Annotated in this window: 61 protein-coding genes and 1 pseudogene (2 of these 62 cut by a window edge); 17 read left to right on the top strand and 45 right to left on the bottom strand. The window is 45.7% G+C overall.

Annotated features, from left to right (window positions below; genetic code table 11):
* Together P3X63_RS08510 and P3X63_RS08505 are read left to right on the top strand one after the other, a co-directional pair.
* A protein-coding gene (locus P3X63_RS08510) for a monooxygenase (RefSeq protein WP_026586829.1) crosses the window boundary here: on the top strand, window positions 1–1,425 show its 3' portion. Its footprint begins 72 nt before the window's first position; only the last 1,425 of its 1,497 coding nucleotides appear in the window; its start codon lies beyond the left edge, outside the window; it ends in the stop codon at window positions 1,423–1,425.
* A gap of 71 nt (window positions 1,426–1,496) precedes the next feature.
* A complete protein-coding gene (locus P3X63_RS08505; protein ID WP_026586828.1) occupies window positions 1,497–1,994 on the top strand; it encodes a MarR family transcriptional regulator in 498 nt (165 codons plus the stop codon).
* A 246-nt stretch (window positions 1,995–2,240) separates the two neighbouring features.
* On the opposite strand, the gene P3X63_RS08500 is transcribed toward P3X63_RS08505, so the two are convergent.
* Together P3X63_RS08500 and typA are read right to left on the bottom strand one after the other, a co-directional pair.
* Window positions 2,241–2,558 (bottom strand): YlaH-like family protein, encoded by a 318-nt coding sequence (locus P3X63_RS08500; RefSeq protein ID WP_026586827.1) that lies wholly within the window; start codon window positions 2,556–2,558, stop codon window positions 2,241–2,243.
* Window positions 2,559–2,614: 56 nt separating this feature from the next.
* The gene (typA, locus tag P3X63_RS08495) at window positions 2,615–4,453 is read right to left on the bottom strand and encodes a translational GTPase TypA (protein ID WP_026586826.1); all 1,839 of its coding nucleotides are present in this window, start codon (window positions 4,451–4,453) and stop codon (window positions 2,615–2,617) included.
* Between the two features lie 157 nt (window positions 4,454–4,610).
* Here typA and P3X63_RS08490 point away from each other — a divergent pair, with 157 nt between their 5' ends.
* Entirely contained in the window at window positions 4,611–4,796 is a 186-nt protein-coding gene (locus P3X63_RS08490) for a YlaF family protein (protein ID WP_026586825.1), read from the top strand.
* Window positions 4,797–5,235: 439 nt separating this feature from the next.
* Here P3X63_RS08490 and P3X63_RS08485 read toward each other — a convergent pair whose 3' ends face one another.
* Window positions 5,236–5,790 (bottom strand): MFS transporter, encoded by a 555-nt coding sequence (locus P3X63_RS08485; protein WP_277692907.1) that lies wholly within the window; start codon window positions 5,788–5,790, stop codon window positions 5,236–5,238.
* On the opposite strand from P3X63_RS08485, the gene P3X63_RS08480 reads away from it, so the two are divergent.
* On the top strand, window positions 5,726–6,262 hold the full coding sequence (locus P3X63_RS08480) for an ROK family protein (RefSeq protein WP_077736888.1): 537 nt from the start codon (window positions 5,726–5,728) through the stop codon (window positions 6,260–6,262). The genes P3X63_RS08485 and P3X63_RS08480 overlap by 65 nt on opposite strands.
* A gap of 32 nt (window positions 6,263–6,294) precedes the next feature.
* Here P3X63_RS08480 and P3X63_RS22855 read toward each other — a convergent pair.
* The 5 genes and pseudogenes from P3X63_RS22855 to P3X63_RS08460 form a co-directional block, all read right to left on the bottom strand.
* Window positions 6,295–6,467 (bottom strand): annotated as a pseudogene (locus P3X63_RS22855) (IS5/IS1182 family transposase); the annotation flags it as partial.
* A 508-nt stretch (window positions 6,468–6,975) separates the two neighbouring features.
* Window positions 6,976–7,191: a transposase gene (locus tag P3X63_RS08475; protein WP_077736889.1), complete on the bottom strand. Its 216-nt coding sequence runs from the start codon at window positions 7,189–7,191 to the stop codon at window positions 6,976–6,978.
* Window positions 7,192–7,396: 205 nt separating this feature from the next.
* Entirely contained in the window at window positions 7,397–7,861 is a 465-nt protein-coding gene (locus P3X63_RS08470) for a GNAT family N-acetyltransferase (RefSeq protein ID WP_077736890.1), read from the bottom strand.
* Window positions 7,854–8,648, bottom strand: coding sequence for an inositol monophosphatase family protein (locus P3X63_RS08465; RefSeq protein WP_026586821.1), 795 nt, complete (start codon window positions 8,646–8,648; stop codon window positions 7,854–7,856). The genes P3X63_RS08470 and P3X63_RS08465 overlap by 8 nt, the downstream gene beginning before the upstream one ends.
* 135 nt (window positions 8,649–8,783) lie before the next feature.
* A complete protein-coding gene (locus P3X63_RS08460; RefSeq protein WP_026586820.1) occupies window positions 8,784–8,972 on the bottom strand; it encodes a hypothetical protein in 189 nt (62 codons plus the stop codon).
* Between the two features lie 245 nt (window positions 8,973–9,217).
* On the opposite strand from P3X63_RS08460, the gene P3X63_RS08455 reads away from it, so the two are divergent.
* Window positions 9,218–9,859, top strand: a complete 642-nt coding sequence (locus P3X63_RS08455) for a YktB family protein (protein ID WP_026586819.1) — start codon at window positions 9,218–9,220, stop codon at window positions 9,857–9,859.
* A gap of 25 nt (window positions 9,860–9,884) precedes the next feature.
* Here P3X63_RS08455 and P3X63_RS08450 read toward each other — a convergent pair whose 3' ends face one another.
* Window positions 9,885–10,157, bottom strand: coding sequence for a UPF0223 family protein (locus P3X63_RS08450; RefSeq protein WP_026586818.1), 273 nt, complete (start codon window positions 10,155–10,157; stop codon window positions 9,885–9,887).
* A 230-nt stretch (window positions 10,158–10,387) separates the two neighbouring features.
* On the opposite strand from P3X63_RS08450, the gene P3X63_RS08445 reads away from it, so the two are divergent.
* Window positions 10,388–11,860 (top strand): aminotransferase class I/II-fold pyridoxal phosphate-dependent enzyme, encoded by a 1,473-nt coding sequence (locus P3X63_RS08445; RefSeq protein ID WP_026586817.1) that lies wholly within the window; start codon window positions 10,388–10,390, stop codon window positions 11,858–11,860.
* Window positions 11,861–11,903: 43 nt separating this feature from the next.
* Here P3X63_RS08445 and P3X63_RS08440 read toward each other — a convergent pair whose 3' ends face one another.
* Window positions 11,904–12,023, bottom strand: coding sequence for a GapA-binding peptide SR1P (locus P3X63_RS08440; protein ID WP_077736891.1), 120 nt, complete (start codon window positions 12,021–12,023; stop codon window positions 11,904–11,906).
* Window positions 12,024–12,584: 561 nt separating this feature from the next.
* Here P3X63_RS08440 and P3X63_RS08435 point away from each other — a divergent pair.
* On the top strand, window positions 12,585–12,815 hold the full coding sequence (locus P3X63_RS08435) for a hypothetical protein (protein WP_236251229.1): 231 nt from the start codon (window positions 12,585–12,587) through the stop codon (window positions 12,813–12,815).
* Window positions 12,816–12,906: 91 nt separating this feature from the next.
* Here P3X63_RS08435 and lpdA read toward each other — a convergent pair whose 3' ends face one another.
* The 5 genes from lpdA to P3X63_RS08410 all read right to left on the bottom strand — a co-directional run bounded on the left by lpdA (window position 12,907) and on the right by P3X63_RS08410 (window position 18,932).
* Window positions 12,907–14,319: a dihydrolipoyl dehydrogenase gene (gene lpdA / locus P3X63_RS08430; RefSeq protein WP_026586815.1), complete on the bottom strand. Its 1,413-nt coding sequence runs from the start codon at window positions 14,317–14,319 to the stop codon at window positions 12,907–12,909.
* A 4-nt stretch (window positions 14,320–14,323) separates the two neighbouring features.
* Window positions 14,324–15,619, bottom strand: coding sequence for a dihydrolipoamide acetyltransferase family protein (locus P3X63_RS08425; RefSeq protein WP_026586814.1), 1,296 nt, complete (start codon window positions 15,617–15,619; stop codon window positions 14,324–14,326).
* Window positions 15,620–15,764: 145 nt separating this feature from the next.
* Window positions 15,765–16,742 carry a pyruvate dehydrogenase complex E1 component subunit beta gene (gene pdhB / locus P3X63_RS08420; RefSeq protein ID WP_026586813.1) on the bottom strand — a complete coding sequence of 326 codons (978 nt, stop codon included), beginning with the start codon at window positions 16,740–16,742 and terminating at the stop codon, window positions 15,765–15,767.
* Window positions 16,743–16,745: 3 nt separating this feature from the next.
* Window positions 16,746–17,861 (bottom strand): pyruvate dehydrogenase (acetyl-transferring) E1 component subunit alpha, encoded by a 1,116-nt coding sequence (gene pdhA, locus P3X63_RS08415; RefSeq protein WP_026586812.1) that lies wholly within the window; start codon window positions 17,859–17,861, stop codon window positions 16,746–16,748.
* Between the two features lie 402 nt (window positions 17,862–18,263).
* The gene (locus P3X63_RS08410) at window positions 18,264–18,932 is read right to left on the bottom strand and encodes a YkyA family protein (RefSeq protein WP_277692730.1); all 669 of its coding nucleotides are present in this window, start codon (window positions 18,930–18,932) and stop codon (window positions 18,264–18,266) included.
* 260 nt (window positions 18,933–19,192) lie between these two features.
* Here P3X63_RS08410 and P3X63_RS08405 point away from each other — a divergent pair, with 260 nt between their 5' ends.
* Both P3X63_RS08405 and def read left to right on the top strand, forming a co-directional pair.
* Window positions 19,193–19,327 carry a YjcZ family sporulation protein gene (locus P3X63_RS08405; RefSeq protein WP_035428051.1) on the top strand — a complete coding sequence of 45 codons (135 nt, stop codon included), beginning with the start codon at window positions 19,193–19,195 and terminating at the stop codon, window positions 19,325–19,327.
* 118 nt (window positions 19,328–19,445) lie between these two features.
* Window positions 19,446–20,000 (top strand): peptide deformylase, encoded by a 555-nt coding sequence (gene def / locus P3X63_RS08400; RefSeq protein ID WP_026586810.1) that lies wholly within the window; start codon window positions 19,446–19,448, stop codon window positions 19,998–20,000.
* Between the two features lie 36 nt (window positions 20,001–20,036).
* On the opposite strand, the gene P3X63_RS08395 is transcribed toward def, so the two are convergent.
* Window positions 20,037–20,810 carry a Cof-type HAD-IIB family hydrolase gene (locus P3X63_RS08395; protein WP_026586809.1) on the bottom strand — a complete coding sequence of 258 codons (774 nt, stop codon included), beginning with the start codon at window positions 20,808–20,810 and terminating at the stop codon, window positions 20,037–20,039.
* A 395-nt stretch (window positions 20,811–21,205) separates the two neighbouring features.
* On the opposite strand from P3X63_RS08395, the gene P3X63_RS08390 reads away from it, so the two are divergent.
* Entirely contained in the window at window positions 21,206–21,415 is a 210-nt protein-coding gene (locus P3X63_RS08390) for a DNA-dependent RNA polymerase subunit epsilon (protein WP_026586808.1), read from the top strand.
* A gap of 4 nt (window positions 21,416–21,419) precedes the next feature.
* Entirely contained in the window at window positions 21,420–23,087 is a 1,668-nt protein-coding gene (gene rnjA, locus P3X63_RS08385) for a ribonuclease J1 (protein ID WP_026586807.1), read from the top strand.
* A gap of 36 nt (window positions 23,088–23,123) precedes the next feature.
* Here rnjA and ade read toward each other — a convergent pair whose 3' ends face one another.
* The 4 genes from ade to P3X63_RS08365 all read right to left on the bottom strand — a co-directional run bounded on the left by ade (window position 23,124) and on the right by P3X63_RS08365 (window position 27,503).
* On the bottom strand, window positions 23,124–24,842 hold the full coding sequence (gene ade / locus P3X63_RS08380; RefSeq protein WP_277692729.1) for an adenine deaminase: 1,719 nt from the start codon (window positions 24,840–24,842) through the stop codon (window positions 23,124–23,126).
* Window positions 24,843–24,962: 120 nt separating this feature from the next.
* Entirely contained in the window at window positions 24,963–25,625 is a 663-nt protein-coding gene (locus P3X63_RS08375) for a potassium channel family protein (protein ID WP_026586805.1), read from the bottom strand.
* A gap of 70 nt (window positions 25,626–25,695) precedes the next feature.
* Window positions 25,696–27,027, bottom strand: coding sequence for an ATP-binding protein (locus tag P3X63_RS08370; protein ID WP_051290363.1), 1,332 nt, complete (start codon window positions 27,025–27,027; stop codon window positions 25,696–25,698).
* Between the two features lie 188 nt (window positions 27,028–27,215).
* Complete coding sequence (locus P3X63_RS08365; protein ID WP_026586804.1) at window positions 27,216–27,503, bottom strand: transcriptional regulator AbhA; 288 nt, start codon at window positions 27,501–27,503, stop codon at window positions 27,216–27,218.
* 296 nt (window positions 27,504–27,799) lie between these two features.
* Between P3X63_RS08365 and mreBH the strand changes: the two genes are divergently transcribed.
* The 3 genes from mreBH (at window position 27,800) to P3X63_RS08350 (ending at window position 30,331) form a co-directional block, all read left to right on the top strand.
* Entirely contained in the window at window positions 27,800–28,807 is a 1,008-nt protein-coding gene (gene mreBH, locus P3X63_RS08360) for a rod-share determining protein MreBH (RefSeq protein ID WP_026586803.1), read from the top strand.
* A 73-nt stretch (window positions 28,808–28,880) separates the two neighbouring features.
* Complete coding sequence (locus tag P3X63_RS08355; RefSeq protein WP_142246127.1) at window positions 28,881–29,009, top strand: protein YkpC; 129 nt, start codon at window positions 28,881–28,883, stop codon at window positions 29,007–29,009.
* An 89-nt stretch (window positions 29,010–29,098) separates the two neighbouring features.
* A complete protein-coding gene (locus P3X63_RS08350; protein ID WP_026586802.1) occupies window positions 29,099–30,331 on the top strand; it encodes an aminopeptidase in 1,233 nt (410 codons plus the stop codon).
* Between the two features lie 162 nt (window positions 30,332–30,493).
* On the opposite strand, the gene P3X63_RS08345 is transcribed toward P3X63_RS08350, so the two are convergent.
* Window positions 30,494–30,868, bottom strand: coding sequence for a YybH family protein (locus P3X63_RS08345; RefSeq protein ID WP_277692728.1), 375 nt, complete (start codon window positions 30,866–30,868; stop codon window positions 30,494–30,496).
* Window positions 30,869–30,923: 55 nt separating this feature from the next.
* Complete coding sequence (locus tag P3X63_RS08340) at window positions 30,924–32,543, bottom strand: ABC-F family ATP-binding cassette domain-containing protein (protein ID WP_026586800.1); 1,620 nt, start codon at window positions 32,541–32,543, stop codon at window positions 30,924–30,926.
* 419 nt (window positions 32,544–32,962) lie between these two features.
* Between P3X63_RS08340 and P3X63_RS08335 the strand changes: the two genes are divergently transcribed.
* Entirely contained in the window at window positions 32,963–33,232 is a 270-nt protein-coding gene (locus P3X63_RS08335; protein WP_026586798.1) for a hypothetical protein, read from the top strand.
* A 37-nt stretch (window positions 33,233–33,269) separates the two neighbouring features.
* On the opposite strand, the gene lepB is transcribed toward P3X63_RS08335, so the two are convergent.
* From lepB to P3X63_RS08280, 11 genes are all read right to left on the bottom strand, one after another.
* Window positions 33,270–33,830: a signal peptidase I gene (gene lepB / locus P3X63_RS08330; protein WP_026586797.1), complete on the bottom strand. Its 561-nt coding sequence runs from the start codon at window positions 33,828–33,830 to the stop codon at window positions 33,270–33,272.
* Window positions 33,831–33,994: 164 nt separating this feature from the next.
* Window positions 33,995–35,887, bottom strand: coding sequence for a PTS fructose transporter subunit IIABC (locus tag P3X63_RS08325; protein ID WP_026586796.1), 1,893 nt, complete (start codon window positions 35,885–35,887; stop codon window positions 33,995–33,997).
* Window positions 35,888–35,900: 13 nt separating this feature from the next.
* Window positions 35,901–36,812 carry a 1-phosphofructokinase gene (gene pfkB, locus P3X63_RS08320; protein WP_026586795.1) on the bottom strand — a complete coding sequence of 304 codons (912 nt, stop codon included), beginning with the start codon at window positions 36,810–36,812 and terminating at the stop codon, window positions 35,901–35,903.
* Complete coding sequence (locus P3X63_RS08315) at window positions 36,809–37,564, bottom strand: DeoR/GlpR family DNA-binding transcription regulator (RefSeq protein ID WP_026586794.1); 756 nt, start codon at window positions 37,562–37,564, stop codon at window positions 36,809–36,811. The genes pfkB and P3X63_RS08315 overlap by 4 nt, the downstream gene beginning before the upstream one ends.
* A gap of 282 nt (window positions 37,565–37,846) precedes the next feature.
* Complete coding sequence (yknW, locus tag P3X63_RS08310) at window positions 37,847–38,494, bottom strand: YknW family membrane protein (RefSeq protein WP_026586793.1); 648 nt, start codon at window positions 38,492–38,494, stop codon at window positions 37,847–37,849.
* A gap of 208 nt (window positions 38,495–38,702) precedes the next feature.
* Entirely contained in the window at window positions 38,703–39,896 is a 1,194-nt protein-coding gene (locus P3X63_RS08305; protein ID WP_077736895.1) for an ABC transporter permease, read from the bottom strand.
* Complete coding sequence (locus P3X63_RS08300) at window positions 39,893–40,582, bottom strand: ABC transporter ATP-binding protein (RefSeq protein ID WP_277692727.1); 690 nt, start codon at window positions 40,580–40,582, stop codon at window positions 39,893–39,895. Before P3X63_RS08300 ends, P3X63_RS08305 begins: the two co-directional genes overlap by 4 nt.
* On the bottom strand, window positions 40,583–41,737 hold the full coding sequence (locus P3X63_RS08295) for an efflux RND transporter periplasmic adaptor subunit (protein ID WP_277692726.1): 1,155 nt from the start codon (window positions 41,735–41,737) through the stop codon (window positions 40,583–40,585). It lies immediately after the preceding gene.
* 4 nt (window positions 41,738–41,741) lie between these two features.
* Entirely contained in the window at window positions 41,742–42,419 is a 678-nt protein-coding gene (gene yknW, locus P3X63_RS08290) for a YknW family membrane protein (RefSeq protein WP_026586789.1), read from the bottom strand.
* 94 nt (window positions 42,420–42,513) lie between these two features.
* Window positions 42,514–44,322: an ABC transporter ATP-binding protein gene (locus tag P3X63_RS08285; RefSeq protein ID WP_026586788.1), complete on the bottom strand. Its 1,809-nt coding sequence runs from the start codon at window positions 44,320–44,322 to the stop codon at window positions 42,514–42,516.
* Between the two features lie 12 nt (window positions 44,323–44,334).
* A complete protein-coding gene (locus P3X63_RS08280; protein WP_277692725.1) occupies window positions 44,335–46,092 on the bottom strand; it encodes an ABC transporter ATP-binding protein in 1,758 nt (585 codons plus the stop codon).
* 256 nt (window positions 46,093–46,348) lie between these two features.
* Between P3X63_RS08280 and P3X63_RS08275 the strand changes: the two genes are divergently transcribed.
* Window positions 46,349–46,729 carry a Rok-like winged helix domain-containing protein gene (locus P3X63_RS08275; protein WP_277692724.1) on the top strand — a complete coding sequence of 127 codons (381 nt, stop codon included), beginning with the start codon at window positions 46,349–46,351 and terminating at the stop codon, window positions 46,727–46,729.
* Window positions 46,730–46,757: 28 nt separating this feature from the next.
* Here P3X63_RS08275 and moaD read toward each other — a convergent pair whose 3' ends face one another.
* From moaD to mobA, 6 genes are all read right to left on the bottom strand, one after another.
* Window positions 46,758–46,991 carry a molybdopterin converting factor subunit 1 gene (moaD, locus tag P3X63_RS08270; protein ID WP_026586785.1) on the bottom strand — a complete coding sequence of 78 codons (234 nt, stop codon included), beginning with the start codon at window positions 46,989–46,991 and terminating at the stop codon, window positions 46,758–46,760.
* Window positions 46,984–47,481: a molybdenum cofactor biosynthesis protein MoaE gene (locus P3X63_RS08265; protein WP_026586784.1), complete on the bottom strand. Its 498-nt coding sequence runs from the start codon at window positions 47,479–47,481 to the stop codon at window positions 46,984–46,986. Before P3X63_RS08265 ends, moaD begins: the two co-directional genes overlap by 8 nt.
* The gene (gene mobB / locus P3X63_RS08260; RefSeq protein WP_026586783.1) at window positions 47,442–47,996 is read right to left on the bottom strand and encodes a molybdopterin-guanine dinucleotide biosynthesis protein B; all 555 of its coding nucleotides are present in this window, start codon (window positions 47,994–47,996) and stop codon (window positions 47,442–47,444) included. Before mobB ends, P3X63_RS08265 begins: the two co-directional genes overlap by 40 nt.
* Complete coding sequence (locus tag P3X63_RS08255; protein ID WP_277692723.1) at window positions 47,963–49,255, bottom strand: molybdopterin molybdotransferase MoeA; 1,293 nt, start codon at window positions 49,253–49,255, stop codon at window positions 47,963–47,965. Before P3X63_RS08255 ends, mobB begins: the two co-directional genes overlap by 34 nt.
* A gap of 18 nt (window positions 49,256–49,273) precedes the next feature.
* On the bottom strand, window positions 49,274–50,287 hold the full coding sequence (locus P3X63_RS08250) for a MoeB/ThiF family adenylyltransferase (protein ID WP_026586781.1): 1,014 nt from the start codon (window positions 50,285–50,287) through the stop codon (window positions 49,274–49,276).
* A gap of 104 nt (window positions 50,288–50,391) precedes the next feature.
* Window positions 50,392–50,979: a molybdenum cofactor guanylyltransferase gene (gene mobA / locus P3X63_RS08245; protein ID WP_077737234.1), complete on the bottom strand. Its 588-nt coding sequence runs from the start codon at window positions 50,977–50,979 to the stop codon at window positions 50,392–50,394.
* A 161-nt stretch (window positions 50,980–51,140) separates the two neighbouring features.
* On the opposite strand from mobA, the gene P3X63_RS08240 reads away from it, so the two are divergent.
* Window positions 51,141–52,103, top strand: coding sequence for a coiled-coil domain-containing protein (locus tag P3X63_RS08240; RefSeq protein WP_026586779.1), 963 nt, complete (start codon window positions 51,141–51,143; stop codon window positions 52,101–52,103).
* A gap of 147 nt (window positions 52,104–52,250) precedes the next feature.
* Here P3X63_RS08240 and rok read toward each other — a convergent pair whose 3' ends face one another.
* The 6 genes from rok to dapD all read right to left on the bottom strand — a co-directional run.
* Window positions 52,251–52,841 (bottom strand): transcriptional regulator Rok, encoded by a 591-nt coding sequence (gene rok, locus P3X63_RS08235; protein ID WP_026586778.1) that lies wholly within the window; start codon window positions 52,839–52,841, stop codon window positions 52,251–52,253.
* Window positions 52,842–53,388: 547 nt separating this feature from the next.
* Entirely contained in the window at window positions 53,389–53,847 is a 459-nt protein-coding gene (locus P3X63_RS08230; protein ID WP_026586777.1) for a TlpA family protein disulfide reductase, read from the bottom strand.
* Window positions 53,848–53,936: 89 nt separating this feature from the next.
* Window positions 53,937–54,479 carry a biofilm-specific peroxidase AhpA gene (gene ahpA, locus P3X63_RS08225; RefSeq protein WP_026586776.1) on the bottom strand — a complete coding sequence of 181 codons (543 nt, stop codon included), beginning with the start codon at window positions 54,477–54,479 and terminating at the stop codon, window positions 53,937–53,939.
* Between the two features lie 291 nt (window positions 54,480–54,770).
* Window positions 54,771–55,016, bottom strand: coding sequence for a YkuS family protein (locus P3X63_RS08220; RefSeq protein ID WP_026586775.1), 246 nt, complete (start codon window positions 55,014–55,016; stop codon window positions 54,771–54,773).
* Between the two features lie 62 nt (window positions 55,017–55,078).
* Complete coding sequence (locus tag P3X63_RS08215) at window positions 55,079–56,203, bottom strand: N-acetyldiaminopimelate deacetylase (RefSeq protein WP_077736903.1); 1,125 nt, start codon at window positions 56,201–56,203, stop codon at window positions 55,079–55,081.
* A gap of 67 nt (window positions 56,204–56,270) precedes the next feature.
* Window positions 56,271–56,496: the 3' portion of a 2,3,4,5-tetrahydropyridine-2,6-dicarboxylate N-acetyltransferase gene (dapD, locus tag P3X63_RS08210; RefSeq protein ID WP_026586773.1), read on the bottom strand. The gene runs 485 nt beyond the window's last position; the window shows 226 of its 711 coding nt (coding positions 486–711); the start codon falls outside the window, past its right edge; the stop codon is at window positions 56,271–56,273.

Here is a 56,496-nt window from a genome sequence, read left to right as displayed (position 1 = left end):
GGCGTGCGTACGTGCATCGTTGAACGCCTGAGGCAGCCTTCTCCCCATTCAAAAGCGCTGACGCTTCATCCGCGGTCAATCGAAATTTTGGAGATGCGCGGCCTGTTTGATCTGTTTAAAGAGCGGGGGAAACCGCTGCCGTACGGACATTTCGCAGGTCTTGACACGGCATTGGACTTTTCTGCACTTGACACCGGCACCAGCTATACGCTGTTTCTTCCTCAGACCGATACCGAGGAATTGCTTGAAAAGCATGCGTACAGCTTAGGCGTCTCTATTCTTCGCGGTCATGATGTCCTGGCCGTCCGGCAAAACGATGACCATGCAGAGCTCGTCGTCCAAGGCCCTGACGGCATGTCCTTTTTAACGGCAGCCTACATTGTCGGTGCCGACGGAGCGGGAAGCACCGTCCGCAAACAGACGGGAATCGCGTTTCACGGAAGCGATGCAAGCCTGACCGCCGTGCTTGGGGATGTAGCCCTTCACTCTCCGCCTAACTCCAGTTTTTATACGTGTATGAATGAAGAAGGCGCCGTCGTCATCGTTCCTTTGTCACCCGGTGTTTACCGCGTGCTCATCGTGTCGCCGCACAAACCTCAGCGCCTATTGCATGAACCGGTGACATTGGAAGAAATACAAAAAGGCCTGATACAGGTTTGCGGCACCGATTTCGGCACATACGATCCGGTTTGGATGTCCCGGTTCGGCAATGCGAGCCGATTGGCGGAACGCTACAGATCGAAAAGAATCTTCCTGGCGGGGGATGCAGCGCACATTCATTTTCCTGCCGGCGGACAAGGGTTAAATGTCGGTCTTCAGGATGCGATGAACCTCGGCTGGAAGCTTGCTTCAGCCGTCAAAGGCAGGGCTTCCGAATGGCTCCTGGACAGCTATCACACGGAAAGGCATCCCGTCGGCAAAGAACTTCTCCGCAATACGCAAATCCAGACAAAGCTGTTTGATTTTACCCGGGAGGGACTGTATTTGCGCGAGCTGCTTTCAGACCTTCTCACATTCCCTGAGGTCAATCGCTATCTCGCAGAGCAAATCGCCGCCCTGAGCATCAACTATCCGGCAGATGAAACGATGCCGAAGCACCAACTGAATGGAAAGCGGCTGCCCGACCTGGAGATTACGCTGAAAGACGGCTCAGCTAAGCAGCTCTATTCGTTTCTTCATTCCGCAAGCTTTTTATACATCGCATTTGAGGAAGAGCAAACATCCCCCCATTGCCATCCGCATCTGAAAACGGTAAAAGCAAAAGCTGTGCCGGAGCGGCCGGAATGGGACGATGTCAAAGCAGCATTGATCCGTCCGGACGGCCATGTTGCCTGGGCCGTCAGCAAATCGCACCAAGACCCGGAAGCGCTCATATCACAAGGCATTCGCCGCTGGTGCGGAAATGTTCAAATGCCCTCCTTATAATCATTTTGTTTCAACTGAAACAAAATGATATAATAAAGCAGGAAATCGACCAAAAGGAGACTGTTTTCTGCATGGAACATTTGACATACGCCAAACATGAGATTTTTGACATGTACATTGCACTCATCCATCAGCAAGAACAGCAGGAAAGCGCGATGAAGGAGCGAATATCGGCCGAAATCGAGATCATGGAGCAGGAATTGGGCTCAGAGCTGAATTTGACCATGTCTGACATTCATACCATCGCCTGCATTGGGGATCACGAACCGATTAATGTCACATCAATCGCAGGGAAGATGAACCTGTCAAAAGCGACCGTGTCAAGAATCACAGCGAAGCTGATCAAAAAAAACCTCACCGGCAAAACCCAGCTTAGCGACAATAAGAAAGAGATCTATTTTCGCTTAACAGGGAAAGGAAAAACCGTCTATGCCATTCATCAGCGGGAACACGAAAAAATTGAAAGACGTTTTAAAGCATTTTTAGACCGCTACTCAGCGGAGGAAATCCTTTTTGCCAGACGGCTGTTCAACGACTTGCTCATGAATGACTTTTTGGCGGAACCGTAAAAAAGACACAGCTAAGGCTGTGTCTTTCAGATTATTGACAAAATCGTAAAACGGTTTAAAGTTTTACGATTTTGTCATCCTTTCAGCGTGATTGAAAACCCTTGCAGTCTAGGAAGACCGAGCATCGGAGCACAGCGAATGTTGCAATTCGTGAGCACCGAAGCGCAGGCCTGACAACGAATGCGAAGGTTTGTCGACACGCTGAAAGACACAGCTAAAGCTGTGTCTTTTTACGTACCGAACCGATTATGTTCCGGTCTCCTGTCCTTTTTTAGAGCGGTGCAGCCGGATCTTGTAGATCGTCAAAATAAGGACCGCGACGATCAACCCTTCCCCGACCGGCAGAAACACCCCGAAAAACGTCAGAAATGTACATCCCAAAGCGAGAAAGAAATAAATAATCGCACTTTTTAACATCGGCAGCCGTTTGGCAAACCCCAGTTTAAAAACGATGGCAGACAGAAGCAAGATGGTGGCATAAAGCCACCACATTCCCGCTTCGGGATGCTGATCCACTTTATAAAGAGCGGCAAAAAATGAAAGCCGTTCACTTACATCAGGCAAAAAGATCCCCCTCCCCTTTATCTAGTTGGGTTGCTCTTTTTTAAGTTCTGCAAACTTTACGACAATCCTGCCAACTTCTTCTTTTTCGCTGCTTTTTCGCGTTCGTTTTTATCAAGAATTTTCTTTCTCAGCCTGATCGATTCAGGCGTTACTTCGCAATATTCATCTTCGTTCAAGTATTCAAGCGACTCTTCAAGCGACATGATGCGCGGTTTTTTCATGCTGACCGTTTGATCTTTTGTCGCTGAACGGACGTTTGTTTGCTGCTTCATTTTGTTGATGTTGACGACAAGATCGTTTTCGCGGTTGTGTTCGCCGACGATCATGCCTTCATACACTTCTGTCCCCGGCTCAACAAAAATGACGCCTCGTTCCTCAACGCCTTGAATACCGTAAGCTGAAGCTTTTCCTGTATCCATTGAGACGAGGACCCCTTGACGGCGGCCGCCGACTTGCCCAGGCTCAACCGGCTGATAGCTGTCAAACGTGTGATTCAAAATACCGAATCCGCGTGTAAGGGAAAGAAACTCTGTTGAGTAGCCGATTAAACCGCGAGAAGGTACATTGAAAATCAAGCGGACTTGCCCGTTTCCGCTGTTGATCATGTCGATCATCTCGCCTTTGCGCGCACCCATCGATTCCATGACAGATCCAGTATGCTCCTCAGGCACATCGATTTGAACACGCTCGACAGGTTCACAGCGGACACCGTCGATTTCTTTGATGATGACTTCAGGTTTTGACACTTGTAATTCAAAGCCCTCGCGGCGCATGTTTTCAATTAAAATCGACAAATGAAGCTCACCGCGCCCTGAAACGATCCAAGCATCCGGAGACGGCGTCGGGTCGACCCGCAGACTCACATCGGTCTGCAGCTGCTGTTCAAGACGTTCTTCGATCTTTCTTGCCGTCACATATTTGCCTTCGCGTCCTGCAAACGGGCTGTTATTCACGGCAAATGTCATCTGAAGCGTCGGCTCATCAATACGAAGCACAGGGAGCGCTTCCTGATGATCGATCGGACAGACCGTTTCGCCGACATTGATGTCTTCCATTCCGGACACCGCGACGAGATCCCCTGCTTTTGCTTCTTCAATCTCGACTCTTTTCAATCCTTGGAAGCCGAAGATTTTTGTGACGCGGAACGGTTTGGCGGAGCCGTCTAGCTTCATTAAAGCTACTTGCTGTCCGACCTGCATCGTTCCCCTGAATACGCGGCCGATCCCGATACGTCCGACATAGTCGTTGTAATCAAGCAGTGCCACCTGGAACTGAAGCGGCTCTTCACGGTTGTCGACAGGACTTGGGATATGGTTGACGATCGCTTCAAATAAAGCCTCCATATTTTCATCCTGCTGCTTTGGATCCGCTGATGCCGTGCCATTGATCGCTGAAGCATAGACCACCGGGAATTCCAGCTGTTCTTCATTTGCATCAAGCTCAATGAAAAGATCGAGCACTTCATCGACGACTTCTTCGGGACGGGCGAAATCGCGGTCGATCTTATTGACGACAACGATCGGCGTCAAATTTTGCTCAAGCGCTTTTTTCAATACAAACCGCGTCTGCGGCATGCAGCCTTCATAGGCGTCAACGACAAGCAGAACGCCGTCAACCATCTTCATGATCCGCTCTACTTCACCGCCAAAATCTGCGTGTCCTGGAGTATCCAAAATATTAATGCGTGTATCTTTATAGTTAATCGCTGTGTTTTTCGCTAAAATCGTAATGCCGCGCTCTCTTTCCAAATCGTTGGAATCCATGGCGCGTTCCGCCACATTTTCATTGGCACGGAATGTACCGGCCTGATGGAGAAGCTGATCCACAAGCGTCGTTTTTCCATGGTCAACGTGGGCGATAATAGCGATATTGCGAAGATCTTCTCGAAGTTTCACGTTTTCATCTCCTAAAAAATTTAGATAATCTTTCATATTATAACTGAGGAATGAAGTTATTTCAATTTGTTTCCGCATTTCAAGCTGTGAAAGCCCTTTATCTTCCCGGCGTTTTTCTGTAAACTAACAGTAGACTGAAAAAGGGGATGTCAGACGAATGAAACAAATCAAATGGATGTTCTTATTGCTCGCATTAGCCGCGGTTATCAGCATCATGATGGTCGGAGTGGCCATCGCCGAAAAAAGCCTGCTCGGGGTCGGGCTCGCCTTTGCGATTCTCATTGTTATCATGGGAACCGGATTCACCCTCAAAAAACGAATGCGCGAAAAAGGCGTACTTTAGTAAACGCGAAGCTCCTTTACGGCTAAAGGAGCTTTTTTCCTGACGAAAAACCGACCATTTTTTAGCCTGATGATAAAATGATTAGAACAAACGGTAGCCCGTTTTTATCTTTTTGCCCAGCCGGCCCGGCAAGCACTATCGGATCATGGTATCACTCTTCCTTTCCCCTATTTTTTCTCGAATTTTCTCTCGTTATCATTAAACTGCAGCAAAAAATTCGGAGGGAGAAGCGCGGCCTCAGAACTTGAAATCAGATTAAAAAACCGGCGGCCAAGCCGCCAGTTTTTTTAAAGAAGGAAAAGATAAATGAAAAGCATCAGAAAGTACCCGCCGCCAAACAGTGCAGCCCCGGTGAGGATCAGCCGCCGATAGTATGTCTTCCTAAACTTTTGTTCTTCATCATCCCCTGTCTCCTTCACTACATTACCGTCATCGTGAATCATGATGGGACAGCTGGATATTTAACAACAAGACTATCCTTATAATGAGGATCCAATGCAAAATCATGTAGAAATGGATTCCCAAAAGTATTAGTAATCTGGAGTGCAGCTCCTAACAGCATCGCAAAAAGGAAAAAGATAGCCATATTCTTTTGTTTAAATAGGACGAAAGCATCAATGCCTAAAAGACTAACAAGCGACTTATCCTTCTTCGCTTTCGATGTCGGACAATCTTGGAGTGTCAATGAATACAGCGCAAGTAAAAGTGAAGCACCAGAAGCAACATATAACTGAATGTTGCTCAATTCAAGCTTCAAAAAACTAATCGTCCACATTGCAAGAATAAAACCGACTGTTCCAAAAACACGAACAGGCGGGAAGTCTTTTACTGTATCGAGCCCTGTTTTTTCTAAAGAAACGTAAGAAATGACATTAGATAAAGCAATTGTTGGCATATAAACGATTGCATTAAAAAGCATAACCCAAAACATGATGATAGGATCTGAAATCTGTGCAGCTACAAATAATGCGACAGCTCCAAAAAAGTGGCAAATCCCGTATAATCTATTTGCTTTTATCCAGCGCGATCTGCATGGTTGTCTACAAGCGTATAGCAGTTTGCCAGCTATTCGTGATGAAGTAGTCCGACGAATGAAGCGTGGTCATGTTTCTTTACTTGAAGATAAAATTCATGATGTAGAAGATATAGATTTTCACCATATTTTAAATGGAATAGAGAAAGAAGACCCTCTTTGTCTGGAAGTCGTTAAGGAAGCAGCTTATTTTTTTGGTATCGGTCTTAGTAATTTGATTTTCCTTTTGCGCCCAGATATTGTGATATGTGGAGGAACCTTAGTTCCAAAACCTCTTTTTTATGAAGTAGCCTCTGAAACAGCACAAAAGCGACTCATACACTTTCCAAATAATCATGTTCAGATTGTTAAGTCAACCGCAGCTTACAATATCGTAGCACAGGGAGCGGGATGTATGATACTGGATTATTTCACTGAAGAGAACTTACCATAGGAAGCTGTTCGTATTTGTGACTGACACCATTATAAAACCGGTATAAAACAACGTGTGTCCGTATGTCGTTGATGAACTTGATTTTCCGTCCTCATTTGCACATTATATCCAGATTTTAGTTGGCCGTTTTTCGTATGATCTTCTTTCATTCGCATAAAGCGGCATCATGGGCTGTTTTGGAATAGCTGTTCCTATCGGCAAATATACTGTTTTGTTTCTATAATTTTCTCGAATCAGCTTCAAAGATTTCTTCCATTGACTGCGTTCTTGGCGCTTCTCTTTGCGAATCTTTGTGTCTGTTTCCTCATCTATTTTGTCTGTTAATCGATCTACTTTTTCTTCGATTTGACTCCACTGTCTCCAGGTTTTCTTAAGTCTCTAGATGTTGTGCTTTTTCTTCTGTCCAGATTCTAATTGTGTGAGTTCATGAATGTGCTGAAAGGCTTCCTGAATCCTTTCTTTTAACTTTGCTTCCCATGTCGCAGTAGACTTTTTCCATACGAAAGAATACTTGTTGGCATTGGCTTCGATTTTGGTACCATCTAAAAAGCAGTTTTCCATTGTCACTTATTTTTGTTCGATCAGTTTTAACATCATCGCTTCAAATAACGCATTCATGAGTGCCTTCATTGGTACACCACGGAATTCATTGATTGTGCGAAAATCAGGTTGTTGCAGGGCAGCCAACCATATAGCAGGGATGTTTTCTTTTGTTATTTCTCAATACCTCGGCAAGAATAGACTTTTTGGAAATAACCAAATTTAAGCATCATTTTCGGATGAAAGGAACTTCGGCCTCCACCAGTATGATGAGAAAACAGTTGCTCATCTGGAACAGCTTCGACCATTTCGTCTACCACACGTGCCACATGATGTTCTGGAATGAGTTGTTCAAGGTCATAAATCGCTTGAATTTGACCGATTGTCATAAGGTTTGAACGTAGGGGCCAATTGTCTTTTAGACTTCTATTTTTCCTTTATGTCTGGCAGAAGTGTCATTTGCGTGTTATTTCGTAAATGTGTTCTGGCAACTCCATTTTACTAAAAGGACGATTTTTTGTATTTTTTCAAAAAATAAAAAGGCTATTAGAAAGTCAGCAAAAGCTGACTTTCTGGACAGCCCCCTCTTTCGTATCATTTCCCAGGAGCTAGGGGTAAAACCATAATCAGATATTGTTCCCCCTTCTCATCTTGTTCTGCTTTCAATTGTTCAAATCCTGTACGAGCCAGCATGTTCAGCCATCCGTCCCTCTCATAAGGCACAGCGGCAAAAAGCGCTTTATGTCCCTTTTCATACAAGTGTTCTCCAATTGCTTCAATCACTTCTTTGGCCCGGCCTTTTTGGCGGAAATCGGGATGAACCAGCAATGTTCCAAGCCACGGTTTGCCATTGGAAGGCGCCCAGTCGAGGTGGAAGCTGACAGCCGCCGGGCGGCTGCCCTCTTCCCAAATGAGCCAGTGTCCGCTGTACATCTGATAGGAGCGCATATATTGTTCAACGCTTTGTCCGTTCAGCTCTTCTTCGGCCCATTCCGGACTTTCTTCAATCACCTCTTCAAAAAACGCCGCATCGGCGGGGGAAAACGGCCTGCTATGCATGCGGCAGATAGTCTTTGAAAATCGTTTGGTGACAGACCGGGTTGCCGGCGATGATGCTGTTGTTTTCGAGAAAGTTGATCGGTTTTCCGTCAAGCGTTGTATATGTTCCCCCCACTTCATCAAGCAGGACGCAGCCGGCAGCATAATCCCAAGGGGCAAGTCTCATCGTCACATAGGCATCCATTCTTCCAGCCGCCACATAAGCGAGCTCTAGCGCCGCTGATCCGTATGAGCGCGTCCCTCTGACACGTTTAACGAGCGGAGATAAAACGCTTGGATCAATCCGTCTGTTTTCTGTGATCCAAGTCGCATTGATCGCAAGAATCGCTTCCTCAAGCGGCACGTCTTTCATCTTGCCAAGCTTTGTATCATTCATATAAGCGCCCTCGCCTTGGAACGCATGGTACAGCTCATCATGTGTCACATCATAAATCAGGCCGATTTTGCCTTTCCCGTTTTCAAAAATACCGATCGAAATCGCAAAATTACGTTTTTGGTGAATAAAATTCATGGTTCCGTCGATCGGATCGATGATCCAGACGATCCCGTCCAATGACGTGAGCTTGTCTCCCTGGCCTTCTTCGCCGAGTATACGATGATCAGGAAATACCGATTGGATTTTGTCAATAAAAAAACGCTCTGTCTCTTTATCAATGTTTGTCACAAGGTCATTAGGATTTGATTTTGTTTCAATCGTCATCTTTTCTTTCATCGACTGTTTGATTTTCTCGCCTGCTTCTTTCACCCAGCTTTTCGCCAGGCGGTCGATTTCCTTCCAGTTCGTCATCACACAACCTCTTTTCTATGTATACCTATTGATTTATTCATAGCATACTGATTTTAAACGGGGAAAATCAAGAAAAAAAGCCCAGGACGCTCAGATAAAAACGAACCTGACTGACGGTTCGTTTTTATTATGGTTTCAACCATGTAATCTGATCCATTCTTTTCTTAAGCGTTCCAGCTTGCGTTTACTCAGCTCAATTTGGGTTTCATCGTTTTGTTCCATAGCTTCAAAAAGCGTCGCCAATTCATAATCAACCTCAAGCCTCCAGACAGCGGCCCGATTGTCCTTTTCTTCCTTCATCCCCTGCTTCACGATTGGTTTCATTTGCCTACGCTCCTTCCAGAGAAAATTGATTTTTAGGAGACATCCTTCTGGTCATAGCTCCCCGCGGCATTTATATTAATTTTCTTATTCATATCGTATGAATCGCTAAACCATTCGTAACATCATTCGCAAAATTGTGTGTTTACCTAACGATTCCCGAAAAACCTTATGTTGAAACGTATTTTTTTGTTTAAAAAAGCAACTGTGATAAAATATCATTACTGATCGGATCAAGGAGGAAAAACATGAACAATCTGCGTTTTACTGAAGAAGATTTTAATACATTTACAATAGAAGGTTTAGATGCGCGGATGGAGGTTCTGAAAGAGACGGTACGCCCCAAGCTTCAGGGGCTTGGAGATCATTTTGCGCCTGCTCTGTCCGCTCTGACAGGTGATGAAATGTTCGTTCATGTTGCAAAGCATGCGCGCCGTTCAGTCAATCCGCCAGATGACAGCTGGGTCGCTTTTGCAAACAATAAGCGGGGCTATAAAAAGCTGCCCCATTTCCAAATCGGCTTATGGAAGACCCATGTTTTCGTCTGGTTTGCACTGATTTATGAGTCTCCGCTCAAAACGGACTACGGACGGCTTTTTAAAGAACATCTGGATGACATCAAGAACCGGATTCCTAACAGCTTTGTCTGGTCGCCGGATCATACGAAGCCGGAAGCGCGCAAAGCGTCTGATATGACAGACGAAGACCTAAAACAGCTGTTTGACAGGCTGGTCAATGTCAAAAAAGCCGAAGCGCTCTGTGGAATTCAGCTTTCCAAAGATCAGGTGCTGCAAATGAGTGAAGATGAATTTCTATCAGAAATTGAAGCTTCTTTTGAAAAGCTTGCTTTTCTTTACAGGCTGACGCAAAAAGCAGGAGAATCGGTTTAAAAAGGGATGCGGAGGCATTCCCTTTTTACATTTTAATTTTCTGATCCTCCGCTTGTTCTTTCGCTTTTTTTACGACTTGATACGGAGAATAATGACTCGCTTCTTCAAACTGGCTGCACAGCTTTTTTTCTTCCGCCTTTCCCGGAACAATTTCTTTAAAGCGCCGGTATGCGCTCAATAATACATCGCGTTCAATGCCTTTCTCATATGCCAGTTCAACCGTTTGAAAAAACGAAATGACATCTATCGCTTCCTCTGTCGTCCAGTCTTCATTCATCGGATATTGATATCCTTCCATTTGACTCATCTCCTTGTACGTTCGCCATCAGACGGCTTTTTGTTTAGTATTCGTTTTCTTTTTTTCGTCTATCCCCGGGCGGGAAAGATCATAAATTGTACTTTACATTCTTTCAAGATCATAATATAATTCATTTGTTTTATGCCATCAAGGAAAAACTGAAAAATAACCCGACGAATTTTGATAAACAATAGACATTAACAGGCATTTTAATGAAGGTGGGAAATTAATTGTTGCAGCAGGAAACACCCCTATACACAGGATTAAAGAAGCACGCCGCCCGAAATCCGATTCAATTCCATATTCCCGGCCATAAAAAAGGATCCGGGATGGACCCTGAATTCAGAAGCTTTATCGGAGAAAACGCTCTAAGCATAGATTTGATCAATATTGAGCCGCTTGATGATCTGCATGCTCCAAAAGGAATCATCAAAGAGGCGCAAGACCTGGCTGCCGAAGCGTTCGGAGCCGATTATACGTTTTTTTCCGTCCAAGGAACAAGCGGCGCCATCATGACGATGGTCATGGCTGTCTGCGGGCCTGGAGACAAAATTATCGTACCGAGGAACGTCCATAAATCGGTGATGTCCGCGATCGTCTTTTCAGGAGCCGTTCCCATTTTCATTCATCCGGAAATCGATGATGAACTGGGGATCTCACACGGCATTACGCCCGAATCCGCGAAAAAAGCGCTCGAGGAGCATCCGGATGCCAAAGGTCTTCTCGTCATCAATCCGACTTACTTCGGTATTGCTGCCGATTTAAAAAGCATCGTAGAGCTCGCCCATTCATTTGACGTCCCTGTGCTCGTTGATGAAGCACACGGTGTTCATATCCATTTCCATGAAAAGCTCCCCCTATCAGCCATGCAGGCGGGGGCCGATATGGCGGCAACGAGCGTCCATAAACTCGGAGGTTCGCTTACACAAAGCTCAGTGCTGAATATCAGAGAAGGACTTGTATCAAAAGAGAGGGTTCAATCGATTTTAAGCATGATGACGACAACATCAACATCCTACTTACTTCTCGCTTCCCTCGATGTCGCCAGAAAGCGTTTGGCGACGGAAGGGCACGAATTAATTGAACAGACGATCAAGCTGGCCGAAGAAACAAGGAAGCGCATCAACGGCATCAAAGGCATCTTTTGTGTGGGCAGGGATATTCTCGGCACTAAGGCAGCTTATGATTATGATCCGACAAAGCTGATTATTTCTGTCAAAAATCTTGGTTTGACGGGACACGATGTGGAAAAGTGGCTGCGCGAGTCGTATCATATTGAAGTCGAACTTTCCGATTTATACAACATCCTTTGCATTTTTACGCCGGGAGACCGCAAAGAAGACGCAGACGTACTCGTTCAAGCGCTGACCGATATCGTTCATCAGGCGGTTTCATCTCAAGAAAGTAAACGTACACCGGAGGTGCTGCTGCCGAATATACCGGCGCTCGCCATGACACCCCGTGATGCGTTTTACGCCAACACGGAAGTCGTACCGTTCAAAAAAGCGGCCGGAAGGATTATCGCCGAGTTTGTCATGGTATATCCGCCGGGGATTCCGATTTTCATTCCGGGAGAAATTATTACAGAAGACAATATCAACTACATTGAAAAGAACCTTGAAGCGGGCCTGCCCGTTCAGGGGCCGGAAGATGACACACTGCACATGATTCGCGTCATCAAAGAACAGCAAGCCATCCTTTAAAAATGAAAAGCATGCGGCCGTTTAAAAGCCGCATGCTTTTTTTCTACTCCTTCTCTTCCAAATGGCAGTTGCACTTTCCACACGTACCGTAAAGGATCGTCACTTTCTCATCTTCAAAATGCTGAATCGGCTCATTACAGTCCTGACAAACGATCGTGCCCATTTTTCATTCCCCTTTTCGTTTCAAAATGGAAGCGGTTTATCTCTTTGGTTACTTTTATAATATGATGTCACATTGTCGTTGTCAACGGTAAATTGTATAACACATTTATATTATTTTGCTCATTTTTCAAAAAACGGGCAGACAGGAAAATCGCTCCTTCCCTCAATCAAGTGTATTCAACACATTTTCTTTTAGGAGAGCAATTTTCAGCCGATTTGACGAGTAAGTCTTTATTCCTATAAGCAAACCTCATCTGTGTACGGATCAAGAAAAAACAAGAGTTTTCATTTATGTAACAAATGGGTAACAAGTGATCATTTTTTAGAGGATCAATGATAAAATAGGAATTGTTTACTAATGAATGGAAATAACAGAACCAGGAAAATCGGCTTGCATTTTATAGAGAGGTGAAGAAACGTCATGTTGTTTCGAGCTATTTTCACCGCCATTTGTTTCTTATGTTTCATGAGCGGATGTTCGTTTTCCCAAGACACTGAAGACGAACATCAAAGTGACGAACAGCCTCACGTTAAACTGATCTTTTTTTCCGACGATGAGCATATGGATCGTGAAATTGCTTATTATGATGCACTGATGGATTTAAAAAAAGAATATCCCAAGCAGGTTGCAAATATGGAAATTTTAGAGGAGAAGGGAAAGTGGAAAAAGGACGTTCATATATTTCCATGTTTGCTGCTTGTCAATGATAAAAAAGTACTAGTTAAAATTGAAGGAAAAATCAAAGATAAAGAAAAAATCGTCAAGCTTCTTAAGGAGCAATTAAAACCATAAAAGCGCTGTTCTGTTTCAGGGAATCTCCGGCCTCCGGCGGCACATCTTCTTCAAACAAAAATCCCCCGTTTAACGGGGGATTTTTTGCTGCTTATTTTACGACGTGAATCGGCATTCCAATAGCTACTTCCGCAGCTTCCATTGTGATTTCTCCCAATGTCGGGTGAGCATGGATCGTCATCGCAATGTCTTCTGCAGTCATTCCTGCTTCGATTGCCAAGCTCAGCTCAGAAATCATATCAGAAGCGCTGGCACCGGCGATCTGCGCACCGATGACAAGTCCGTCTTCTTTGCGTGTCACAAGTTTAAGGAAACCGTCAGTTTCATTTAATGACAGCGCACGTCCGTTAGCTGCAAATGGGAATTTGGCAGCTGTCACTTCAAGGCCTTCTTCTTTAGCCTGTGCTTCAGTGTAGCCGACTGATGCCAGCTCAGGCTCAGAGAAGACAACTGCTGGAATTCCGAGATAATCGATTTCCGCAGCTTCTCCGGCAATCGCTTCAGCAGCAATTTTGCCTTCATAAGATGCTTTGTGGGCAAGCGGCGGTCCTTCGATGATATCGCCGATTGCATAAATGTTGGAAACGTTTGAACGGCATTGTTTGTCTGTTTTGATGATGCCGCGGTCTGTCATTTCAATGCCGACTTGCTCAAGACCAAGCTCATCTGTGTTCGGCACGCGTCCGACCGTTACAAGTACGTAGTCAGCATCAACGGTTTTCTCTTCACCTTTGACTTCAAACGTCACGCTTACGCCGTCTGCTTTTTCTTCGACGCCTTTTGCCATCGCATTTGTATGGATCTCAACATTGCCTTTTTTCTTAAGGTTGCGTTTGACAAGAGAGCTCATTTGCTTCTCAAAGCCTGGGAGGATTTCGTCTCCGCCTTCAAGAACAACCACTTCTGTACCGAAGTTGGCATAGGCTGTTCCAAGCTCTGTACCGATGTAGCCGCCTCCGATGACAACGAGCTTTTTAGGAATTTCTTTCAGCGCCAATGCACCGGTTGAATTCAAGACGCGGTCGCTATATTTAAAGTTTGGCAATTCAATAGGACGTGAACCCGTTGCAATGATCGCATTTTTGAATGTGTAGGTTTGAGCTGAATTCTCATCCATCACGCGAACAGAATTGCTGTCTACGAAATATGCTTCACCTTTTACGATATCGACTTTGTTGCCTTTCAGAAGGCCTTCAACACCGCCGGTAAGCTTTTTCACAACAGAGGCTTTCCATTCTTGAACTTTTGTAAAGTCTACTGTTACGTTTTCAGCCGTGATCCCCATATCTTCAGAATGCTTTGCATTCTCATAACGGTGGCCTGCATTGATCAGCGCTTTTGAAGGGATACATCCGACATTCAGACATACGCCTCCAAGATTGCCTTTTTCAACGATGGTTACTTTTTGTCCAAGCTGAGCGGCGCGGATGGCAGCTACATAGCCGCCAGGACCCGCACCAATGACGAGAGTATCTGTTTCAATAGGGAAATCTCCTACTACCATGACATTACGCCTCCATTAAAATTAGTTGTGGATCGTTCAGTAAACGCTTGATGTGATTCAACGCGTTTTGTGCAGTTGCCCCGTCGATCATACGGTGGTCAAAGCTTAGAGAAAGAGCCAGAACAGGTGCAGCGACAATTTCGCCGTCGCGCACAATCGCTTTTTCAGCGATACGGCCGATTCCAAGGATCGCAACCTCAGGATGGTTGATAACCGGTGTGAACCATTGGCCGCCGGCAGAACCGATGTTGGTGATTGTGCAAGAAGCGCCTTTCATTTCAGCAGGAGCAAGCTTGCCTTCGCGCGCTTTTGTCGCAAGTTCGTTGATTTCATTGGAAATCTCAAACACAGCTTTGCGGTCCGCATTTTTAACAACCGGCACAAGCAGTCCTTTGTCGGTGTCTGCTGCAATACCGATGTTGTAGTAGTGCTTCTGAATCACTTCATCTGTATTATCGTCGATTGATGTGTTAAGTACAGGATATTTTTTCAGAGCTGATGTTAAAGCTTTTACCACGTAAGGCAGGTAAGTCAGCTTAATGCCTTGGTCAGCCGCAACTTGTTTAAACTGCTTACGGTGTGCGACAAGGTTTGTTACATCGACTTCATCCATTAGTGTAACGTGTGGAGCGGTATGTTTGGAATTCACCATAGCTTTTGCGATGGCTTTGCGGATTCCGCTCATTTTTTCGCGTGTTTCAGGGAACTCGCCTTCCGGAACTTGTACTGCAGCTTGCGGCTGTTGAGCAGGTTCTGCTTTCTCTTCAGCTTGAGCAGCTGGAGCTTCTACTGCTGCACCTCCGTTTAAGAAGCTGTCGATATCTTCTTTGAGAACCCGTCCGTTTTTGCCGGAACCGGCAACCTTCGCGATATCAACGCCTTTTTCACGAGCATATTTGCGAACGGAAGGCATTGCGATGACGCGTTTATTCGGATCTGCGTCTGCATCATCCTGCTTGGCTGCTGTTTCTTGTGCAGGTGCTTCAGCTTCTTCTGCTTTAGCCTCTTCAGTTTTAGCTTCTGATGATTCGTCGCTACCTTTAAATTGAAGATCTTCGTACCCTGGTGCATCAAATGTAATGATTGTCTGCCCGACGGTTGCGACTGTTCCCTCTTCAACTTTTAATTCTAATACTTTTCCCTTAACAGGTGAAGGAATTTCTACAACAGCTTTATCGTTTTGCACCTCTGCCAAAACGTCATCTTCGTTTACCTCATCGTTTGGCTTGACGAACCATTTTACGATTTCGCCCTCGTGGATTCCTTCCCCGATATCCGGAAGTTTAAATTCAAATGCCACAGTTTTCGACCTCCTAAGATATTTACGTAGTTGTTATTGTTTCACAGACTGTCAGTTATACGGCTGAAAATTCCCGCCTGACTGTGGAAATACATGAAGGGAAAAGACAAACGTCAACTTTCCCCTTCCTTCATATCTGATTAGATTAAAATTCCAATACTTTTTTTGCAGTTTCAAGCACGTCTTTATGGTTTGGAAGCCAAACGCCTTCAGCTTGAGAGAATGGGAATACAGTATCAGGCGCTGCCACGCGAAGCACCGGTGCTTCAAGGCTTAAGATGGCGCGGTCATTGATTTCCGCTACAACGTTCGCTGCAATACCTGCTTGTTTTTGCGCTTCTTGAACAACGATTGCACGGCCTGTTTTCTCAACAGATGCGATGATTGCGTCAATATCAAGCGGGCTGACTGTGCGAAGATCGACAACCTCAGCTGATACGCCTTCTTTTTCAAGTTCTTCAGCTGCTTTTAATGATTCGTGAACCATCGCTCCATACGTGATGATGGAAAGATCTGTACCTTCACGCTTCACATCGGCTTTTCCGATTTCAATTGTGTATTCTTCCTCCGGAACCTCCTGGCGGAATGAACGATAAAGCTTCATATGCTCAAGGAAGACGACCGGATCGTTGTCGCGGATCGCGGAAATCAAAAGTCCTTTTGCATCGTACGGAGTTGAAGGGATCACGACTTTAAGTCCAGGCTGCTGTGCAACAAGTCCTTCCAAGCTGTCCGCGTGAAGCTCTGGTGTATGAACACCGCCGCCAAACGGGGAACGGATTGTAACAGGAGAAGTCCAGCGGCCGCCGGAACGGTAGCGCATCCGCGCCATTTGGCCGGAAACTGAATCCATTACTTCATACACGAATCCGAAAAATTGAATTTCCATTACCGGACGGAAACCTTGTAAGCCCATACCGAGTGCAAGACCGCCGATACCAGATTCGGCAAGAGGAGTGTCAAATACGCGATCCTCACCAAACTCTTTTTGCAATCCTTCAGTCGCACGGAACACGCCGCCGTTAACACCGACGTCTTCTCCGAAAACTAAGACATTTTCGTCATTTTTCAGTTCTGTGCGTAACGCATCAGTGATTGCTTGAATCATTGTCATTTGCGCCATGGCTTACTTCGACTCCTTCTCTTTATAAATTTCCTTTTGTTCTGCAAGGTTGTAAGGAAGCTCTTCATACATGATGTCGATCAGGTCGGTCACTTTTTGCTTCGGCTCTTCGTCGGCTTTCTTGATCGCCTGTTTGATTTCTTCTTTTGCTTCTTCGATTACTTTGTTTTCTTCCTCTTCAGACCAGAGGCCTTTGTTTTCCAAGAACTTGCGGAAACGTACGAGCGGATCTTTCTGCTCCCACTCATTCTCGATTTCTTTCGTGCGGTATTTCGTCGGGTCATCGCCCGCCATTGTATGAGGACCGTAACGGAAGCAAAGCGTCTCAATCAGTGTCGGACCTTCGCCGTTAACAGCGCGCTCACGAGCTTCACGGGTAGCAGCGTACACAGCAAGCGCATCCATTCCGTCAACTTGAATGCCGACGATACCGGCGGCCGCTGCTTTTTGAGCGATGGTTTGTGCTGCTGATTGTTTTTCTACAGGTGTAGAAATCGCATAGCGGTTGTTTTGGACGACGAAGATAGCCGGAGCTTTATAAGCACCCGCAAAGTTGATTCCTTCGTAGAAATCCCCTTGTGAAGCGCCTCCGTCACCTGTATAAGTGATCGCTACTGCTTGTTTGCCGCGTTTTTTCAGACCGAGGGCCACACCGGCTGTCTGAATGTACTGCGCACCGATGATGATTTGCGGTGAAAGCGCATTAACATCATCCGGCATTTGATTTCCCCGGAAATGTCCGCGGGAGAACAAGAACGCCTGATAAAGCGGAAGCCCGTGCCAGATCAGCTGCGGAACGTCACGGTAGCCCGGAAGGACGAAGTCTTCTTTCTCAAGCGCAAAATGCGTTGCTATTTGAGAAGCTTCCTGTCCGGCAGTCGGCGCATAGAATCCGAGGCGGCCTTGTCTGTTCAGAGAAATAGAACGCTGATCCAGAATTCGCGTAAACACCATGCGGCGCATTAATTCTTTTAATTGATCGTCTGATAAATCAGGCATTGCCGTTTCATTTACGACTTCGCCTTCTTCATTCAAAATTTGAAACGTTTCGAACTGCTTTTTAATGGCATCAAATTGCTTTTTGCTATCAACGATTGCTTTTTTCGTTTTTGCAGCCATATTCAAGTCACCTCTTCCTTTCTTTTAACAGTCATAGACGTTTATCCCTTATACATACAAAATTAGGGTGTCCTAAATTGACGGGCGCAACTCATATTTATTTCATATTAGCCGCTTTGATGGTTGTCGAAACTTTTATGTAAGGACAATACAACGCGTTCTAAAACTGTATCATTTATCTTTTGCAACAAACTAATACAACAAGTTCCACCAAGGCTAAGTTTACACCAGCGAATGTGACACGTCAATCGATTTCATTCCCGAATTTCAATAAATGTATTCGCTTTATTCAATTCCCGTTTTAACGGTCTTCAGAACGGGATAAAACTGTGCTAGTATAGATAAGAATCTGTATTACAATAGCAATACAGATTTTGTCAAAAAAAGGAGAGCCGATTCAAATCAGCTCTCCTTCACATTAAATCCTGCCGCCTTGTAAAACTCTTTTTTGGCTTGATTAAAATCTTTTGTATAAGCGTTGAAGTCTTTGCTCCGCTTCAATACATCATCATACGATTTGTTGATTTTCTTCAGCTGGGCTTCGAGTTTGCTCAGTTCGAGATCCTTATTTTGCAGGAGCTTGTACAATTCTTTGTCAAGTCCGATGGCGCTTTTATATGCTGCATAAAGCGTCCCGTACGCCTTGTAGCGCTTCTCCATATAAGAAGCGGCATTCTCCGCTTTTTTCCTCACCTTTTCATCGCCGATCTTTTCGGCGGTCTCTTTATTCGCTTCAAATTCGCGCTTTGCCTTTTCAATGCTTTCCTTTTCCGTTTGTAAATGCGCTTCGCGTTTGTCTGCGTTTTTCAGCGCCTGATTGGAAAGCTTCACAACCTGATCAAAATCATCCATATTCAGCCTGATCATTTCTTCATAAAGCTTCGATTCGTTTTTTTCCAAGCTTTTCAGAGATGCCTGCTCCTTTTTAAACGGCTTTTCCAATTCGACGATCTTTTCCAGAGAGCCGTGCAAAGAACTTACGGGATCTTTCCAAAAGCAGCCCGCCAGTAAAAATATCGCCGCACAAAAAACGGCAAGGACGGCAGGCACACGCAATGTTGATGATTTCACTCTGACTTCCCCCAATCTAGACAAATTCCACTATAAAGTTTATTCGTATGTTTGACAACAAAAAATCCCGGTGTTTTTGGACATGCCGATACAAGATCGGTATGTATGGAGGGACGGTTTTAGAACAAAATCAATTTGGGAAATTTACGTGATGTTGGGCATTCGACTATACAACCATCCGACTTTTACATAATTTATATTAGACGCTATGCCTACTAAAGAAAAAAGGCTTTGCGTAAAACTACGGAGGAGGTCTTCATATGTACGGTTATTGCTGCCCTGGATACGGGTACGGCGGCGGATACGGTGGATATGGCTACGGCCGCACATTCGCTTTGATCGTTGTTCTCTTTATATTGCTGATTATTGTAGGTGCGGCTTATTTAGGCTGCTAGTTCAGTGAAATCAACAAGACCAGCCGCTTTTTTGGCTGGTCATTTATGATGCAGAGACATTGCACGCCGGGGAGAACATCCGCTATACTTTACATATTAATCAGTGGGAGTGAAGAAGTTGATTACAATGGAAAACATTGTCCGCGACGGTCATCCCGCTTTGAGAACCGTCGCCGAAGAAGTGCAATTGCCAGCAAATGAAACGGAGATAAAGCAGCTGACTGAAATGATCGAGTTTGTCAAAAACAGTCAAGACCCCGAGATCGCTCAAAAATACAATCTTCGTCCAGGAGTGGGCCTCGCCGCTCCGCAAATTAATGTCAATAAAAGAATGATCGCCGTCCATGCCGAAGGCGAAGACGGCACATTATACAGCTACGCGCTTTTTAATCCCCGGATTGTCAGCCACTCCGTCCAGAAAAGCTACTTGACAAGCGGTGAAGGCTGCCTGTCGGTTGACGAGCCGATCCCGGGCTTCGTCCCGCGCTATGCGCGGATCAGAGTAAAAGCGACGACGCTTGAAGGCGAAAACATTGACATCCGTTTAAAGGGCTACCCTGCGATCGTCTTCCAGCACGAAATCGATCACTTAAACGGCATTATGTTCTATGACCATATCGACAAAGAAAATCCGCTGAAAGAGCCGGAAAACGCAATACCTGTCGGCAGATAGCGGCAAAAAGCGGATCGAAAGTTCGATCCGCTTCAGCTATTTTAAAAGGCCAAGCGCTTCAACCGCATATGCAATCCCATCTTCATCAACCGGTTTCGTGACGAAGTCGGCGATCTTTTTCAGCTCTTCGACAGCGTTGCCCATCGCAACTCCCGTCCCCGCAAATTCGATCATTTTCAGATCGTTCAGACCGTCTCCAAACGCATATGTATCCTTTCTTGCAAACGGCAGCTTTTCGATGACCTTTTTGATCCCTTCCGCTTTTGAGCCTCCAGCAGGCAGAACATCTGTCGAACGCTCGTGCCAGCGGATGAAATTGAATTCCCGAAACCGGCGGTACTGCTCTTCATCCTTCTCATCACAGAAGAGAAGCACTTGAAAAATGTCCCTTCCTTGATAATAGGAGCGGTCAGGCTGCGGAGGTGCCACTTTTAAGCTGCCGATCCCTTCAAGAATAGAGGGATGATCCCCGATCGAAGCGCGCATTCCCTCTTCTCCCATAAAAACGATCGGGTGGCCGCATTGATCCGAATGTTCCAGCAAACTTTCCAGGGAGGCGGCAGATAGCGGGTTTTTATAGATGACCTCACCTTCGAATACGACATACTGTCCGTTATATGAGACAAATGAATGGATGTCCAGTTCTTCGAGAACTTCACCAACCATGAACGGAGCCCTTCCTGTCGCGATGAAAACATGGTGTCCGTGCGCTTTCAAATCGGAAATGGCCCGTTTTGTACTCGCGGGAATCTTTTTATCATGATCATAAATGGTTCCGTCGATATCAAAAAAAATCAGCTTTTTATCCATGATTGCAGGTCTCCTTAGCTTGTATCATTTATCGTTCTCCTGTTCCATCATACAAAAACTAACGTCCAGAGAAAACCTTTTCACTTGAAAACCAAAACAAAATCCACATGCCAATAATAACCATGTAACAATAGACAAATTCATCATATAATAGAACTAAAGAAACAAGACCGGCATGGGGACAAGTCAGAGAAAGGAGGAAACCGAATGCTTCGCCGTCTGCGGAAGAAATTAAAAAAACAGCTGAATGGTATGATGCGCAGAAAGTCGATTGCTTAAAAAGGACCTTCACACATGTGGAAGGGTCCTTTTTTTCTCAGGCGCTTTTCTTATAAAGCAATTTCGCATATAATAGAAAGATGAGTCTAACAATCGGCAGTTAAGGAGAGATTTGGATGATTTATAAGGTATTTTTTCAGGGCAGTAATGACGAAGTACCTGTTCGTGAAAAAACAGATTCAATTTTTGTGGAAGCTCAATCTGAACGTGAAGTCAGATCTAAATTAAAACAATACAATTACAACATTGAGTTTATACAGGAAGTTGAAGGCGCTTTTTTAGAATACGAAAAGCAAAGCGAAAATTTTAAAGTATTGGAGTTATGAATGAATGAAATTTGTTAAAAATGACCAAACGGCTGTATTTGCCCTTGGCGGACTTGGGGAAATCGGCAAAAACACGTACGGTGTACAATTTCAGGACGAGATTGTGCTGATCGATGCAGGCATTAAGTTTCCCGAGGACGAGCTTCTCGGAATCGATTATGTCATCCCAGATTACACTTATTTAGTCAAAAATGAAGAAAAGATCAAAGGCCTTTTCATTACGCACGGACATGAAGACCACATCGGAGGCATCCCATACCTTTTGAAACAGGTCAACATCCCTGTTTACGGCGGACAGCTGGCGATCGGCCTCTTGAGAAAAAAGCTTGAAGAACACGGCCTTCTGCGCCAGACAAAACTTCATATTATTGAAGAGGACGATATTGTCAAATTCAGAAAAACAGCTGTTTCTTTCTTCCGGACGACCCACAGCATTCCTGACTCATACGGGATCGTCGTCAAAACGCCGCAAGGAAACATCGTACATACCGGTGACTTTAAATTTGATTTTACTCCGGTAGGCGAACCAGCCAACTTAACCAAGATGGCCGAAATCGGCAAAGAAGGCGTACTTTGTCTGCTGTCTGACAGCACAAACAGTGAAATCCCTGACTTCACCATGTCAGAACGCAAAGTCGGTGAAAGCATTGATGATATTTTCCGCAAAGTTGAAGGCCGGATCATCTTTGCGACCTTCGCTTCAAACATTCACCGTCTGCAGCAGGTGATCGAATCGGCTGTTGCCAACGGGCGAAAAGTTGCCGTTTTTGGACGAAGCATGGAGAATGCCATTGAAATCGGACAAACACTCGGATATATTAAATGCCCGAAAAACACGTTTATTGAAGGGAATGAAATCAACAGGCTGCCTGCCGGAAAGGTAACGATTCTCTGTACCGGAAGCCAAGGTGAACCGATGGCCGCGCTATCACGGATTGCAAACGGCACCCACCGGCAAATCTCCATCAACCCCGGGGATACGGTCGTATTTTCATCTTCTCCGATCCCGGGCAATACGATCAGTGTCAGCCGCACGATCAATCAGCTTTACCGGGCGGGTGCAGATGTCATCCATGGAGCCGTGACGAATATTCATACGTCCGGACACGGCGGGCAGGAAGAACAAAAGCTGATGCTTCGTTTGATCAAGCCGAAATTCTTCATGCCGATTCACGGTGAATACCGAATGCAGAAAATGCACGTGAAACTGGCGACAGATTGCGGGATTCCGGAGGAAAACTGCTTTATCATGGATAATGGTGAAGTGCTTGCTTTGACAAGTGATGAAGCATCTGTCGCGGGAAAAATCCCTTCCGGCAATGTTTATATTGACGGAAGCGGCATCGGCGATATCGGCAACATTGTGCTTCGCGACCGCCGCATCCTTTCTGAAGAAGGGCTCGTCATTGTCGTAGTCAGCATCAATATGAAAGAATTCAAAGTGTCCGCAGGACCTGACTTAATTTCAAGAGGCTTTGTCTACATGAGGGAATCAGGCGATTTGATTAATGAAGCGCAAGACCTGATCGCAAGCCACCTTCAAAAAGTGATGGAGCGCAAAACAACGCAGTGGTCTGAAATCAAAAACGAAATCACGGACACACTCGCACCTTTCCTATACGAAAAAACGAAGCGCCGCCCAATGATCCTGCCGATCATTATGGAAGTGTAAATAATAACGGATACACCAATAGGTGTATCCGTTTTTTTAGGATTGAATCGGAATATGCTGAAAGGCCTTCACATCAAACAGTCCTTCCGTCGTCATCTTGATATCGGGAATGACGGGAAGCGCCAGAAATGAAAGGGTTAAAAATGGATTAAAATCACCTGAAAACCCGGTTTGCTGCAATGCTTCATGAAGTGACAGCAAGCTTTCATTGACGGTGTCAATCGGCTTGTCGGACAATAGCCCCGCTATTGGCAGGGCGACGGAATGAAGTTCTTTCTCTGCTTTGGCCACGGTCAAACCTCCGCCGATTTCCCCGAGTCGTTCGATCGCTTTCAACAGATCCCGATCGTTTGTCCCGACAGCAATCAGATTATGAGAGTCGTGGGAAATGGTCGTCGCAATCGCCCCTTCTTTTAATCCGAATCCTTTGACAATGCCAAGACCGATTTCCTTTTTGCCGCTGTGACGTTCTATCACCGCGATCTTCAGCAAATCGTTTTCTGTATCGGCCTGAAAATTCGGTTCTTCATCCGGCTTGGTCAAAAAAAGCCTTGTTTCAAGCTGGTTGGGAATAATTTCGATGACACGGATATCCCTGTCTTGAACAATCGGAATCTCAAGGTCGCATAGCTCGAACTTGGGCAGGTGCACGGATTGAAGCAAGGCGGCGTCAAGTTTGCTGCTGGAAAGGCATGTATCGGCTTCTTTATAGATCACACCGCCGATCATCGTCTGTGTGATGTCCACATTTGTTAAGTCGCTGATGAACAGAAGGTCTGCATCATAACCGGGGGCAACAGCTCCCTTCGTTTTCAAGCCGTAGCATTCCGCTGCATGAAGACTTCCCATTTGATATGCGAGAAAAGGATCAAGTCCGGATTGAATGGCCAGTTTAACCTGATGATTGATACTCCCTTCATCAATCAGCTCATCCAAATGTTTGTCATCCGTACAAAAAAAGAAACGCCTTGCATTTTTCTCATTGACCGCAGGCAGTACATGCCGTACATTCTTAGCAACAGACCCCTCTCTGAGCATGACGTACATTCCCCTTCTGATTCTTTCAAGCGCTTCTTCCGGGGTTGTCACCTCATGATCGGTCAGCACGCCTGCGGCCCTGTAGACGTTGACAAGCTTGGGCGGAAGACCGGCCAGGTGCCCGTCGATCCGCTTGCCGGCGAGATGAGCGTCAGCAAGCTTTTGCGTCATATCGCTTTCGGCCGCCTCCACCGCAACATAATCCATCACCTCGGCAAGGCCGAGCACTTCATTGCGGTTGTAAAAAGGCTTCAGATCCTCTGCATTCAACACCGCTCCGGACTTTTCAAACGCTGCAGCAGGAACGCATGAAGGAAGCATAAAATGAATGTTCAGCTTCGTCCGGCGGGCTTGTTCCATCATAAATGTCAGCCCTTTGATTCCTGAGACATTGGCGATTTCGTGGGGGTCTGTGATTACGGTTGTGACACCATGAGGAATCACCGCTTTGGCAAATTCGGCCGGCGGCACCATCGAAGACTCGATATGAACATGTCCGTCAATAAATCCGGGAACAATCATCTGCCCTTTTGCGTCAATGATGTTCTCTCCCTCATAATCGCCTAAACCGACGATGGCTCCGTTTTCAATGGCAATGTCCGTCTCCAACCATTCCTGATTGAAAACATCCATGATTTTTCCGTTTTTGATGACTGTATCAGCTTTTTTGCGATGACTGGCAGCGCCGAGCCGATTGATGAGCACCTCTTTATCCAAAGGTTGATAACCCCTCTCTTTTTCTGATGTATATGGTTCAATATCGTAGCCGAATCGCTCTCAACAGTCAATGAAAAGATAAAAAAAACCGTAAGCGCAAAACGCTTACGGCTTGTTTGATCATCGTTGAAACACCTTTTTTTCAAACCTTTCAATGTCGGGGTTCGAGCCGATGACGATTAAGATATCGTCTTTTTGAATCTCCTCCGTTGCAAGCGGGGAAACAATCACTTCTTTCTCGCGCTTAATCGCGACGATATTAATGCCGTACCTGGCGCGAATATCAAGATCAAGCAGCGTATTTCCGGCCAGTTTGCCGTTCGCCGCGATTTCGACGAGACTGTGTTCATCTGAGAGTTCAAGATAGTCGAGCACATTGTTGGAGACGATATTATGAGCAATTCTTTTGCCCATTTCACGCTCCGGATGAACGATCCGGTCGGCTCCGATTTTGGACAGCACCTTTTCGTGGTAGTCATTTTGCGCTTTCACCGTGATCATTTTAACGCCGAGCTCTTTTAAAATCAGCGTCGTTAAAATGCTCGCCTGAATATTTTCCCCGATTGCCACAATAACATGATCAAAATTGCGGAGTCCGAGGTTTTTAAGCACAGATTCGTCAGTTGTATCTCCTATTACAGCATGTGAAGCGATTTTGGCGTATTCGTTCACCCGATCCTCATCGACATCGATCGCCATCACTTCTAAGCCTTCCTCGCTCAGCGCCTTGCAAATGCTGCCGCCGAACCGGCCGAGTCCAATTACTGCAAATTCTTTTTTCATCGGTTATTCCTCCATCGGTCAATCTTTAACAAATTCTATCATACGACATCATATTTTTCCTCTATTATTTTTACGTCGTGTGACCGCAATATGTTTCCTCAGCATACTGCTTGTCAAGCGGTTCATCTTTATCGATCGGCAGCAGAATGTGGAAGGTGCTCCCCTCACCCAATTTGCTGTCGATCTTCATTTCCCCGTTATGAGCACCGATGATGTTCAGGCAAATTGTCAGACCGAGTCCTGTCCCTTCTTCTTTCGTAGAAAAGAAAGGTTCGCCCAGCTTTGCCAAATCGGCTTGGGAAATGCCGCCGCCCTCATCTTTGATGCTCACCTTTACGAAATCATCTTCCTGTTCAGTGGAAATGGTGATTTTCCCTCCATCAGGCATGGCTTCAATTCCATTTTTGATTAAGTTAATAAACACTTGCTTAATTTGATTTTCATCACCGTTGATTTCCCATTCTTTCCCGTTTTCAAACGTTTTTTCGATTTTGATGCGGGAAAGCACGGCATTGGTTTCAAGCAAGGTCGCGACCTGACGAAGCACTGAATTGATTTTGATTTTCTTAAATTGAACCTGATGGGGTTTGGCCAGCACAAGCAGTTCGCCAAGCACACAGTCGATTCTTTTGATCTCGGAAAAAATAATGTCAAAGTAGCTGGATCTGTCTGGATACTCGGTTTTCATCAATTGCAAAAAACCGTTAACAGAGGTCAGAGGGTTCCTGACTTCATGGGCGATCCCGGCGGCAAGCTGCCCCGCCATCGCAAGCTTTTGCGACTGCATGGCAAGCCGCTGATTTGATTTAAACAGCTCCATTTCGGCTTTTTTCCGCTCTGTAACATCTGTCAGCGTCCCCAGGCTTCCCGTAAATTGGCCGTTTGTATAATATAATTTATAGTGGACTTCGCCCCAAAACTTGCTTCCGTCTTTTCGATGATATAAGACTTCGATTCTTCCTTCATGCTCCTTGTTCTTCAGCTGCTGATTCAGATGATTTGAAATGCGCTCTTCATGATCAAAGTAATCGTTATACATCGTCCCGAGGCTTGATTCGACACTGTAGCCTGTCAGGGTGGTCCACGCCTGGTTCAAAAAGGTGATGATCCCTTTCCGGTCGGTCTGAAAGACGATCTCCTGCAGGTTATCCATGATACGGTTGGTTTCTGCTGATAGCTGTTTGTATTTTTTCTCGCTTTCCTTCAGCTTATAGACGAGCTGATTCGACTCATCGATGTAAAGCGTAAGCCACCATACACTGATTAATGTCACCAGTGTAAACAGCACATCAACCGTCCAGTTAATTTTGTTTCCCAATACTCCGTAAAATAAATAATTCCAAAACATAATGAAAGTCATTGCCAGTACGGTTGAAATGATCCGTCCTTGATACCTTTTCATGCCCCCACCTGCCACTTCTATTTCTCAGTCAATTGTAACATTCTTTACAGCATCTTTGAGAGGATTGTTCGAAGTATTTATCGTCTAAAATTGATGAATCTTTCAGGTGATAGACGGATTCGTTTTGTGAGAGGGCTTTTTTTCGACAATGATGAAAAAAAACCCTTCTGTAAGAAGGGCGCTTGATGTTAAGCTTTCTCCTGATTCAATTTGGTTTTAATTTCCTCCAACAGCAATTCAGCACCCTCAGGGCTGAGCGTAATGTTCCCGTTTCCGTATGCGCGGTTTTCAGAGGTTATCTCACCGGTAATCAAGCAGACGCCGTGCGGTTTATACTTTTGCAGGATGATTTTATCCTGATCGACGAAGAATTCAATGCTGTCCTTGATCGAGATATCAAGAGCCCTTCTCAATTCAATCGGCATCACGATGCGGCCGAGTTCGTCCACTTTTCTTACAACTCCTATTGCTTTCAAAACTTTCGCCTACTTCCTCTTTGTTTCTATTTTTCTAAGATAATGTCTTAGTATAACGATAGACGTACAAAAAGCATGAAAGGTTTCCCTGTTTCACCTTTCTTCAGCAAAAAAATTAGACACAAAAATGAAATAATGTTCTTGTGATGTAAATATGAGGTCATCATTTTACAGGTTGTTTTCAAAACCGTCACAAACCCCCATAAATCGATGATTTCATGAGAAAATTTAAATGAAATTCTTTTTTCAGCACGAAGATTTTCGAAAAAAATTTTAAATAGAGATTGGGTGAAAACATGTTTCAAACGACCGAGATCGGAATTGATCTAGGAACAGCGAACATATTGGTTTACAGCAAAAATAAAGGAATCATTTTAAACGAGCCTTCCGTTGTCGCCGTGGATACGGAAACAAAGAACGTGTTGGCGGTCGGCACCGAGGCTAAAAACATGATCGGAAAAACGCCGGGCAAAATCGTTGCGGTACGCCCAATGAAAGACGGCGTTATTGCCGATTACGACATGACGACAGACCTTCTCAAACAGATCATGAAAAAAGCGGGCAAAAATATCGGCTTTACATTCAGAAAGCCGAGTGTTGTGGTGTGTACGCCATCCGGTTCCACCGCTGTTGAAAGACGGGCCATCAGCGATGCCGTGAAAAATTGCGGAGCCAAGCAGGTGCATTTGATCGAAGAGCCTGTCGCTGCGGCGATCGGCGCTGATCTGCCCGTTGATGAGCCCGTCGCAAATGTCGTCGTCGATATTGGCGGGGGAACGACAGAGGTGGCCATTATTTCTTTCGGAGGCGTGGTATCCTGCCATTCTATCCGGATCGGCGGCGATCAGCTTGACGAAGACATCGTGACATTCGTCAGAAAAAAATACAACCTGCTGATCGGAGAACGGACGGCAGAGGAAATCAAAATTGAGATCGGCTACGCTCTGATCGAGCATGAAACAAAGACGATGGAAGTCAGAGGGCGCGATCTTGTCACAGGCCTGCCGAAAACGATTACCCTTGAATCAAATGAAATCCAGGCTGCCATGCGCGAATCTCTTCTTCACATTATTGAAGCCATCAGAGCTACTCTTGAGGACTGCCCTCCCGAGCTGAGCGGGGACATCGTCGACCGCGGCGTGATTTTAACGGGAGGCGGCGCCCTCTTAAACGGGATCAAAGAATGGCTTTCACAGGAAATCGTCGTACCGGTGCATGTCGCCGCAAATCCGCTTGAATCTGTCGCCATCGGGACAGGACGTTCGCTTGATGTGATTGATAAATTGCAAAAAGCCGCAAAATAATTTTGTTTTCCACGTCTTTTTTGCCGGCTTCCTTCATATCGTGAGGAATGGATAAACGATAAGGAGGAAAAACATGCTCAGAGATTTGGGAAGACGCGTGGCTATTACCGTCATTTTAAGCGGCATCATTCTCGGGGGAATGAGCATTTCGCTCATGCATATGCCATCCCCTCCTGAACAAACAGCCAAATTAAACCGCTAAAAAAATTCGCAGCCCTGCCGCTGCGTCTTTTTTTTCTTTTCAATTCAATTTTTGGTATGATGTTTACGACAATAAAGGAGGTTTTGCCAATGAATTCGTTTACCGATAAACTGAGTAAATACGCACAGCTTGTCACAGAAGTCGGCGTCAATGTCCAAAAGGGCCAAAAGGTCGTGATCAACGCTTCGACGGAAGTCCGCGATTTTGCCCGTCTGCTTGTGAAAAGCGCCTATGAGCGAGGTGCAAAGCATGTGACAGTCCGCTGGCAGGATGATGAAGTCACAAGGCTGAAATACGAGCTCGCCCCTTTCGAAGCGTTTGCAGAGTATCCGGAATGGGAAGCCAAAGGGGTGGAGACGATGGCTAAGGAAGGCGCTGCCTTTATTTCGATTGTCTCATCAAGCCCGGACCTCTTAAAAGGAATCGATTCGAAGCGAATTGCAGCACAGCAGAAAGCGGCCGGAAAAGCTTTGCATACATACAGGCAAATGATTCAGTCCGATAAAGTCAGCTGGACCGTTGTGGCTGCCCCTTCACCAGCTTGGGCGCAAAAAGTATTTTCGGACATGAGCGAAGAAGAAGCGGTTCAAAAGCTATGGAATGAAATTTTCAAGACGACGCGGGTCGACCGCGATGACCCTGTTCAGGCGTGGAAAGACCATGACCAGATGCTCCGCGAAAAAGTAAGTGTTTTAAATGACAAACACTATAAGGCCCTTCACTATCAAGCCGACGGGACCGATTTGACCATTGAGCTTCCTGAAAAACATCTGTGGGTCGGAGCCGGCAGTGTAAACGAACAAGGCGATGAGTTTATGGCCAACATGCCGACGGAGGAAGTCTTTACCGCACCGAAAAAAGACGGTGTGAACGGAACCGTTTCCAGCACGAAACCGTTAAGCTATGGCGGCAATCTCATCGACGGTTTTACACTGACATTTGAAAACGGCCGGATCACCGATGTAACTGCCGAACAAGGCGAAGAGATTTTAAAAGAGCTGATCGAAACGGATGAAGGCTCGCACTATTTAGGTGAAGTCGCTTTGGTCGCGCACGATTCACCGATTTCCAAATCCAATATTTTATTTTATAACACGCTGTTTGACGAAAATGCGTCAAACCATCTCGCCATCGGAAGCGCTTATGCCTTCAACATCGAAGGCGGCAAAAACATGACGCGTGAAGAGCTTGCAAAAGAAGGTTTAAATGAGAGCATCACACACGTTGATTTTATGATCGGCTCAGGAGAAATGGATATCGACGGCATCACGGCCGACGGAAAGAGAGAGCCGATTTTCAGAAACGGCAACTGGGCGATTTAAGATCCGCCTAAAAAAGGACCTCAGAAAGTCTCTGAGGTCCTTTTATATGGTATCGAAGACGAATGCCCGCTCCCAAAAACTTCCGACCCTTGCACGCTTCAGCCTGTGACTGTAACGGCTAAAAAAGCGTCCAATGATCCCGGCAAAGCACACTCCGGTTCATCACGATTTCGGCAAGCTGCTTAAATGCTCGTGCTTCAGCTTCCAGCTTCCCGACTCGTCCTTTATAAATACGTTTGTCGCACGGCCTGCCCCGGAAACCGGTTCGCCTTGATAATACCCTTTCCATTTGTACGTATACAGGCAAACGGCCTGTTCGTCTGTTTCCGTGATCCAGCTGACATCCTCGGCGCTGTATATTTCGTTTTCGATTTGCTTCCAGGCGTTTTCAAAGTAACGCTGAATCTCCTCAAAGCCCGAACACGTCTGATCCGAAAACCAATACACCGCGTCGGGGTCAAGAAGCTTTTTGACATTTGCAAACACATGCGTGTTTGTTGCTTGAATATATTGCTCAAGAGCCTTTCGGCATGACATAGCGACCATCTCCTTGATATAAGAAACCCCGCTTTTTCAGGCGGGGTTTCTGGAATTATGCGTAAAGTTCGGCAAGCTTGTCCTGTACCGTTTTATCTTCCAAAAACTCGTCATAGCTCATTTGTTTATCGACGATGCCGTTTGGTGTGATCTCGATGATCCGGTTGGCGATCGTCTGGACAAACTGATGGTCATGAGATGTAAACAGCATGGCGCCTTTAAAGCTGATTAAGCCGTTATTTAAAGCTGTAATCGATTCAAGGTCCAAATGGTTTGTCGGCTCATCCAGCATTAACACATTCGCTCCGGAGAGCATCATTTTCGACAGCATGCAGCGGACTTTTTCTCCCCCTGAGAGGACGCTTGCTTTTTTGAGCACTTCTTCTCCGGAGAACAGCATTCTGCCTAAAAATCCGCGCAGGAAGCTTTCGCTTTGATCATGCGGGGAAAATTGGCGGAGCCAGTCGACAAGGTTCAAATCGCTGTTTTCAAAATACTCGCTGTTGTCTTTCGGGAAAAACGCCTGGGATGTCGTCACACCCCACTTAAATGTCCCGCTGTCAGGCTCCATTTCCCCGGCGAGGATTTTAAAGAGCGTTGTCGCAGCAAGCTCATTGCGTCCCGTAAACGCGATTTTATCATCCTTGTTCATCATAAAGCTGACCGAATCAAGAACTTTGACACCGTCGATCGTTTTGGACAGGTCTTTGACGACAAGCACATCATTTCCAATCTCACGCTCAGGCGTGAAATTGACGTAAGGATACTTGCGTGACGACGGTTTAATATCATCCAGCGTAATTTTCTCAAGCAGTTTTTTTCTTGATGTCGCCTGCTTTGATTTGGAGGCATTGGCGCTGAATCTGGCGACGAACTCCTGAAGCTGCTTGATCTGCTCTTCTTTTTTCTTATTGGCTTCCTGTGCCATTTTCAAAGCGAGCTGGCTTGATTCATACCAGAAATCATAGTTTCCGACATAGATTTGGATTTTATTAAAATCCAAATCAGCGATGTGTGTGCAGACTTTATTTAAAAAGTGACGGTCATGAGACACAACGATCACCGTATTCTCAAAATTGATCAAGAACTCCTCAAGCCACTGAATCGCCTGAATATCCAAATGGTTCGTCGGCTCATCGAGAAGGAGCACATCAGGCTTTCCAAAGAGCGCCTGGGCAAGAAGCACTTTCACTTTATCAGATCCGCCGAGATCGGCCATTTTTTTCGTATGGAGCTCTTCAGGAATGCCAAGCCCCTTTAATAATATCGCCGCTTCTCCTTCCGCTTCCCAGCCGTTCAGCTCGGCAAACTCGCCTTCCAGCTCGGCAGCGCGAATCCCGTCTTCATCGGAAAAGTCCGGCTTCATGTAAATGGCGTCTTTCTCCTGCATCACTTCATAAAGGCGCTTATGGCCCATGATGACCGTTTTCAGCACTTCATATTCTTCATACTCAAAGTGGTTTTGCTTCAGAACGGCGAGGCGCTCGCCGGGGCTCATATGAACATCGCCTGTTTGCGGCTCAATCTCCCCTGACAAAATTTTCAAAAATGTAGATTTCCCGGCGCCATTGGCCCCGATCAGCCCGTAGCAGTTTCCGGGCGTAAATTTAATGTTGACATCTTCAAATAACTTCCGGTCTGCAAACCGCAAGCTTACATTATGAACAGCTATCATTTAATATCCTCCATATTCCTTCATTAAAAAGAGTATAACACGAATGACCTATAAGAGAAATGCTCTGATGTGATGAAGCTATAAAGCGCAAAGCCGACATGCGCTTTTTTTGTATGTTCATTGTGACAATATGTTACAATTAATGAAGAATGGGGGAAGGATAAATGAATATAAAAGATGACCCGGATATTATCAGATGGGTAAACACAAGGCCCCGGCACGCGGCTTTTCTATCACTCACCATGGTCATCGCTACGTTGGCGATCGGGTTTTTCAAAGGATATAATATGTGGACTTTTGATTTTTTTGTATTCGCATGTCTTTTGATAGGGTTCGGCCTTCTTGTAGGATGGCTGCAAAAGATATATTATAAAAAGGTGATATTTGAAGAAAACACGGATCGTTAGACGGAGGAAAACATGAAGCTTATCACTCTGACAGAATACTGCATGTTTATTTTTTTTGCCGGTGTATATCTGGCAGTAACCGGTTTTACAGCGCGTGATTTAGGCCTTTACATCGGGATTGCTCTGATTTACGCGTTTGTTCATATCTATGCCAAAAGAATCCTTGCGAAAAAAGGAAAAGAAACCGCGCAAATCAAAACCCTTTACAGCGTTCTTCTCATCATGGCGTCAGTGTTCGTCACCGTCCTGTTTATCGCGGTGCTGGCGTCCGTGATGTCTTAAAAAAAGCCTGACCGTCCCGGGGGACGTCAGGCTTTTTTTAGTCTGTTTTTCGGATTTCATTAAACGGGAAAAACACGAATTGCGATGTTCCGACAACCCGTTTTTTATCGATCAGCCCGAGTCCGTTGCGGCTGTCCATCGATCTCTGCCGGTTGTCCCCCATCACGAAATACTTGCCTTCCGGAACTTTAACAGGGCCAAAATCACCCGTCAGTTTGACGCCGACCGCTTTCGCCTCTTTTCTGTTTTCCGCCAGATACGGCTCGGCGACTTTCTTCCCGTTAATATAAAGCGTGTCATCTTTCATTTGCACGGTATCTCCCGGCAGACCGATCAGACGCTTAACATAGTGGACATTTTTTTCATCTCCGTCAATGATGACGATATCCCCGCGTTCAAACTCCCCAATGTATTTAACCGTTTTATAAACGAACAAACGTTCCCCGTCATGCAGTGTCGGATCCATCGAAGTGCCTTCAACTAAATACGGTTCAAATAAAAACGCCCGGATCAATAAAGCCAGAGCGACTGCGATAATGATGGCTTTTACCCATTCAAAGAGAGAATTATTCTTTTTCTTGGATTTTTCTTCAGTCAAAACGCTTCCTCCTAAAAACAGTCTGTTGCAATGTACAAGTTGAAAATAAAGCTTTCCTATACTTTATCACAAGTCTTGGGAGAATTCATAATCAGTGTACGCCCAGACCCGAAAACAGGAAAAAAGAAAGTGCCGCAAGGTTTCCCCCGTGGCACTTTCAGCATTTATTTTTCAGTTGGAACCGGCTTTTTCAAAACGCCGAGAATCAAAGCTGTCACAACCGCACCAATCAAGATACTGAGGAGATACAGCAGCGCATGATTTGTGGTAAAGAAGAGAACGAATATTCCGCCATGCGGTGCTTGCAGTGTGACATGGAAAAACTGGGATAAACCGCCAGCGACTGCTGACCCAATCATACATGCAGGGATGACGCGGGCCGGATCTGCCGCCGCAAACGGAATCGCACCTTCAGTGATAAATGACAGTCCCATCACATAGTTGGTAATTCCAGCTTCACGATCACGTTTTGAGAACTTATTTTTAAAGAATGTTGTCGCAAGCGCGATTCCTAGCGGAGGCACCATACCGCCAGCCATGATTGCCGCATGCGGTCCAAAGTTTCCTGCTTCAATCATCGCGATACCGAATGTGAAGGCCGCTTTATTGATCGGTCCTCCCATATCAATCGCCATCATACCGCCTAAAACAATACCCATGACAACAAGGTTTCCTGTACCAAGCCCTTCAAGCCAATGTGTCATGCCATCCATGATCATCTTGACAGGCGTGTTGACAACATAATGCATAATGACTCCGGTAAAGAAGATCCCAAACAGCGGATAAAGTAACACAGGCTTTAAGCCGTCAAGCACTTGCGGAAGTCCGGCAAATACTTTCTTCAAGAGAACAACGATATAACCAGCTAAGAAACCGGCAATCAGCCCGCCTAGGAAACCGGCGCCAGCTTGCGTCGCCATGAAACCGCCGACCATACCAGGCGCAAATCCAGGACGGTCTGCAATACTCATAGCGATAAATCCGGCCAATACAGCGACGATTAATCCAAGGGCATTGGTTCCGCCAATATTGTTTAAAACAGCTGCAAACTCATTATAAGTAGGATCTCCCGGTTTGGTTGCGTTAATTCCCCAGAAGAATGAAAGCGCAACTAAAATCCCGCCCCCGACGACGAATGGCAGCATGTTGCTGACACCGCTCATCAGGTGTTTGTAGAAGCCGCCGCCTTTTCCTTTGGCAGCTCCGTCTTCAGAATCGGATGCAGCGCCGCCTTTCGCCTGATAGATTGGCGCATCTTGCTTCAAGGCTTGCTCAATCAATTCTTTCGGGCGTCTGATTCCCGCTGTCACAGGTACTTCAATGACGTGTTTACCTTGGAAACGATCCATTTCAACCTGCTTGTCGGCGGCGACGATGATCGCAACCGCATCTTCGATTTCCTGCGCTGTCAGACCATTTTTAATACCGCTTGAACCGTTCGTTTCAACTTTGATATCAACGCCAAGCTCTTTCGCTTTTTCCTTCAAAGCATCGGCAGCCATGAACGTGTGGGCGATCCCTGTCGGGCATGCTGTCACCGCAAGGATTTTTCCTTTGGCTGACGGCGCTTGAGGCGTTTCCCCTTGCTCTTCATCTTCATCGTCTTTATCATGCTCGTTGATAATATCGATGATTTCTTCTGCTGATTCCGCATCAAGCAGCTGTTTGCGGATTTCTTCCCTCATCAATAGAGTGGATAGTCTTGAGAGCGCTTCAAGGTGTGTGTTGTTTGCGCCATCCGTTGCAGCGATCATGAAGACGAGATGGCTCGGCTGTCCGTCCAGAGATTCGTAATCGACACCTTCTTTTGAACGGCCAAATGCGATGGCCGGCTCTTTAACGCTCGCCGTTTTCGCGTGAGGAATGGCAATCCCTTCGCCGATTCCTGTCGAGCTTTGTTTTTCGCGATTGATCACGGCGTCTTTGTAGCCTTCTTTATCATTTAATTTTCCGGCCTGGTCCAAAACGGTTACAAGCTCTTCAATCACGTTTTCTTTCTGGCTGCTCTCAAGGTTTAACTTGATCGTATGCTTCGTTAGTAGCTCTGTTATTTTCATAACCTTTCCTCCTTTATATCGCTTTGACTTGAACTTCCGGAAGAAGTTTGTGAACCAGCTCTTCTGTTCCGAGCTCCTCAGAAAAAGCTGTCGCACTTCCTGAGGCAACGCCTAAGCGAAAAGCTTCTTTGATGTCGAGCTGTTTTTCAATGCCTGCGAGAAAACCGGCAACCACCGAATCCCCTGCTCCGACAGAATTGACGAGCTTTCCTTTAGGGACATTCGCATGATATACGCCGTCTTTTGTGAATAAGAGAGCGCCTTCGCCCGCCATTGAAACGATCGCGTTTTCCGCTCCTTGTTCAATCAGTTTTTTGCCGTATGGCACCGCTTCCTCTGGAGTGGTAATCGTCGTTTGGAACATTTCTCCCAGCTCGTGATGGTTCGGCTTCATTAAAAGCGGGCGCATTTGAGCCGCTTTCAAGAGGGCCTCGCCTGAAATATCAAGGACGACACGGACATGTTGCCGGCTGCACGCTTCGGCAATTTTTTCATAGGTGTCCTGAGGCATTGAAGCCGGGATGCTGCCTGCCAATACGACGATATCTCCTTCTTTCATCGCGGAAAATCGGGCTAAAAACGCCGCGAAATCGTCTTCACTGATGACAGGGCCTTGTCCGTTGATTTCCGTTTCATCACCGGTCTTTAATTTGACATTGATTCGGGTATCCCCGTTTACTTCATTAAAGGCCGTCTCAAGTTTTTCTTCTTCCAAGAAAGATTTGATGTAACCCCCTGTAAAACCGCCGATAAAACCGAGAACTTTAGAAGGCACATGGTGTCTGTTCAGCACCCGCGAGACATTGATTCCTTTGCCTCCAGGGTATTTCGTGTCATAAGCTGAACGATTTAACCCGCCTAAAGTAAATTCTTCTACGTGAACGATGTAGTCGACCGATGGGTTGAGTGTTACAGTGTATATCATGTTTTCACTACCTTTACGACAGTTTTTTCTTGATAGTTATCAAATGAATGTTTTGCAGATCCTGCTGTAATGATAGTTGCTTCGTCTAAACTTGCAAAGGCAGAAAAAGACATCTCTCCGAATTTGGAAGCATCAGCGAGTGCAAAAGCTTTTTTTGCCTGTTTGACAGCCTTTGTTTTCAAGAGCGCTTCTTCGGGATCGGGGGTTGTAAATCCCGCTTCTGTATGAATCCCGTTCACACCGATAAAGCTTTTGTCAAACCGGTACTGGCTGATGGCCGATAAGGCGGAGCCTCCCACGATCGCCCCGGTTTTATGCTTCACATATCCGCCCAATAAATAAAATGGAATCCCTTTTTTCATTAATGCCTCAATGTGCATAACTCCGTTCGTAACTACGATGATATCCTTCTCTTGATCGATAAAATCGATCATTTGCAAAGTAGTCGTTCCGGCATCAAGGAAAATGCAATCGCCTTCTTTAAGCAGAGAGGCAGCTTCCTGGGCGATTTTTCTTTTTTCATGAAGGTTTTTGGATGATTTTTCAAGCATGTCCGGCTCCATTCGAATGTCGGACAGCTTTGATGCTCCTCCATGAACGCGCTTTAAATATCCGCGGGCTTCGAGCGTCGACAAATCTCTTCTGATCGTTGACTCTGAGGCATTTGTTAAATTCATTAAGTACTGGATTTTCACGACATCATGCTTTTCGATTTCGTCGATGATCAGCTGATGCCGTTCAGGAGTCAACACATTATCACCCCTTTTTTTGAAAACGCCTTCATTCAACTTACAATTTCATTGTAAACGCTTTTTCGACAAAACTCAACAAAAATCTTTCAAATTCATTCAATAACCATCAAAATCTTTCACATTTCAACATCTTAACGTGATATGTATCATTTGTAAACTGTATAAACGATAAAAATCCGCAAAAATATGTGACATTATTATTATCTATTCGATGAATATTCATTCGAACCAAAAAATAAAACCCCATGCTCAGATGCATGAGGTTTTTCATATCTGTTCCGCTTAGTTCGGAAGGTTTTGTAAAAATAAAAAAAACAGGCCTAATAGATAAGAGAACAAAAGAAATACTACAAATAAAACAGAAACGCCGATCCATGCCGCCCGTTTTGAAGCGCCGGCTGCTTTTTGCAGTCCGATAGCAACCAATACAAACGCCCAGATTGTAAAGATGTCAAACAACGCCAGGACACTCGATAACGGCTCCTCTGCCGGAATGTATCCATCAAGGGATGAGAACGAAAACGCGATATCTGAATTTGTAAAATAGTAAATCAAACTGATGATGACATCTCTGATAACGACGACAAACGTACCAAATACAGACAATGAGACCATGCAGGCAAAATTGGTTTTTCCGCCGCCAATTTTGGCGATCAGCCACAATACCAATCCGCTGAGGACATAGAAGATAATCGATCGAAAAATATCGCGAGCAGCCAACATTCCAGGATTAAATTCAAAAAGCAACTCCTCATTCAGTTTCCAATAGCTCAAGTAAACAGAAAAGGCTGATAATGCCAGCGAAATGATCAGCGCCAGCCAAATGGCTGGTCTTTCTCTCATCCTCTCAAACTGCCGGACAGGGCTTATGATGATGCCGAGCAGTGACGGCTTTTTTTGTTTCTGTACTGTTTCTACATTTGCTTCCACTTTTTAAATTCCTCCATTTTTTCAAAATTACACAATATCAAGTTTACCATTTCGCATACTTAAGATTGATTAAAATTAGCTTAAATTTTTACCAAACTGGAAAGGAAGTAAATAAAAAAGACCGATATCAAATCGGTCTTTAGATTGAAACCACCACATGACCTTGGGTTCACAGCATCCCAGCCAAACATTTTTGCAAATGACAAATCTATTCATAGCGCAATGCATCGATCGGATCCAAGCGGGCCGCTTTGTTGGCCGGAAGCATGCCGAAAATGACTCCGATCACCATACTGAATAAGACCCCGCCAATGACAACCTGCCAGGATACAAGCGACGGCCACCCGGCTATGACAGACACAAGCGATGCTCCGCCGTACCCGAGCCCGATTCCGATAAGACCGCCAATCAGTGTCAAAACGACGGACTCAATTAAAAATTGCAATAAAATCTGCCCCCGCGTAGCCCCCAGCGATTTTCTGATCCCGATTTCTCTTGTGCGTTCGGTCACAGAGACAAGCATGATATTCATGACGCCGATTCCGCCGACCAATAGAGAAATGCCGGCAATGGAACCGATGATCATCGTCATAATCGTTGTGACTTGGCCGATGCCTTTTGCAATTTCCTCCATGTTCATCACCTGATAAGAATCTTCGGTGTCATGATGATCATTCATCAGTTGAGCAGCCTCTTGCCCTACCGCCTTCATATCATCGGCCGATTCAACCTGAAGGGAGACCGTGCTGTAGTTGCTGCTGCCAAAAGACGATCTCATCATCGTAAATGGCAGATACATTTCACTTTGCTCAAGTGAAAGCAGACCGGTTTCTTTTTCGAGGATGCCGATGACTTCGACCGGCTGTCCGTTGATCCATACAACTTGGCCGAGCGGTGATTTTTTGTCAAATAGCTCTTCAGAGAATTTTTCGGAAATGACCCCCGCTCTTTTTCCGGACAGAAAATCATTTTCAGTGAAGCCTCTGCCTTCTTTTATATGTAATGAATTGACACTCATATAGCCGCTGTTGATGCCGATAATTGATGAATCGGTTTCCTCTTTTCGGTACCGGGCCGTCATATTTTCCGTTGTCGAAGCGACGACCTGCTTCACACCTTCGATTTCTTTCAAACTGTTAATATCAGCTTCGGTAAAGTTCGCTTCTTCATAGGCGTTGGGATTTTTGGCAAGCTCTTCTTCACTCGGAGAGTAAAATAATTCGACTGTATTGCCGGGACCGCTGATGGACTGCTTGAGCATCTGCTCCCCGCCTTGTCCTACCGCCACGACGACAATGACTGAGCCGACGCCGATGATGATGCCGAGCATCGTTAAGATCGACCGCATTTTATGGGCTAAAACAGAGCTGAGAGCCATCCGCAGATTTTCCAACAGGCTCATTCCCCCACACTCCTTTGCCTTTCAGAAGCAACGATCTCACCGTCACGCACCATAATGACTCGATTCGTATAATCGGCAATTTCCGGTTCATGAGTGACCAGCAGAACGGTTGTCCCTTCAGCGTTTAATTCGGAAAATTGCTCCATGATCGAAATGCTCGTTTTCGTATCTAATGCTCCGGTTGGTTCATCAGCCAAAATCAGCTTTGGTTCATTGACAATCGCGCGGGCGATGGCGACCCGCTGTTTTTGCCCGCCGGAAAGCTCGCTGGGCATATGCAGCATTCGGTCTTTCAGCCCGACCTTTTCCAAAGCCCGTTCGGCCCGTTCTTGCCGCTCTTTTTTGCCGATGCCTGCATAAATCATCGGAAGCTCGACATTCTTTTTCGCGTTCAGTCTCGGCAAAAGCTGAAACTGTTGAAACACAAAGCCGATCGATTGATTTCCGACCGCCGCCAGCTCCTTATCTTTGTATGAAGAAACATCCTCGCCGTCCAGTTTATAGATGCCTGATGACGGGCGGTCAAGGCAGCCGATGATGTTCATGAGCGTTGATTTTCCGGAACCGGACGGCCCCATAATGGACAGGTACTCGCCGCGTTCAATCACAACATCAATGGAATGAAGGACATCAAATGTCTCTTTTCCGATCTGATAGCTTTTTTTCACTTTGGAAAGCTGAATCATTTAAGCTTTCACATCCGTTCCGTCGGTTATATCGTCTGAAGGATTTAAAATCACCTGGTCATCGCCTGAGAGGCCTTCCTTGATTTCCATCTGATCATCCGCCGTTTCGCCGATCTTTACATCAACCCGGTTTGCCTTGCCGTCTCTTATTGTATAGACATAATACTGGTCGCCGTCTTTTTTTACGGCTTTCTGCGGCAGTGTCTTTGCTTTTCTCTTATCTGTTTCAATGTCCATGATCAGCTTGAATCCCGGCTTGCCCTGTGGAAGCTTGCCGGCAATTTTGACTTCGAGCGGATACTGCACGGCCTGCTCCGCGGTTGAAGCAGCCGCCGCTGCTGTTTCGGCTTGCTGGTCAGGGACAAGCCCGACCGATGAAACGGTGCCTTTCCATGTTAAATCCTGTATCACGTCTGATGTCAATGTTACTTTTTGACCTTTTTTCACCTTCAACGTATCGTATTCAGACAGCATCCCTTCAACGATGAGATGATCCGTATCGCCAATATGTATGCCAATATGTATGACCGGTTCCTGAATATCGGATTTGGCAGATGCCGCTTTTTGGTCGACTGAAATGACAGTGCCTTCAATATCGCTTTTCACTTCGAGACGATCCAGTTGATGTTCAAGCGATTTTTCCTCAAGCAGCGATTGCTTGAGTTCGAGTTGCGCCGTTTTTTCCTCCATGTCAAGCTCAGACCGCTCGGATTCAATTTGCTCGCGTGCTTTTTGTTCTCCAAGTTCTTTCTGAAGCTCTTTTTCCTTGTTGTTTAACGCCTTTTTCTTGTCGCTGATTTGCTCGATTTTTAAGCGGTTTGCTTCTGAAGCCAGTTCATTTTTCTCTTGTTCAAGCTTTAACTGTTCATTCGCATAGGTGAGTAAAACCGTCCCTTTTTTCACTTTATCGCCCGGTTTTACTTCCACCTTATCAAGCTCGCCTTTTTCTGATTCATAATAGACAGATTGCTCGTTTTTGAATTTTAGCTTTCCGGGAACCATAACGGTTGCCGCTATTTCCTTTTCTTCCAGTTTTCCGACTTTCACATCGGTGATTGCGCTGCCTCCTGTTTGAGCAGCGGACCGGTACAAGTTGATTCCGATAAAAAGAACGATAATGAGGACAATGCCAATTCCGATCCATATTTTTTTCATGTTGTTACGCACCTGCCGCACCTAACAATCCGGATAAAAACGAGAACAACAGCACAATGCCGAATAAGACAGCCGTGCTGATCCATGCCGCTTTTTTAGAAATCCCGCCCGCCTTTTCAAGACCGATGGCTAAAAGAACATAACTCCAAATGGAGAAAACCTCAAAAAGATTCAATACATTGACAAGAGGCTGATCAGCCGGAATCAGGCTCGCAAGCGATGTCACATTATACGCTGTGGACGAATGGGTAGCATACACGAAAATTCCGTTGATCAGCGTGCCGATGCTTGAAATGAATGTCATGAACAGGGTCATCGACAGCATTTTTGGATATGTCGTTTCCCCGCCGGATATTTTCACACAGAGCCAATAAATCAGCGGTGCAATAAAAATCGTCGCGAGCACAAAAATAATTGTGCCAAATATCGCCAATCCGATGGCAAGCGACTTGGCGATTTGCAGTTCGTCAGCGGACTGTAATCCTGTCTCTTTCAATACGGCGTCATAATTGATTCCAAACGCCGTTAATACAGCGCCGATCACAGTTAAAACGAGCACCAAAAACAGCGGCCCCCATATAGAGGGCTTTTCTCTGATTCTTTCAAACTGCACGCCTGGACTTGTCATCACCCCAAATATAGAGGGTTTTGTGACTGCATGTTTTTCTAAATTTGTTTCCATTGTTTAAAAAACCTCCAATATATGTTCTGGTTGTCAATACGATTCGTTCAGATAAAAGGTTTCATTTTCTTACACGAATATGATCCGGCTTTCATCAGCGGCTTGACTGCTTCTTGATCAAGCCGTAATAGATCCCGCGCTTCTCCATTAGCTGCACATGACTGCCTTCCTCCATCTTTTTGCCGTGATCCAAGACGATGATTTGATCGGCATCCCTAATCGTCGAAAGTCTGTGGGCGATCATAATGGCCGTGCGGCCGTGAAGCAGTGTTTTAAGCGCAGTCTGAATCTTGACTTCCGTCTCCGTGTCAATGCTTGCCGTTGCTTCGTCAAGGATCAGAATGCGCGGATCAGCCAACAGCGCCCTTGCAAACGAAATCAGCTGGCGTTCCCCCGCTGATAAAATGTTGCCGCGCTCCTCCACCTCTGTGGCATAGCCGTTCGGGAGCGCTGAAATGAAAGAATCGGCACCGACGGCTTTAGCCGCTGCGACGACTTCTTCATCTGTTGCGTTCGGGCGCCCGAAGCGGATATTTTCCAAAATCGTTCCTGAGAAAATAAATGTATCCTGAAGGACGATGCTGATTTGCGAACGGAGATCGGCAAGCGAGATATCGGTAATCGGAATTCCGTCGACTTTCACCGTTCCGCCTGTCGCGTCATAAAAGCGGCTGATCAGGCTCGCAATCGTCGTCTTGCCGGATCCCGTATGTCCGACAAGCGCAAGCGATGTCCCCGCCGGAACCTCAAACGAAACCTTGTTGAGCGCTTTCCGCTTCCCGTCGTAAGAAAATTCAACCTCGTCAAATTCAATCCGGCCTTTTAATTCTTTGATGTTGACCGCATTTTCTTTATCGGCAACAACCGGCTTTTCATCAAGAAATTCAAAGATTCGTTCAGATGAAGCCATCCCCATCAGGAGCTGATTATAGACCTGGCCAAGCCTTGAAATCGGCTCCCAAAACATCCCGAGGTAAAAAGCGAAGGATACAAAAACACCGATCGTGATCGTCTCATTGATGATCAATGTAGAGCCGTACCATATTAAAATGGCTGTGCCGACAGCGTTTGTCATTTCCACCAGCGGACGAAATGTCGCATTTTTTTTCGTCGCTTCTTTCCACGCTTCATAGTTCTCGCCATTGACACCTGCAAAATACATCATGTTTTCTTTTTCCTGGGTAAACGCTTGCGTCACCCTTATGCCCTGAATGCTTTCATTCAAATGGGAGTTCAGTTTCGACTGCTTCAGACGGACTTTTTGCCATGAACGGCGGATTTTTCTTCGAAGATTGGTAGAAATAAAGAACATGACAGGCAATGTGACCATGATCGCGATGGTCAATTCCGGGCTGAGCGAAAACAGAATCACAATAATCCCCAAAAGCAAAAGGATATCCATCAGCAAATTGATGACTCCGCTCGTAAACAGCTCCTGCAGAGAATTGATATCATTCATAATGCGGACGAGAATCGAACCCGCCGAACGTTCGTCAAAAAACCGGTGTGACAGGCGCTGGACATGCGTAAACAAATGCTGCCTTAAATCGTAGATCACATGCTGTCCAAGCTTGTTCATCCAGCGGATCCTCAAGACGTTCGCAATGTAATTTGCCAAATACATGATGCTGATCACGATGATTAATGTGACCAAAAGGTTCATATCTTTTCCCGCGATGGCTTGATCAAGCGCATACACCCCGATCAATATCGGCACCGTCAGCCGGATGGCCGCACCGATGATCACCGTTAAAAAGGACAGCGGCAGCAAATTTTTCCGATACGGCTTTAAATATTTGAGCAGCCGCCACATTTGCGCCCAGTTAAACGGCTTTTCAATGATTTGGTCTGAGGTGTAAAAAAACCGGTTCATCAATGTTTGTTTTTTGGCTTCCTGTTCCATGACAACAGCCCCCTATCCTGCAAAATGCGGTTCATTCAGCAATTGCTGGTCTTTGTACTGCAAATCAAAAATCCGTTTATACAAACCGTTTTTCTCGATTAACTCTTGATGTGTTCCCCTTTCTTTTACCTTGCCGCCGTCCAAAACGAGAATTTCGTCGGCATGTTTCAAAGACGAGATTCTGTGGGCGATAATGAAAGTCGTCCGATCCCGCATGACTTCCTTGAGCGCAAGCTGGATGCGGTGTTCGGTCTCCATATCGACGGCGCTTGTCGAATCATCCAAAATCAGAATGCTCGGATTGAGGCAAATCGCCCGCGCGATTGCAATCCGCTGTTTTTGGCCTCCCGAAAGCCCGAGCCCCCTCTCGCCGAGCATCGTCTCATATCGGTCTGGAAGCTCCATAATAAAGTCGTGGGCCTGCGCCCTTTTCGCGCTTTCAATGATGTCATCCATCGAGGCATCCGGTTTTCCATATGCAATATTCGAGCGGATGGTGGATGAAAACAAAAACGATTCCTGAGGCACGATACCGATATTGGAGCGCAGCATCTTTAATGAATAGCTGGAAAGCGGCTTGTCATCAATCGTGATCATTCCCGCTGTCGGTTCGTAAAAACGGCTCAACAATTGAATAATGCTGCTTTTCCCGGAGCCCGTCGCCCCGATTAAACCAATCGTTTTCCCGCGGGGAGCTTGGAAGGAAACGTCATGCAAAGCTTCCGCGTTATCCTTTGTATATCGAAGGGATACATTGCTGAATACGACATCCCCATTCAGCCGTCCGCTTTGTTCCGGTTGGCCTCGGTCGGTGATTTCCTCGTCTTCGTCAAGAATTTCCAACAAGCGTTCTGCTGACGCTTTTGCTTGTGAAAACAAGTTGATCACATATCCAAGGTTCATAATCGGCCACATCATATAATTGACAAGACTGAAAAAAGCGACGAGCTCCCCCGGGTTTAACCGATTTTGAATGACAAGCCAGCCGCCGAACGACAACAGAGCAACCAGACAGATATTGCCGATAAACTCCATCAAAGGGAAGAACTTTGACATGATATATGAAGCATGTAAATTTTTCGTTCGAAAGTGTTCGTTTGAATGAGTGAAATTCTGAATTTCAAAGTCTTCTTTTGATAGGGATTTGACGGTGTTGATTCCGCTGATGTTTTCCTGAACTTTTGTGTTTAAACGGGCGAATGATTTTCTAATTTTTCGAAAAGCAGGATGCACTTTTTGATCAAACCGGTAAACCGCAGCGCCGAGAAACGGCAGCGATGCGATTGTTACGAGCGTAAGGGGCACAGAATAAGAAAACATAACAGAAAGGCTCAAGCTGACAAGCAGGATGAAGCGAATCGCTTCTGCAAAGCCGAAAGATAAAAAGAATCTGATTCCTTCGACATCTGCGGTCAACCGCGACATGAGATCCCCTGTTTTTGCGCTGTCATAATATTTAAACGAGAGGCGCTGCAGCTTCGCATACAGCTCTTTTCTCAAGCTGTAGACCGAGCGGATGCCGAACATATCACCGAGATATTGATGAAAAAAAGTAGCTGCCCCCTTAACCGTCATGACTGCGATAAATCCTAAGCTAATCCACATGACCAAGCCGTATTCGCCGCCGAGTATCACTTCATCAATCGTCAGCTGCAGCATAATCGGATAAATCACAGTGATCGCGGTCATTAAAAGCATTGAAACGAGCGACAGCACAAACATTTTTTTATAAGGCCAATAAAAGGATTTCAGTTTTTTAAGAGACTCCATTCGCACCAGCACCTTTCCAATTCATGTAAAACTAGGACACATCATTTAATATATCGATTTCCGAAATAAAATTCCACCGATTTTAAAAAATTCAGACTTATTATGGAGACTTTGCACCTCTCACGTTTGAAATTTACCTCTCTTGACATCTTAAAAAATATGAAGCTTATATAAAGGAAATTTTTTGATGAATGAAGGAATTTGATGTAAAATAATAGAAAATGTTATCAAATTATGAATGACGGAGTTGATTGCAATGTCGAAAAGAGAGACTTTGAAAAAACGGCTTCTCCTCTTAGGTGAATTGGAACAGAAAATCTGGAAAGACATCAGGAAAGAGCGTGAAGGGATCTATGAAAGATTGGGAGAACTCGACAGGCAGATCCAGCGACATAGACGTTCCAATAAAGAGTATTATGCTGCACATTGCGTAGACATTATTAAACAGCAAAAAGAAAAAATTGTCACAACGAAAGAACTGAAGATGAAGCTCAAGGAAAGAACCAACTTCAACGTTCACCGTATTAGTGAGCTTTATGAGCTCATTCAAAAATTAGAACCAAACATTTCAAAAGAAAGGCGCGGGTGTTTTCTCTATCTCGGAAACAACTCAGACAAAAACGGCAGCCGGTTATAGAACAAGCTATAACCGGCTGCCGGCTGTTTCACCCTCCGCTGACCGGGGGTATGAAAGCAACTGTGTCACCTGATTTCACTTCACTGTTGCCCCTTGTATACACCTCATTGACAGCGATCATCGCCCGGTCTGTTCCTCTGAGGCTGTATGTTTCCTTCAAAAACTGCCTGATTCGGTCTGTCGTTGTTTCCTCTGCGTCCAGATCAATGCTTTGTGCGCCCGCCTGTTCCGCAAGGTGGGCAAACAGCAATATTTTAATCATGTTCAGCACCTCTTTTATCGTTTGAAGCAGCAGCTTCAATGTCTGGTTTTCCCTCCGGGTATGCAGTTGTTTCAAGCTGGTCGCCGATCCAGGATTCACCGTTTTCCCAATGCTCTTTTTTCCATATTGGCACGATTTGCTTGATTCTTTCAATCGCATATTCGTTCGCTTCATAGGCCGCTTTCCGGTGAGGGGAAGAAACCGCGATGACAACAGCAGCTTCCGATATTTCCAGCCTTCCGATCCGGTGGGTAATGGCTGCCTCTGCCCCCGGCCATTTTTGCTTGATTTCTTCTCCTATTTGAGCGAGCATGCTGACTGCCATCGGAACATAGGCCTCATATTCCAGATAGAGCGTCCTCTTTCCTTTTGTCCATTCTCTGACTGTACCGATAAATGTCGTAATAGCTCCGGCTTCTCTTTTCTCGACTTTTTTGACGACATCTTCGATCACAATCGGTTCTTGGGTGATGACGAATCGTTCAGACAAACGCCTTCCTCCTTTAAGTGGTTTAATATATACGACATTGCACCGGGATCCGCAATATGAAAGGATGGTACACCGTTCGGCACTTCACGCGGCTGACTGTCCCGGTAAATGACGGCGATGGTGCCCGACAATTGTTCAAGCAGATGGCCGTCTGCTTCATTTCTGACCATGACTACTTTTGGGAAGGCCGCTTGTTTAAACCCTTCGATCAGCAGGCAGTCAATCGGCATGAGGCTGTATAGTGCAATCAGCTTCTCCAGCGTCCAATCACCTCGGGCGCTAAGCTGAAGCACCCCCGCGCCTTCAACACCGGAAACCGCTGCACCGGCGCGCCAAAACCGGTCGGAATCCTTTCCCTCTGTCAAAGCTTCCGGTTCACCTCCATGACCGTGGTGTTTCAGGCAGCCGACCTTCACACCGGAATGTTCAAGCTTGTCAGCAAGCATTTCCACAAACGACGTTTTCCCGCTGTTTTGATACCCTACGATCTGGAGGATTGGAAAATGTGCGGCCATAGCTGGTCACTTCCGTTCTCATCGCGAAATAAAAGCACATGTGCCCGCATTCCCGCTTCATAGCCTCTTGTTCCTCCTGGCAAGACCAGGAGGGCATTGGCATCAGCTAGCGATGTGACAGCACCCGATTTATCGAGGCCGACCGGTTCGGCGTGAAGTGTCCCTTCTTTGATGGAGACAACAGAACGTACAAACCTTGCAAACGGATTCGGTTTCGGAAAATCTTTGGTCAGAACCGCTTCTGCACACAAAGGATACGGTTTCGGATCAAGCAGCGTGGTTTTTATGGATGGCTTCACAAACAGCTCAAAACCGACGAAGCAGGCGGACGGATTTCCTGACAGCCCAAAAAGCAATTTTCCGTTTAATTGGGCGACTGTCGTGACGCTCCCGGGGCGCATCGCCACTTTATTGAACAGCACTTTAGCGCCGAGCTTCTCATAAATGGCCGGCAGAAAATCAAAATCACCAACGGATACTCCGCCGGTTGTCACCAGAAAATCAACCTTATCCAAAGCGTTTTCAACGGCTTCAAAGCTTTCATCAAAATGATCTGAGATCTTTCCGAAATAAAGCGGCCGCCCTCCCGCTTCTTCCACTTGGGCAGCGACCATGCTCGCGTTGCTGTTGCGGATTTTTCCGGGAACGAGGGGATCGCTGACGTTCAAGAGCTCTGTTCCAGTGGCGATAATGCCGACCACAGGCTTCTTGATCACGGGAACACAGGCATATCCAAACGTCGCAAGCAAAGCGACAACCCCCGATGTAATCCGCGTTCCTTTCGTTAAAAGAACAGAGCCTTTTTCCGCGTCTTCTCCCATTTTTGAAATGTTGTCCCCAGGCTTAAATGAACGCTTCAGCTCCATGTAGTTCCTGCCGCCTTCTGTATATGCCTTCGTCAGCTCGAGCATGACAACCGCATCCGCACCTTTTGGGATCTGCGCTCCCGTCATAATTCTGACGGCTTGAAAAGGACCGAGTTTCTTTTCAGACACTGCCCCTGCTCCGATATGATCAATGACTTCAAATTTGAGCGGATGTTCCCTGGCAGCGCCGGCAGTATCGGCCGCACGGACGGCAAAACCGTCGTATGGCGAACGGTCAAATGCCGGGACATGGTGGTCGGCCAATACATCTTCAGCTAAATATCGATGCAGGCTTTCTTCAAGGTGAACCCACTCCGTTTCCCCCTGTTTTTGAAACTGTGAGACAAGCTGTGCAGCTTCATAGACGGCGATCGGTTTTCTTTTTTCCAACATTCAAAAGACCTCCTGTTTCTACATTCCGATGACTCGCGCCAATACTGAGTTGGCTTCTTTAATATCGTTTGTGCCGTGAACCAGAGCCCTTCCATCGTGAAAAATGACGATCCGAAACGCTTCATATGCGACATGAAGCAGATAGTCATTCGCCTCAACCTTTCCGATCCCGGCAAGTCTTTCTTTAAGCTCCTGCTTCGGAATACGCTTCAGCATGTCACTGCGAATCTGGACGGTTTCCCTTCCGCAAAGCACAGCCGCTTTCTTTTGGCTGGCGTCCTGAATAAAGGGATAATCCGGCGTTTTGCCGCATGACGGGCATTCCTCATTCCTGTCTATCTTCATCTTAAAATGAGTGTTTGCCCATAAATCGAACGTGACAAAATTAGTTTGGAGAGCTTCATGGCGACCCGTCAACATCTTTAATACTTCAGCCTGCTGAAAGGCCGACACCATTTGCACGGCAGGGGAAATAATGCCCGACGTATCGCATGTCGCTCCCCCAATCGGTATTTCCCCGAACAAACAGGCAAGACATGGCGTGCTTTTCGGAACGATCGTCATGTACATGCCCTGACTGCCGACACAGGCCCCGTAAACCCACGGCGTGTCCGTCAACTGTGCCAAGTCATTAATGACCATGCGCGTCTCAAAATTGTCTGTTGCATCAATGACGGCATCGGCCTCTTCAATAAGCGGCTTCAACGTCTCGGGGTTGCCGTCTGCAACATATGTATAAAGCCTGACATCTCGATTTATTTTTGAAAGCCTCTTTTTCGCCGCAATCGCTTTAGGCAGCCGTTTTTCCGCGTCTTGTTCAGCATAGAGCGACTGTCTTTGCAGGTTGCTCCATTCGACATAATCGCGATCGATGATGGACAACGCGCCGACACCCGCCCGGGTAAGCCCTTCGGCAGCTGCTGTGCCGAGCGCTCCGGCTCCGACAATCAAAACATGGCTTTTCCTTATCTGATCCTGCCCCGCTTGGCCGATGTTTTGATATCTGATTTGCCTCGAATACCGTTCATGCATCAGGATAAACTCCTTTACTTCCTTTTCTAGTATCATATCATGTTTTGCCGTGAACATCTTTTCCCGCAGCCTTTAAAAACGCCTGCAATCTATGATAAAACATTTCATTCCGGAAAAAACGCTTCTATCTTTTTTAAATCCGACTTTTTATTGACATTTAGAAATTCCCAAGATTCTGCGCCGATCGCTTGTGCTTCAATATACTTGACACGAATGCGGTCGAGGAAGCTCTTGATCTTCAGCTCATCTTGCAGAAGCTGTTCATATATGATGTGTTTGATCCGTTTGTGGTAGACGGCCGCAAGCGGCTGCGCCCTTCCGTCTGCAACCGCGACAACGGCGTCGCTCTCAGGCGTCAGCTGTTCGGTTAAAGCCTTGATTGTCGCGTGGCGGATAAGGGGTGTGTCACAGGCCAACACAACATATATGTCCCCTTCCTCATGCTCCATCGCCGTATATATGCCGGCGAGCGGGCCTTTCCCTCTGAAAGGCTCTATATCTTCCCATACTGTTTTTTCTCCGTACGACTTGAACCGTTCGGTCAGGCCGGGATGGCTCAATATCAGCGCTTCACCGCCAACTGCCTGTTTGCACCATTGATAAAGAGGCTTATTTTTCCACATTGCAAACGCCTTCGGTTCTCCAAACCGGCGTGATAATCCGCCTGATAAAACAACATAAACGGGCTTCATTTCTTTCACAGCCTTTCTTTTTCAAAGCAACAACCCTCTTCAAAAGCATAGCAAAAGTGCGGAAAGACGAACAAGTTTACAAAACGGATTTTTTGGGGAGACATGATCGGTCCGGCTTTTGCATATTGTAGTTGTAACATTTTTAGGAGGCTAAAATCACCATGAAAAAAACACCGGGTTCACTGCCTTACTTTCATGATTTATCACAGGAAAATCTCTTTTTAAAAGCGGAGCTGGCCAGGTGCCATCAATTGATTCACGAGCTTGAAGCAAGCTATTTTCACCAAAAAAACCATAAGCTCAATCAGGAAAATGCCGCAATGAAGGAGAAACTGCAGCAGCTGACACTGGAGCTTAAACGGGTTTCAGCCAACCGGGAGGAAGAGTCGGGGGATGCACTCAGCCGCATCAAGAGCGAATTATTGAATAAAATCGTTGTGCTCCATGAGCTTCTTCAAACAGAAACGTTTAAGCGGAAACAAGAAATCGAAGAAAAACACCGCCTTCACTTGGCAAAAATCAAATCCGAAGCGGAGAAAAAAGGCTTACATAAACAAATAGAAAACGAGAAACTCAATGTAGAAAAAGAAAGAAAGCTCAGGGAAACAACCGAAATCAACTTGAAAAATATCGCTGAAGAAAATAGCAGACTGAAAGATGAACTTCATGCTAAAAACCTGCAGCTGAAGGAGATTGAATCCGATGTGGCTTTATTAAAAGAACGGGTGGCAGCAACGAAAAAGCGTCTGTTGGAAGCCGAAAAAACGAAAGAAGCATTGTTTTACGAAACGATTCTTTCCTACAAAAGGCAGCTTGATGAAAGCGATAAGTGGATTGCTTCTCATTTTGCTGATATTGACACCTTCCGGGAAACGGAGCAAGCGCTTGAAAAAGACAAAGTGAGTGATGTATTCGCACGTTCAGAACAGGTGGAGACGGTCCTGCAATCGGTAACAGAGCAAGTTGACATGCTGCAAAAACAGCTGAGCCTCATTCAAGCCAATGACGCTAAAATGGAGCAAAAAATCGAAGAGTGGAAAAACCAGACGAAAGAGGAAAGTTCCCCGCAAAAATGGGTCTACAAAATCAGCAGAAAAGACAAAGAATCAAAACCATTAAATTAAATACCACTTTAAGTAAAAAAATGGTTTTTACAAAAAAACTGCTTGAGACGTTTTTCTCAAGCAGTTTGGTCAGACGGCGGATCGACAATCGACCGCCGTTTTTTTTTTGAAAATGCAAGCGCTATCTGGAAAAAGCAAGGATTAAATCTATTGCTGTTCAGTCTCAGTCTCGGTAGAGATTTCGCCCTCTAGTATATATTGTCCGCGGTATGGTTTTTTGACTTCCGGGTACATCTTGATCAAGCTTTGCATGAAGGTTGTCATATTCGGGATCTCAAGTCCGCTTTCTTTTTCAATTTCTTTTTGAAGTTCGGAGCTTTTGATTGCCGCATTGTGGCGTTTTAATGTTTTAATCGCCGCTTCACGCAGTTTTGCAGCCTTTGACCCCGGACGGGCTGTTCCCCTTCTGCGCCTTGTCGTTCCGTCTGGAATTCCGGCAGGCAGTGCGGAGGCTTGCGGAGAAGTCTGCTGCTGGTTTTTTTGAGATGTATGGGGCTGCTGTTGCTGCTGGTAGCTTTTCATCTCTTGTGCAGCCAATTCAGCTAAAACCGGGAGTGATTCGCTTTTTCGCTCTGTTCGAAAATCTTTTTTTGTATCGTTAAAGCTGGATGGGCGATCCAATTCGCGCAGCTTGGCATAAATATTATCACGCTCGATTTGATACTCCCTAATGACCTTAATCTCAGCCTCATTCAGCTGCTCTAATCTTAAACGCAATGCTTCCCTCTCGTTAAACATACCGTTTATACCCTCCTATCAGAATAAATAAACCTTCTAATAAAAATATTAGATTACCAAACTAATTTTATCAATTATTTTTTCGTTTTTCTACTGCTATTTCCCGTTAAGAAAATAGAACTAAATTTCCACAAAAGTTAGAGCCGCGGGAGTTTTTGAAGCATTTTGACCTACTCTACACCTTGTGTCGAATTATGGTAAATAATGAAGAAACCTAGAAAAATACTTTTTACAAGAACATAATTTAAAGGTTGAAGGTTTTGCCCAACATTAATGGAAAGTGTGAGAAATCGCTGATCATTCCGGCTTATAAATCCAGAATATTCAAAATTGGCAGATTTCCTCTGTCGAAACAGGGTATATTTATGCGGGAAAGCGCGCCGGAATTCTTTTTAGTGAAAAGTGGGACGTTAGGCTTATCCTAAGAAAGAAACAGTGTCTTATGGTCTATTTATAGAGAGGGGCGGAAAGCGGAAATTTTTTTGATTTTTTTTTTGAAAGGGCCGCCCTGCTAAATAAAAAACCCCCGGCAAAGGGGCTTTTGATCTCATTCGGCAGATTGTTCTGTTTCAGAAAGAACGCGGTTGACGCGTTTTTCGAGCATTTTCATTCCGCTGCCTCCGGCTTGAAAATGGCGAAGCTGGCCGGTCTTGTCAAATACATAATAAGCAGGGACATATTCATTTTCAAAAGCATCCGTTAATTTATGTTCGCTGTCAACAAAAATCGGCTGTGTAATATCGTGCTCAGCCGCTACCTCTTTAATTTTGTTGATGTCCAGGTCATCTTCTGAACGCGGCATATGAACGGCGACAACGTTCAGTTTATCACTATATCTGTCGCGGAATTCGTTGACTTGCGGCATCGCCTCTTTGCACAGGTGGCAGCTGATTGACCAAAAATGGATCAATGTCGGCTTTTCGCCGATCAGCTGTTCCTTTGTCACTTCTCCGTTTAACCATTCCTTTGCGCCAGTGAGCTCTGGCATAGGCTGACGTAGTTTCATGTTTTTTCCTCCATTGTGATTGTAGTCGATGAAAAAGGCCTAACAAATGTTAGACCTTTCCAATCTCGTTTCATCTATAAGAGACGAAATTAAAGCGTTGCTTGACCAGGTTTCCAGTTTGCAGGGCAAAGTCCGCCTGTTTGCAGCGCCTGCAGAACGCGCAATGTTTCATCAACATCGCGGCCAATGTTGTTATGGAAAACAGTTTGATATTGCATTTCGCCTTCCGGGTTAATGATGAACAATCCGCGGAGAGCGACGCCTTCTTCCTCGATCAGCACACCGTATTCACGGGAAACTTCATGGTTTGTGTCGGCTGCAAGCGGATATTTCAGCTGGCCAAGACCGTTTTCTTTGCGGTCTGTGTTGATCCAGGCAAGGTGAGTGTGGATTGTGTCGGTTGATACGCCGATCACTTCCGCATCAAGGTCTTCAAACTCGTCATAGCGGTCGCTCATCGCTGTGATTTCTGTCGGACACACGAAAGTAAAGTCCATCGGATAGAAGAAAAGCACAGTCCATTTGTCATTTTTCATGTTTTCTTCCAAGCTAACTTTACCGAATTCTTTGTTTGGAAGCACAGCTTCCATTTCAAAACGAGGCGCTTGTTTTCCTACCATGCGTTCTGCCATTTTATGTATCCCTCCAATAATATTTTTGGGTTCTGCTACCCATATCAAAATGAGAATCCAAATTAAAAATTCTCACTTAGTTAATAACATCACATATTTAATTATAATGGTTGTCGTTTTTTTAGTCAATATTAATTGATAATGAATTTAAATTAGTGGCATCTTTTTTGCTAGATCTTGACATTTCATTTTCTAAAAAGAGTGTACCACGCCTCAGGAAAGGAAACAAATCATTAGCTTCTGCACGTGAACAAGTAAAAACCGAAGCTTGAACTTCGGTTTTATCCCTGATTAATGTAGTTTTTGCTCAACCTGCTGACAAATTTCATCGGCTGTCAAACCGGTGGCCTGAATGACAGATGCCCCGGTCATCGTATCCGAGATCCCGAGCATGTCGTGATCAAGGCCTGTGACAACACAGCAGTCGCAGCCTTTAGCATCATCTTCGGTTTTCATCAAGACAACCTCATACCCTTTTTCCTTTAATGCAGCCTCAACATCTGAAAGAGATTGTTCGATTCCGATTTTTTTCGACATGAAGAAACACCTCCATCATTTAAGATGCCACATTTGCCTGGATTTTATACCAGTTTGTGCATCTAATTGGCGCGGGCTGAGAAATAAGCGGTCATCACGCGGACGGCTGTCTCAAGGGCTTCTTCTTTCGGTTGGAGTTTGGCATGATGAAGCCCGTACGGAGAATCGACACCGAGCCAAAACATAAAGCCCGGATATTTTTTCAGCATATAGCCAAAATCTTCGCCCGTCATCGCTTCTTTGGAACGGATCACTTCAGCCAGTCCGTTTTCTGAAACAAACTGCATGAAGTCTTCGACCAGTTCGCTTGAATTATAAACCTGATGATATGCCGCGGGATAGCTGACTTTTCCTTTGCAATGGTAGGCAGTCTCCAGACCTTTTACCATCGCTTCGATCCTTCTTTTCACCTCATCCATTGATGCGGGTGAAAGCGTCCGGATCGTACCTTCAAGCTTTGCTTTTTGGGCGATGATGTTTTGCGCAGATCCTCCCGTGATCGTCCCGATGGTGATCACCGCACTGTCCAGCGGGTCCACGTTTCTGGCGACGATCGACTGCATTTGCGTGACAAGCGAACTGGCGGCCACCACCATATCCTCGGCAAGATGCGGATATGCCGCATGCCCGCCCTTTCCTTCAAGCTCGATGACAAGCTCTGACGTATTGGCAAACAGAAGCCCGCTTTTTGTCCCGATCGTTCCGACAGGAAGCTCAGGTGCGATATGCAGCGCCGTTATCATGCTCGGCGCCCACTTTTTAAACGGATCGCTTTCAAGCATCGGCTCCGCTCCCCCGGGACCTTCCTCGGCCGGCTGAAACAAAAACAGAAGATCCTGTTTGACCGGATGATGGACGAAGTGATCGATGATGCCAAGCGCTATCGTCATATGGAAATCATGTCCGCACGCATGCATGTTTTGCGGATGAACGGAAGCGAAGGAATATCCCGTGTCTTCTTCGATAGAAAGCCCGTCCATATCCGCTCTGTACGCTAAAATCTTGTCAGGCGCGGTTCCTTTAATCTTCACAAACAAGCCGGTCTTCCACTTTTCAATCTCAAGCCTGTTCTCGGGATACTTTTGCAAAAGGTTCAGAAGGTAGGCCTGTGTTTTATATTCCTGAAATCCGAGTTCCGGAATTTGATGCAAATCTCTGCGAATGGCTGATAGCTGCTCCAATTTCATTTTCTTAACCTCCCGCCTATACGAAAAGGCGTGGATTTTCAATCCACGCACTTTTTGATGCCGCTGATTAAAGCTGGCGCAATTCCTGTTTAATTTCTGTTTTGCCTTTTGTTTTTTCGTCGATATCTTTGATTTTTTTCGCAGGTGTTCCAGCGACTACCGTGTACGGCGCAACATCTTCGACAACGATCGCGCCGGCAGCGACCACCGCGCCTTTTCCGACTGTCACACCTTCAAGGACAACCGCGTTTGCGCCGATGACTACGTCATCTTCAATGACGACAGGCTTTGCG

The organism is Bacillus sp. HSf4, from assembly GCF_029537375.1.
In the GTDB taxonomy this organism is placed as follows: domain Bacteria; phylum Bacillota; class Bacilli; order Bacillales; family Bacillaceae; genus Bacillus; species Bacillus sonorensis_A.
Note: the sequence above shows the minus strand (reverse complement) of the source record. Positions and strands in the feature narration are given on the sequence as shown.

Bases quoted from the DNA above. Each gene is read 5' to 3' on its own strand.
- P3X63_RS08300 (WP_277692727.1), bottom strand. From the start codon at position 40,582: ATGATTCAGCTTTCCAAAGTGAAAAAAAGCTATCAGATCGGAAAAGAG.
- mobB (WP_026586783.1), bottom strand. From the start codon at position 47,996: ATGGCCGCACATTTTCCAATCCTCCAGATCGTAGGGTATCAAAACAGC.
- P3X63_RS08475 (WP_077736889.1), bottom strand. From the start codon at position 7,191: ATGACAATCGGTCAAATTCAAGCGATTTATGACCTTGAACAACTCATT.
- P3X63_RS08470 (WP_077736890.1), bottom strand. From the start codon at position 7,861: ATGCATAGCAGGCCGTTTTCCCCCGCCGATGCGGCGTTTTTTGAAGAG.
- P3X63_RS08460 (WP_026586820.1), bottom strand. From the start codon at position 8,972: ATGAAACCAATCGTGAAGCAGGGGATGAAGGAAGAAAAGGACAATCGG.
- moaD (WP_026586785.1), bottom strand. From the start codon at position 46,991: ATGATTAAAATATTGCTGTTTGCCCACCTTGCGGAACAGGCGGGCGCA.
- lpdA (WP_026586815.1), bottom strand. From the start codon at position 14,319: ATGGTAGTAGGAGATTTCCCTATTGAAACAGATACTCTCGTCATTGGT.
- pdhB (WP_026586813.1), bottom strand. From the start codon at position 16,742: ATGGCGCAAATGACAATGATTCAAGCAATCACTGATGCGTTACGCACA.
- P3X63_RS08345 (WP_277692728.1), bottom strand. From the start codon at position 30,868: ATGTCATGCCGAAAGGCTCTTGAGCAATATATTCAAGCAACAAACACG.
- P3X63_RS08305 (WP_077736895.1), bottom strand. From the start codon at position 39,896: ATGAGCCTGTTGGAAAATCTGCGGATGGCTCTCAGCTCTGTTTTAGCC.
- P3X63_RS08255 (WP_277692723.1), bottom strand. From the start codon at position 49,255: ATGTTGGAAAAAAGAAAACCGATCGCCGTCTATGAAGCTGCACAGCTT.
- P3X63_RS08355 (WP_142246127.1), top strand. From the start codon at position 28,881: ATGCTCAGAGATTTGGGAAGACGCGTGGCTATTACCGTCATTTTAAGC.
- P3X63_RS08370 (WP_051290363.1), bottom strand. From the start codon at position 27,027: ATGAAAAGGTATCAAGGACGGATCATTTCAACCGTACTGGCAATGACT.
- P3X63_RS08275 (WP_277692724.1), top strand. From the start codon at position 46,349: ATGTCGAAAAGAGAGACTTTGAAAAAACGGCTTCTCCTCTTAGGTGAA.
- P3X63_RS08350 (WP_026586802.1), top strand. From the start codon at position 29,099: ATGAATTCGTTTACCGATAAACTGAGTAAATACGCACAGCTTGTCACA.
- P3X63_RS08480 (WP_077736888.1), top strand. From the start codon at position 5,726: ATGATGATAGGATCTGAAATCTGTGCAGCTACAAATAATGCGACAGCT.
- P3X63_RS08405 (WP_035428051.1), top strand. From the start codon at position 19,193: ATGTACGGTTATTGCTGCCCTGGATACGGGTACGGCGGCGGATACGGT.
- P3X63_RS08285 (WP_026586788.1), bottom strand. From the start codon at position 44,322: ATGGAACAGGAAGCCAAAAAACAAACATTGATGAACCGGTTTTTTTAC.
- ahpA (WP_026586776.1), bottom strand. From the start codon at position 54,479: ATGGCAGAACGCATGGTAGGAAAACAAGCGCCTCGTTTTGAAATGGAA.
- P3X63_RS08375 (WP_026586805.1), bottom strand. From the start codon at position 25,625: ATGAAAAAAGAATTTGCAGTAATTGGACTCGGCCGGTTCGGCGGCAGC.
- P3X63_RS08340 (WP_026586800.1), bottom strand. From the start codon at position 32,543: ATGATAGCTGTTCATAATGTAAGCTTGCGGTTTGCAGACCGGAAGTTA.
- P3X63_RS08215 (WP_077736903.1), bottom strand. From the start codon at position 56,203: ATGAAATTGGAGCAGCTATCAGCCATTCGCAGAGATTTGCATCAAATT.
- P3X63_RS08435 (WP_236251229.1), top strand. From the start codon at position 12,585: ATGGATCGTGAAATTGCTTATTATGATGCACTGATGGATTTAAAAAAA.
- P3X63_RS08240 (WP_026586779.1), top strand. From the start codon at position 51,141: ATGAAAAAAACACCGGGTTCACTGCCTTACTTTCATGATTTATCACAG.
- P3X63_RS08390 (WP_026586808.1), top strand. From the start codon at position 21,206: ATGATTTATAAGGTATTTTTTCAGGGCAGTAATGACGAAGTACCTGTT.
- rok (WP_026586778.1), bottom strand. From the start codon at position 52,841: ATGTTTAACGAGAGGGAAGCATTGCGTTTAAGATTAGAGCAGCTGAAT.
- P3X63_RS08325 (WP_026586796.1), bottom strand. From the start codon at position 35,887: ATGAAAATAACAGAGCTACTAACGAAGCATACGATCAAGTTAAACCTT.
- P3X63_RS08250 (WP_026586781.1), bottom strand. From the start codon at position 50,287: ATGCATGAACGGTATTCGAGGCAAATCAGATATCAAAACATCGGCCAA.
- P3X63_RS08450 (WP_026586818.1), bottom strand. From the start codon at position 10,157: ATGGAAGGATATCAATATCCGATGAATGAAGACTGGACGACAGAGGAA.
- mreBH (WP_026586803.1), top strand. From the start codon at position 27,800: ATGTTTCAAACGACCGAGATCGGAATTGATCTAGGAACAGCGAACATA.
- pdhA (WP_026586812.1), bottom strand. From the start codon at position 17,861: ATGGCTGCAAAAACGAAAAAAGCAATCGTTGATAGCAAAAAGCAATTT.
- P3X63_RS08335 (WP_026586798.1), top strand. From the start codon at position 32,963: ATGAAGCTTATCACTCTGACAGAATACTGCATGTTTATTTTTTTTGCC.
- P3X63_RS08440 (WP_077736891.1), bottom strand. From the start codon at position 12,023: ATGGGCACGATCGTTTGTCAGGACTGTAATGAGCCGATTCAGCATTTT.
- P3X63_RS08220 (WP_026586775.1), bottom strand. From the start codon at position 55,016: ATGTCGAAAAAAATCGGAATCGAACAATCTCTTTCAGATGTTGAGGCT.
- yknW (WP_026586789.1), bottom strand. From the start codon at position 42,419: ATGGAAACAAATTTAGAAAAACATGCAGTCACAAAACCCTCTATATTT.
- P3X63_RS08295 (WP_277692726.1), bottom strand. From the start codon at position 41,737: ATGAAAAAAATATGGATCGGAATTGGCATTGTCCTCATTATCGTTCTT.
- P3X63_RS08490 (WP_026586825.1), top strand. From the start codon at position 4,611: ATGAAACAAATCAAATGGATGTTCTTATTGCTCGCATTAGCCGCGGTT.
- pfkB (WP_026586795.1), bottom strand. From the start codon at position 36,812: ATGATATACACTGTAACACTCAACCCATCGGTCGACTACATCGTTCAC.
- mobA (WP_077737234.1), bottom strand. From the start codon at position 50,979: ATGAAGCCCGTTTATGTTGTTTTATCAGGCGGATTATCACGCCGGTTT.
- P3X63_RS08505 (WP_026586828.1), top strand. From the start codon at position 1,497: ATGGAACATTTGACATACGCCAAACATGAGATTTTTGACATGTACATT.
- P3X63_RS08395 (WP_026586809.1), bottom strand. From the start codon at position 20,810: ATGGATAAAAAGCTGATTTTTTTTGATATCGACGGAACCATTTATGAT.
- P3X63_RS08280 (WP_277692725.1), bottom strand. From the start codon at position 46,092: ATGGAGTCTCTTAAAAAACTGAAATCCTTTTATTGGCCTTATAAAAAA.
- P3X63_RS08455 (WP_026586819.1), top strand. From the start codon at position 9,218: ATGAACAATCTGCGTTTTACTGAAGAAGATTTTAATACATTTACAATA.
- rnjA (WP_026586807.1), top strand. From the start codon at position 21,420: ATGAAATTTGTTAAAAATGACCAAACGGCTGTATTTGCCCTTGGCGGA.
- P3X63_RS08465 (WP_026586821.1), bottom strand. From the start codon at position 8,648: ATGACGAACTGGAAGGAAATCGACCGCCTGGCGAAAAGCTGGGTGAAA.
- P3X63_RS08230 (WP_026586777.1), bottom strand. From the start codon at position 53,847: ATGAAACTACGTCAGCCTATGCCAGAGCTCACTGGCGCAAAGGAATGG.